Origin of the sequence: Nostoc sp. PCC 9305 (genome assembly GCF_963920915.1) — a bacterium.
GTDB lineage: Bacteria > Cyanobacteriota > Cyanobacteriia > Cyanobacteriales > Nostocaceae > Nostoc.
The window spans coordinates 1-54,223 of record NZ_CAWUDN010000051.1 but is presented as its reverse complement, the minus strand read 5'-3'; the positions used below and the strand labels follow the sequence as shown (position 1 = coordinate 54,223).

40 protein-coding genes and 1 pseudogene are annotated in these 54,223 nt (G+C 41.8%); 22 read left to right on the top strand and 19 right to left on the bottom strand.

From position 1 onward, the window contains the following. Positions 1-287: 287 nt before the first annotated feature. From ACM0OX_RS19555 to ACM0OX_RS19530, 6 genes are all read left to right on the top strand, one after another. Complete coding sequence (locus ACM0OX_RS19555) at positions 288-614, top strand: hypothetical protein (protein ID WP_414516708.1); 327 nt, start codon at positions 288-290, stop codon at positions 612-614. A 460-nt stretch (positions 615-1,074) separates the two neighbouring features. Next, positions 1,075-2,604, top strand: a complete 1,530-nt coding sequence (gene psbB / locus ACM0OX_RS19550) for a photosystem II chlorophyll-binding protein CP47 (protein ID WP_414516707.1) — start codon at positions 1,075-1,077, stop codon at positions 2,602-2,604. Positions 2,605-2,715: 111 nt separating this feature from the next. Continuing rightward, positions 2,716-2,823, top strand: coding sequence for a photosystem II reaction center protein T (locus ACM0OX_RS19545; protein WP_084227385.1), 108 nt, complete (start codon positions 2,716-2,718; stop codon positions 2,821-2,823). A 294-nt stretch (positions 2,824-3,117) separates the two neighbouring features. After that, positions 3,118-4,251: a 30S ribosomal protein S1 gene (locus ACM0OX_RS19540; protein ID WP_414516706.1), complete on the top strand. Its 1,134-nt coding sequence runs from the start codon at positions 3,118-3,120 to the stop codon at positions 4,249-4,251. A gap of 130 nt (positions 4,252-4,381) precedes the next feature. Beyond that, positions 4,382-5,116 carry an HAD family hydrolase gene (locus ACM0OX_RS19535; protein ID WP_414516705.1) on the top strand — a complete coding sequence of 245 codons (735 nt, stop codon included), beginning with the start codon at positions 4,382-4,384 and terminating at the stop codon, positions 5,114-5,116. Between the two features lie 481 nt (positions 5,117-5,597). Further along, complete coding sequence (locus ACM0OX_RS19530) at positions 5,598-6,728, top strand: sensor domain-containing diguanylate cyclase (protein WP_414516704.1); 1,131 nt, start codon at positions 5,598-5,600, stop codon at positions 6,726-6,728. A gap of 379 nt (positions 6,729-7,107) precedes the next feature. Here ACM0OX_RS19530 and ACM0OX_RS19525 read toward each other — a convergent pair whose 3' ends face one another. The 5 genes from ACM0OX_RS19525 to ACM0OX_RS19505 all read right to left on the bottom strand — a co-directional run bounded on the left by ACM0OX_RS19525 (position 7,108) and on the right by ACM0OX_RS19505 (position 10,980). Then, positions 7,108-7,719, bottom strand: coding sequence for a DUF4231 domain-containing protein (locus ACM0OX_RS19525; RefSeq protein WP_414516703.1), 612 nt, complete (start codon positions 7,717-7,719; stop codon positions 7,108-7,110). Between the two features lie 9 nt (positions 7,720-7,728). Further along, positions 7,729-8,475 (bottom strand): hypothetical protein, encoded by a 747-nt coding sequence (locus ACM0OX_RS19520; RefSeq protein ID WP_414516702.1) that lies wholly within the window; start codon positions 8,473-8,475, stop codon positions 7,729-7,731. Positions 8,476-8,882: 407 nt separating this feature from the next. After that, a complete protein-coding gene (locus tag ACM0OX_RS19515; RefSeq protein ID WP_414516701.1) occupies positions 8,883-9,986 on the bottom strand; it encodes an AI-2E family transporter in 1,104 nt (367 codons plus the stop codon). A gap of 121 nt (positions 9,987-10,107) precedes the next feature. Then, the gene (locus ACM0OX_RS19510) at positions 10,108-10,542 is read right to left on the bottom strand and encodes an NUDIX hydrolase (protein ID WP_414516700.1); all 435 of its coding nucleotides are present in this window, start codon (positions 10,540-10,542) and stop codon (positions 10,108-10,110) included. Between the two features lie 21 nt (positions 10,543-10,563). Continuing rightward, positions 10,564-10,980, bottom strand: coding sequence for a hypothetical protein (locus ACM0OX_RS19505; protein WP_414516699.1), 417 nt, complete (start codon positions 10,978-10,980; stop codon positions 10,564-10,566). A 319-nt stretch (positions 10,981-11,299) separates the two neighbouring features. On the opposite strand from ACM0OX_RS19505, the gene folD reads away from it, so the two are divergent. The 3 genes from folD to ACM0OX_RS19490 all read left to right on the top strand — a co-directional run bounded on the left by folD (position 11,300) and on the right by ACM0OX_RS19490 (position 14,031). After that, a complete protein-coding gene (gene folD / locus ACM0OX_RS19500) occupies positions 11,300-12,187 on the top strand; it encodes a bifunctional methylenetetrahydrofolate dehydrogenase/methenyltetrahydrofolate cyclohydrolase FolD (RefSeq protein WP_414516698.1) in 888 nt (295 codons plus the stop codon). Positions 12,188-12,344: 157 nt separating this feature from the next. Further along, positions 12,345-13,277: a geranylgeranyl diphosphate synthase CrtE gene (crtE, locus tag ACM0OX_RS19495; RefSeq protein ID WP_414516697.1), complete on the top strand. Its 933-nt coding sequence runs from the start codon at positions 12,345-12,347 to the stop codon at positions 13,275-13,277. Between the two features lie 298 nt (positions 13,278-13,575). Further along, positions 13,576-14,031, top strand: coding sequence for a divergent PAP2 family protein (locus tag ACM0OX_RS19490; RefSeq protein WP_094350479.1), 456 nt, complete (start codon positions 13,576-13,578; stop codon positions 14,029-14,031). Positions 14,032-14,301: 270 nt separating this feature from the next. On the opposite strand, the gene ACM0OX_RS19485 is transcribed toward ACM0OX_RS19490, so the two are convergent. The 4 genes from ACM0OX_RS19485 to ACM0OX_RS19470 form a co-directional block, all read right to left on the bottom strand. Beyond that, positions 14,302-14,961 (bottom strand): hypothetical protein, encoded by a 660-nt coding sequence (locus ACM0OX_RS19485; protein ID WP_414516696.1) that lies wholly within the window; start codon positions 14,959-14,961, stop codon positions 14,302-14,304. Between the two features lie 224 nt (positions 14,962-15,185). Next, positions 15,186-15,515 carry an MgPME-cyclase complex family protein gene (locus tag ACM0OX_RS19480; protein ID WP_322665886.1) on the bottom strand — a complete coding sequence of 110 codons (330 nt, stop codon included), beginning with the start codon at positions 15,513-15,515 and terminating at the stop codon, positions 15,186-15,188. Between the two features lie 61 nt (positions 15,516-15,576). Continuing rightward, positions 15,577-16,296, bottom strand: a complete 720-nt coding sequence (locus ACM0OX_RS19475; protein ID WP_414516695.1) for a SnoaL-like polyketide cyclase — start codon at positions 16,294-16,296, stop codon at positions 15,577-15,579. A 136-nt stretch (positions 16,297-16,432) separates the two neighbouring features. Beyond that, complete coding sequence (locus tag ACM0OX_RS19470) at positions 16,433-17,155, bottom strand: pyridoxine 5'-phosphate synthase (RefSeq protein WP_414516694.1); 723 nt, start codon at positions 17,153-17,155, stop codon at positions 16,433-16,435. 191 nt (positions 17,156-17,346) lie between these two features. Here ACM0OX_RS19470 and ACM0OX_RS19465 point away from each other — a divergent pair, with 191 nt between their 5' ends. From ACM0OX_RS19465 to ACM0OX_RS19450, 4 genes are all read left to right on the top strand, one after another. Next, positions 17,347-23,283, top strand: coding sequence for an AAA family ATPase (locus ACM0OX_RS19465; RefSeq protein WP_414516693.1), 5,937 nt, complete (start codon positions 17,347-17,349; stop codon positions 23,281-23,283). A 249-nt stretch (positions 23,284-23,532) separates the two neighbouring features. Beyond that, positions 23,533-25,425 carry a sensor histidine kinase gene (locus ACM0OX_RS19460; RefSeq protein ID WP_414516692.1) on the top strand — a complete coding sequence of 631 codons (1,893 nt, stop codon included), beginning with the start codon at positions 23,533-23,535 and terminating at the stop codon, positions 25,423-25,425. Positions 25,426-25,582: 157 nt separating this feature from the next. Then, complete coding sequence (locus ACM0OX_RS19455; protein ID WP_414516691.1) at positions 25,583-26,221, top strand: Uma2 family endonuclease; 639 nt, start codon at positions 25,583-25,585, stop codon at positions 26,219-26,221. A 380-nt stretch (positions 26,222-26,601) separates the two neighbouring features. After that, positions 26,602-27,408, top strand: coding sequence for a Uma2 family endonuclease (locus tag ACM0OX_RS19450; RefSeq protein WP_414516690.1), 807 nt, complete (start codon positions 26,602-26,604; stop codon positions 27,406-27,408). A 122-nt stretch (positions 27,409-27,530) separates the two neighbouring features. Here the strand turns inward: ACM0OX_RS19450 and ACM0OX_RS19445 are convergent, their stop codons facing one another. The 4 genes from ACM0OX_RS19445 to ACM0OX_RS19430 all read right to left on the bottom strand — a co-directional run bounded on the left by ACM0OX_RS19445 (position 27,531) and on the right by ACM0OX_RS19430 (position 33,774). Next, positions 27,531-30,062, bottom strand: a complete 2,532-nt coding sequence (locus tag ACM0OX_RS19445) for a caspase, EACC1-associated type (RefSeq protein WP_414516689.1) — start codon at positions 30,060-30,062, stop codon at positions 27,531-27,533. Positions 30,063-30,093: 31 nt separating this feature from the next. Then, positions 30,094-30,471 (bottom strand): hypothetical protein, encoded by a 378-nt coding sequence (locus tag ACM0OX_RS19440; protein WP_414516688.1) that lies wholly within the window; start codon positions 30,469-30,471, stop codon positions 30,094-30,096. Positions 30,472-30,887: 416 nt separating this feature from the next. Continuing rightward, the gene (ilvD, locus tag ACM0OX_RS19435; protein ID WP_414516687.1) at positions 30,888-32,573 is read right to left on the bottom strand and encodes a dihydroxy-acid dehydratase; all 1,686 of its coding nucleotides are present in this window, start codon (positions 32,571-32,573) and stop codon (positions 30,888-30,890) included. A 526-nt stretch (positions 32,574-33,099) separates the two neighbouring features. Further along, complete coding sequence (locus tag ACM0OX_RS19430) at positions 33,100-33,774, bottom strand: calcium-binding protein (protein WP_414516686.1); 675 nt, start codon at positions 33,772-33,774, stop codon at positions 33,100-33,102. 736 nt (positions 33,775-34,510) lie between these two features. On the opposite strand from ACM0OX_RS19430, the gene ACM0OX_RS19425 reads away from it, so the two are divergent. After that, positions 34,511-34,861 carry a hypothetical protein gene (locus ACM0OX_RS19425; protein ID WP_414516685.1) on the top strand — a complete coding sequence of 117 codons (351 nt, stop codon included), beginning with the start codon at positions 34,511-34,513 and terminating at the stop codon, positions 34,859-34,861. A gap of 296 nt (positions 34,862-35,157) precedes the next feature. On the opposite strand, the gene ACM0OX_RS19420 is transcribed toward ACM0OX_RS19425, so the two are convergent. From ACM0OX_RS19420 to ACM0OX_RS19405, 4 genes are all read right to left on the bottom strand, one after another. Beyond that, the gene (locus ACM0OX_RS19420; RefSeq protein ID WP_414516684.1) at positions 35,158-35,856 is read right to left on the bottom strand and encodes a calcium-binding protein; all 699 of its coding nucleotides are present in this window, start codon (positions 35,854-35,856) and stop codon (positions 35,158-35,160) included. Between the two features lie 211 nt (positions 35,857-36,067). Further along, entirely contained in the window at positions 36,068-36,775 is a 708-nt protein-coding gene (locus ACM0OX_RS19415) for a calcium-binding protein (protein WP_414516683.1), read from the bottom strand. An 892-nt stretch (positions 36,776-37,667) separates the two neighbouring features. Next, positions 37,668-39,149 carry a calcium-binding protein gene (locus tag ACM0OX_RS19410; RefSeq protein WP_414516682.1) on the bottom strand — a complete coding sequence of 494 codons (1,482 nt, stop codon included), beginning with the start codon at positions 39,147-39,149 and terminating at the stop codon, positions 37,668-37,670. 600 nt (positions 39,150-39,749) lie between these two features. Next, entirely contained in the window at positions 39,750-42,875 is a 3,126-nt protein-coding gene (locus tag ACM0OX_RS19405; RefSeq protein ID WP_414516681.1) for an MFS transporter, read from the bottom strand. Between the two features lie 557 nt (positions 42,876-43,432). On the opposite strand from ACM0OX_RS19405, the gene ACM0OX_RS19400 reads away from it, so the two are divergent. From ACM0OX_RS19400 to ACM0OX_RS19385, 4 genes are all read left to right on the top strand, one after another. Then, a complete protein-coding gene (locus ACM0OX_RS19400; protein ID WP_414516680.1) occupies positions 43,433-44,713 on the top strand; it encodes a general stress protein in 1,281 nt (426 codons plus the stop codon). 133 nt (positions 44,714-44,846) lie between these two features. Beyond that, the gene (locus ACM0OX_RS19395; protein ID WP_414516679.1) at positions 44,847-45,308 is read left to right on the top strand and encodes a BON domain-containing protein; all 462 of its coding nucleotides are present in this window, start codon (positions 44,847-44,849) and stop codon (positions 45,306-45,308) included. 178 nt (positions 45,309-45,486) lie between these two features. Next, positions 45,487-45,921 (top strand): CAAD domain-containing protein, encoded by a 435-nt coding sequence (locus ACM0OX_RS19390; RefSeq protein WP_414516678.1) that lies wholly within the window; start codon positions 45,487-45,489, stop codon positions 45,919-45,921. A gap of 343 nt (positions 45,922-46,264) precedes the next feature. After that, positions 46,265-46,672 carry a hypothetical protein gene (locus ACM0OX_RS19385; RefSeq protein ID WP_414516677.1) on the top strand — a complete coding sequence of 136 codons (408 nt, stop codon included), beginning with the start codon at positions 46,265-46,267 and terminating at the stop codon, positions 46,670-46,672. Positions 46,673-47,091: 419 nt separating this feature from the next. Here the strand turns inward: ACM0OX_RS19385 and ACM0OX_RS19380 are convergent, their stop codons facing one another. Both ACM0OX_RS19380 and ACM0OX_RS19375 read right to left on the bottom strand, forming a co-directional pair. After that, the gene (locus ACM0OX_RS19380; RefSeq protein ID WP_414516676.1) at positions 47,092-48,642 is read right to left on the bottom strand and encodes a metallophosphoesterase family protein; all 1,551 of its coding nucleotides are present in this window, start codon (positions 48,640-48,642) and stop codon (positions 47,092-47,094) included. A 132-nt stretch (positions 48,643-48,774) separates the two neighbouring features. Next, positions 48,775-49,746, bottom strand: a complete 972-nt coding sequence (locus ACM0OX_RS19375) for a YegS/Rv2252/BmrU family lipid kinase (protein WP_414516675.1) — start codon at positions 49,744-49,746, stop codon at positions 48,775-48,777. 353 nt (positions 49,747-50,099) lie between these two features. Here ACM0OX_RS19375 and ACM0OX_RS19370 point away from each other — a divergent pair. The 4 genes and pseudogenes from ACM0OX_RS19370 to glgA form a co-directional block, all read left to right on the top strand. Then, positions 50,100-50,240, top strand: a pseudogene (locus tag ACM0OX_RS19370) (photosystem I reaction center subunit XII); the annotation flags it as partial. Between the two features lie 357 nt (positions 50,241-50,597). Further along, on the top strand, positions 50,598-51,335 hold the full coding sequence (locus tag ACM0OX_RS19365) for a phycobilisome rod-core linker polypeptide (RefSeq protein WP_414516674.1): 738 nt from the start codon (positions 50,598-50,600) through the stop codon (positions 51,333-51,335). Between the two features lie 209 nt (positions 51,336-51,544). Then, entirely contained in the window at positions 51,545-52,516 is a 972-nt protein-coding gene (gene hemC, locus ACM0OX_RS19360) for a hydroxymethylbilane synthase (protein WP_414516673.1), read from the top strand. A 137-nt stretch (positions 52,517-52,653) separates the two neighbouring features. Continuing rightward, positions 52,654-54,090: a glycogen synthase GlgA gene (gene glgA / locus ACM0OX_RS19355; protein ID WP_414516672.1), complete on the top strand. Its 1,437-nt coding sequence runs from the start codon at positions 52,654-52,656 to the stop codon at positions 54,088-54,090. Positions 54,091-54,223: the final 133 nt, after the last annotated feature.

Here is a 54,223-nt window from a genome sequence, read left to right as displayed (position 1 = left end):
TAGTACAAAAGCACTATATTTTAGCGATCGCCTGTGCCAGTTGCGTAAGTCCTGTTTGTCTTAAGTTCATAGTTACTGGAAAAATAGGTCTTGGTAAGGTTTCACCTTAGCCCAAGTAGTGTACGTTGAAAGTTTACCTGTTGCTGCTTGGGAATAGATACCGATAGAGCGGTTTATCGTCAAGATTGGCTGTATTGTCAAAAAGAAGAGTGTTTGAACATCAGCGACTAAAGCGATCGCGATATTGTTAACAGCAGATTGAAAGTCGAAATAGTGAGACTAAGACCGTGAAGTATTTCTTTCTATCTGAGGGATGGGCAGTTGCAAGAGTCTGGGCATCTGATGGACTCTGGCAAATAACTGCATGGCGACGCCAACCAGATATTCAGCGAATGAATATTTGTTTAGTCGAAGAAAATGAATTGCTCTGGCTTTATCGAGTTGAAGAAGCCGTTTTAACCGTGGAAGTGAAGCCAACAACACCAGCAATTGCCAGTCAACCCATCGGCCAAGTAGTACTCAAGCGTCTGATGAGCGCCGAACAGGTAATCGAACGCCTGGGTACAGCCGAGGCGAAGTGTCAACTGCAAAATATCCACTTGGTGGTTCAGTAGATAGTGGGTATGGGGCACAAGAGGCAGAGGTGCGGAGGGGCAGAGGGGATAACAACTTCTCTGCTCCCCTGCCTCCCCTGCTCCCTTGCTCCCCACTCCTCGTAAAGAAAAGATAAGCAAATTTCATCCCTGACGCGTATTGGTAGCGAAAAAACTTGGACATGCTACGCGATCGCATCAATTTACACGCTTGCAAACAATTCCATCAATAGTTACACTTTTTAAAACATTCTCATTTTTGCTTGGCGATGGCTACCCTAACATAGGTAAACCTCCCGAAGCGAGTAAGCATTGCCAAAGCACCCACGCTGTCTGACTTATTAAGACTAGCTGTGGTGATACTCTGGCTCTGGCAATAACAAAAAACAAGAGAGAGTTTTATGAGTGGCGATTTTCGTCTCTCATAACCTCAGTAAGAAAATTGCTTTGTAAACTAACTCATCGAGGAGGAGCGTAGTCGATGGGACTACCCTGGTACCGAGTACATACAGTCGTTCTGAATGATCCAGGGCGACTGATTTCTGTACACCTAATGCACACAGCCTTAGTAGCAGGCTGGGCTGGTTCGATGGCACTCTACGAACTAGCTGTTTTTGACCCTAGCGATGCAGTTCTCAATCCGATGTGGCGTCAAGGAATGTTCGTCTTGCCGTTCATGTCACGTTTGGGCGTCACTCAATCTTGGGGTGGTTGGAACGTTACTGGTGGGCCATCAACCGATCCTGGCTTCTGGTCATTTGAAGGCGTTGCTGCCGCTCATATTGTTCTTTCCGGTCTGCTATTTTTAGCCGCCGTATGGCACTGGGTTTACTGGGATTTGGAACTCTTTAGAGATCCCCGCACTGGTGAACCCGCTTTAGATTTGCCAAAAATGTTTGGCATTCACCTGTTTTTATCTGGTCTACTTTGTTTTGGATTTGGTGCTTTTCACGTCACCGGACTATTTGGGCCGGGGATATGGGTTTCTGACGCTTATGGTGTAACTGGTGCGGCCCAAGCAGTAGCACCAGAATGGGGCCCAGATGGTTTTAACCCCTATAACCCTGGTGGCATTGCGGCTCACCACATAGCCGCTGGTGTTGTTGGTATTATTGCAGGCTTATTCCACCTCACAGTTAGACCCCCCGAACGGCTCTATAAAGCCCTGCGGATGGGGAACATTGAAACAGTACTTTCTAGCAGTATTGCAGCAGTCTTTTTCGCTGCTTTCGTTGTTGCTGGTACTATGTGGTACGGTAACGCCGCAACACCCATCGAATTGTTTGGCCCTACCCGCTATCAATGGGATCAAGGCTACTTCCGTCAAGAAATTCAGCGCCGCGTCCAAACAGGCGTTGCTCAAGGTGAAACCCTCGATCAAGCTTGGTCGCAGATTCCTGAAAAATTGGCTTTCTACGATTACGTCGGTAATAGCCCCGCTAAAGGCGGTCTATTCCGTACAGGGCCAATGGTGAAGGGTGATGGCATTGCCCAATCTTGGCAAGGTCACGCCGTATTCAAAGATTCTGAAGGAAGAGAATTGACGGTACGTCGTCTCCCCAACTTCTTTGAAACCTTCCCAGTAATTTTGACTGATGCAGATGGAATTGTCCGCGCTGACATTCCCTTCCGTCGGGCAGAATCTAAGTATAGCTTCGAGCAGTCTGGTGTCACCGTTAGTTTCTACGGTGGCAATCTGAATGGTCAAACCTTTACAGAGCCAGCTGATGTGAAGAAGTACGCCCGAAAAGCTCAAGGCGGTGAAATCTTTGAATTTGACCGAGAAACCTTGAACTCTGATGGTGTATTCCGCACCAGTCCTAGAGGTTGGTTTACCTTTGGACACGCCGTATTTGCTCTGCTGTTCTTCTTTGGTCATCTCTGGCATGGCGCTCGGACAATCTACCGAGACGTATTTGCTGGTGTTGACGCCGATCTTGAAGAGCAAGTTGAGTGGGGTCTGTTCCAGAAAGTGGGTGACAAGTCAACCCGCCGGAAAGAAGCCCTTTAATTTCAGTGCTGAGTAAAGAAGTGCTGAGTTACGAGTTAAGGCTCTGACTCAGCACTTAGCACTCAGCATTAAAAACTTTAACTACTGGCTGGATAAAGAGGAAATCGTAATATGGAAAGCGTTGCGTACATCTTGATTTTTACTCTGTGTATAGGTACTCTCTTCTTTGCGATCGCATTTCGCGAACCCCCTCGCTTTGAGAAACCAAAAGATAAGTAGATCCTATCCACAGACTTTTAAGCGGATTTAATCTTAATATCCGTTGCTACTAAGTATGGTAGCAACGGATATTATTGTGTTCGTCCTTTGTTGGTTTTCACTACTAAGTAAATGACAAATCATTTTTATATTGTGATATAATTTCCAATCTTGGGAGTAGATATGTGTTAATGCTAGCTTTTCTGCGCTAGGATGAAAAAGGATGTTTTGTGTAAGCTGCCATAGTACTGCTTACATAACGCATCGCGCTTGTCGCACCACCTTTACGGAGACTAGAACCAGGAACAAATCAGCATGGTCAATCAGAATTTAACCGCTACAGAAATTGGATTCACTCACGAAGATTTCGCTGCTCTACTTGACAAATACGATTATCATTTTAGCCCTGGCGATGTTGTCCCAGGAACAGTTTTCAGTATAGAGCCGCGCGGCGCTCTGATTGACATTGGTGCTAAAACCGCAGCATATATTCCTATACAAGAAATGTCTATTAACCGGGTGGATAGCCCGGAAGAAGTATTACAGTCAAACGAAACGCGCGAATTTTTTATCCTTACCGATGAAAACGAAGATGGTCAATTAACCCTTTCCATTCGCCGTATTGAATATATGCGGGCTTGGGAACGTGTGCGGCAGTTACAAGCAGAAGATGCTACTGTCCGTTCTGGCGTATTTGCAACCAATCGCGGTGGAGCATTGGTACGAATTGAGGGATTACGTGGCTTTATCCCAGGTTCCCACATCAGTACCCGCAAACCTAAAGAAGAATTGGTAGGTGAGGATCTGCCGTTGAAATTCCTAGAGGTAGACGAAGAACGTAATCGCCTCGTTCTATCTCATCGTCGGGCGCTAGTTGAGCGTAAGATGAACCGCCTAGAAGTCGGCGAAGTAGTAATTGGTACTGTTCGTGGTATCAAACCCTACGGTGCTTTCATCGACATTGGCGGCGTCAGTGGTCTACTGCATATTTCAGAGATTTCTCACGAACATATTGATACACCCCATAGCGTGTTCAATGTCAATGATGAAGTGAAAGTTATGATCATTGACTTGGATGCAGAAAGGGGTCGCATTTCCCTATCTACCAAGCAGTTAGAACCCGAACCCGGCGACATGATTAAAAACCGGGATTTGGTCTACGATAAGGCAGAAGAAATGGCTGCTAAGTATCGCGAACAGCTATTAGCCAAGCAGCAAGGTGCTACTGCTGCGGCTGCACCTGCGGAAGTGATTGCAGACGAAGATATTCCACCAGCAACAGAGCTTGATGAAGATATTCCACCAGCAGCAGAACTTGAAGAAGATATTCCAGTAGTTGCGGCAATTGAAACAGAGATTCCAGCAGCGACGGAAACTGAAGAAGAAATTCCAGCAGCGACGGAAACTGAAGAGGAAATTCCACCAGTTCCAGCAGCTATTGAAGAGTAATGAATTTTTTATAGTTTTACTTGTTTTTAAGTAAGAGTATTAAATCATTTTATAAAGAGGGTTTTTCCCTCTTTTTTTATGTGGAGAATCAGTAAAGTGAAGAGTTGGGAGTAGTTAGAAGTTAAATATTATGGCAACCATTAAATGTAGAAATATCACTTTTGATAATATCCAGGCAATTTTGTTTGACAAAAACGGTACTCTAGAAGATTCAGAAACGTATTTGCGATCGCTAGCACAAAAAGCAACGAGGTTAATAGATGCTCAAATCCCTGGAACTGGGGAACCCCTATTAATGGCATTTGGCATCAATGGCAATTTTCTAGATCCCGCAGGTTTAATATCAGTAGCAAGCCGCCGTGAAACAGAAGTTGCGGCTGCGGCATATATTGCCGAAACTGGAAGAGGATGGTTTGAGTGCTTAAAAATAGCCCGTCAAGCTTTGGATGAAGCGGAAAAATACATTGGACAAACTCCTTCACCACTGTTTGTAGGTAGCCTAGAAATTTTGAAATACCTGCGGGATGGTGGTCTAAAACTTGGTATTCTCTCAGCTGCGACAACTGAAGAAGTACGTAATTTTGTAGCCAATCACCAGTTAAGTGATTATATCCAGTTAGAAATGGGCGTAGATGAAGGGCCAAGTAAACCAGATCCGGTGCTATTTTTGCAAGCTTGTCAAGCTTTGGGAGTTGAACCAAACGCTACATTGATGGTGGGTGATTCAGTTGGTGATATGCAAATGGCGCGTAATGCTAAAGCCGCAGGTTGTATTGGTATCACTTGGGTAGGTAAGTCAGATAATGTCCGAGGTGCAGATGTAGTGATTAATCAACTTGATGAAATCCAAATTTTAGAGGATTAATTTAATGTGAGTTCGATGAACTCAAAAAAAACGGCAGTTGGGGCGTTTTCTGCCACATTAGTTTTCAGATGGCATAGAAATCATTTATGTCGCAGAATTTCTGTGTCAAATCAATCAAGATATCTAAGTGTCCATCTATACATGAGAAGAATCTTTCTATTTGATTCGCAAAAATCATTTTAATTTAACATATCAAGATATTTTTGCATCTTTCTTTAGATAGATTGTTAAATAAATCCGTAATATCTCTAATAGAATAAAATAGGAAATTTTTTAGAATCAGGGTAAAGGCATTTAAATTCTGTAATCCATGCCCAGCAAGGGTGAAAAATTTAGTCCCAAAAAGAAATAATGCTTAAACCTTTTGCCCAGTAAGCATTATAAAAATAAGATGCGTTTGCCTTGTCTTTGAGAATGAAGACATTGCGATCGCGATCGCAGCCTCAACTAATTTTTGATCGTTTTTTATTGGTAGAAGCGCATGAATTTTCAAAGCTCTGCTTCACCTGTCATCATTTCTGATTCTAATGATGTCAAAGCTGAAATGTCTTATGTTCAGGGGATGGAACATTTAATTGAGGTTGTTCAAGCATTGTCACTAGCACGGACGCTAGAGCAAATTATGGAGATTGTGCGAAAGTCTGCGCGTGAGTTGACTGGGGCAGATGGGGCTAGTTTTGTTCTACGAGATGGAGATCAATGTTATTACGCAGATGAAGATGCGATCGCTCCCTTATGGAAAGGGCAGCGCTTCCCGATGAGTATTTGCATTGGTGGGCATACAATGCGAAACCGTCAACCCGTTGTGATTAGCGATATTTATGGAGATGAACGAATTCCATTTGCAGCTTACCAACCAACTTTTGTCAAAAGCTTGGCAATGGTGCCGATCCGAATGTGTAACCCCATCGGTGCAATTGGAACATATTGGGCAACCTTACATCAGCCAACGGAAGAAAAAGTAAAACTATTACAGGCATTGGCAGACACAACGGCTGTCGCAATGGAAAACGTGCAGATTTATAATGAATTAGAACAAAGAGTCTACAATCGAACTGCTGCACTAGAAAAAGAAATAGAGGGGCATCAAAAAGTTGAGGCAGAAGTTAGGCGCTTATCTCTAACGGATGAATTAACCGGGGTATACAATCGACGAGGCTTTTTTCTATTTGCAGATCAGCAGTTAAAACTAGCCCATCAGCTACAAAAGCCCTGTTGTCTCTTATTTATAGATATAGATGGATTGAAGCAAATCAATGATACCTTTGGGCATGAAGTTGGAGATCGGGTAATAGTAGACGCCGCAGACTTGCTAAGTCAAACCTATCGAGATTCTGACATCGTTGCCCGATGGGGAGGCGATGAATTTGTTGTATTCATTCCGAAATGTTCAGATCATACGAATACAATTAGTGTTCGTCTACAAAGTAAGATTGATTTATTTAATCAGAATCGAGATAGAAGTTATCGTCTATCAATGAGTATTGGAGTTCAAGACTGCGTTATCAATGAAGATGTTTCATTGGAAAAACTCATATTACAGGCAGATGAGTTGATGTACCAGCAAAAACGTGCCAAGCGAAGTTCTAGCAATAACAACAGCAGCTTTTAATCTTTTAGAAACCATATCTAATGTTAATACTCAGCTTTTTTTTCTCTTTTTTCATTCCCGATCGTCTACTGTTTTGACCTGATTCTCAATAAACACTATTGTAATACCAATTCAATTAATCATTGCAACACATCCTTGGGTAAAGACGCGATGAATCGCGTCTCTACAAATGGTCTATTTGTCGCATTTTTTTTCTAATTGCTATAATCTTTACAAATTATACTTTTTAGTTTTTTATTCGTTGAAATTACGTTAATTTATTGCAATTAGATAAAGTCCATAAATAATCAAAATGCAATTAGATCGATTACTCTACTGGACTTTATTTCTAACTATTATTATATTTTTATCTAACAGGAGAGAGTTTATTAAATCAATTTTATTCTTCGTCTCTCTTCTCTTCTAAATTAGTTATTTTTGTATTTTGCAGAAGGATATTGTCTTCCTGATTGTGTTTTTCTTCTTTCTTTTCTTGTACAACTTGAGTGGCATATATTTCCACATCTCGCTGAATAATATCTTCTACATGACTTGCAAATAGATTAAATGCCTGTTCGTGGCTTGGATAAATCCGATAAGGGCCTGTCAACTGTGAAAATTGCCACCCTTGGGTTTTTAAAGACTCAACTGTTCGGCGATAGTGTCGCCAGCGTTCTCCATAGTGAAAAAACTCTTCAATGGCAGCACTGATAGCAACTATTTGGCTCAAACCAAAAGTTGACCACATAATGATATCCCTGTTGTTAGGTTTGAAATTAGTGTTAATATTTAAACTTACCAATGCCGGGAGAATTACACCACCAATAATAGTTGTTATCCGTAAAAAATAATGGCGATCGCGCGATAAATTCGCCTTACTTTCCATCCAGAGTACTTGTTCTAACCAGCGCGATCGCAAAAAATGTTTTTGCACATCACCTAAGTTAATACCTGCAAATAATTTGTTAAAATCTTCTTTTAAAAATTCGTGATAACTATCTTTTTTTGCCATTTTTTACTCCTAATTAGAAAGTAACCCCTTAATTACTTTGCCTAAATTCTCAACTCCTTTCTCTATGTCGATTAAGTCGATGTATTGTAATGTACCAGATTTAGCTAGCTTTTTGGCTCGTTCATCAGTAGCCTTTCCATGCAAAGCATCCACAAGTATATCTGCGGTTCTACCACTACCAGCAATCACAAGAACTAACCTGCCACTATCAACGCTAGAAAACGCATCCTTAAAGGTAATTTCGCCACCGTTCAAGAGTAGTGTCATCGAAGGTGCATCATTGGCTAACATAGTCGCAACGTGAGATATCCAAGGAGACTCGTCGCCCCAATCATTACCAGGAACTAGCACGAAATGAGTATGGTTTGGCTCTAAGAGTATTAAATCAGCAGCAGTTTCCGAATGATTAGGTAAAGCCACTTTGCTTTCGGGTGTCACACCAACTAAAGCAAACTTAGCACCTATCTGGGTACGAGCTGCACCCATCATTCGCATAATTCCTACATCCGTACCTCCATCCACGACATAAGCCCCTAAAGTTTCGGCAATGGGGGCTAAAACTTCCACAAACAACCTTTGAATTCGGAGAAAGTCAGCTTCACTGATGTTACTTGCACCTCCCACTACTACTAAAACAGGACGCGAACCGCCAAGCCCTATTTCCTCAAGAGCATTTGGCAATTCTGCTTGCTGCTCAACTTGAGTAGCTAATGCCGTTTTCCCATTGTCAAAGGTAAGTTTTAAACAACTTTTCATTTTTTAAAAATACTGACTGCTTAGGTTTCCCAGCGTAGTGCTTCGCAGTCATTTTCGGCAAGTGTTGTATTCCGTTGTCACCTGAAAAATAAGGAATTTTATGATGCTTTTGTAGAGGTTGATCGTTGATTAATGCGTTACCAAATTTCCTATTATATGTAAATGTCGATGCCTGCTGTGGTGACAGTGCTTTGTCGTACCCCTCCGAGGAAGCAAGCTATGCGTAGTATCTCGTAGAGAAGTGCAGACTACACTTACACTAAAGTTTTTTATGATTATTTTGCTTACTGGAAAATTTTTGATGCACAAAGTAATAACTTCTTGTTTGTTAGCATTATAAATTATGATTTTGCACTTTATTTATGGACAAAATCGCCAAATTTTAAGTTAATCTGAATGATTTGATTTTAACTATAAGTTCCTGCTCTATCACTTATTACCGTAACAGGTTCTGACTCTATATCCTCTATCTTATTAAACTCTCCAGCCCGCCAGCTATCTGTTATATCCTTGATAAAACTGGCAATTGGGATTGCAATTAACAAACCCAGTACTCCTCCCAATTTTGCACCCAGCAATAAAGAAATCACCACCCATACAGGATTTAAGCCAGTCAAATTGCTGAGAATTCGAGGTGCAATAATATTAGAATTAACTTGGTCGATCGCAACAGCTACACCTAAGACTTCCACCCCTAACCAAAAATTTTGCAGCGCTACCAATAAACTTACTATGGCAATACCGACTCCTGTACCAAAGGGGAAGAGTGAAAATAAGCCAATACCAATGCCAAAAAGTAAAGCTAGGGGAACTTGCAGCGCCAAAAACACCAGAGTAATTGTCACCCCTAACACAGCTCCCAATGTTGCTTGACCGATAAAGTAATTGTGGAAATCCTCTCGCAGTAATTCCCGTACTCTTGACCCTATATTAGGGGGAAACCACTGAAAAATTCCGTCCCAAAGACGTTCACCATTCAATATTAGGTAAATGGTCAACACTACTGCCAGTAGCACATTGAGGACAATACCAATGGTATCGACAGCAAAACCAAGAATTCTACCAGTGAAGGACTGAAGTTGGTTAGATAATCTTTCCAGAACTTGGGTAAATAAACCACTTAAATTAATCGGAAGTTGCTGTTGACTTAACGCCCAATCCTGAAAAGCTTGCAGCTGCTGAGTACCAGAATCAATCCAACTAGGCAAAATATTAGCCAGTTCAACGAGCTGTTGAATAATCAGGGGAACCAAGGTGATGCCTAAAGCTACTAAAACCACTAGAGTCAAAAGCAACACTCCCCCGATCGCTAAGTTGGGTTTCACCCCTTGTTCCTGGAGAAACTGGATTGGATAGTTCAAGACAAAAGCTAGCAAGATGGCGGCGGCAATAATGCTAACTAAGGGTTGAAAATACTGTATAACCTGGAGCAATAGCCAGCCGTTGAGAATGGCAATGGGAAACGCCAATCCTATAGTTAACCATCGCGGTAGTTTGTTTGCTGATTGCATTAGTGATGACCCCATAAGAGTTCGTTCTAACTTTATTTTGGCTTCTTGGGATGTGGGGAGTGGGGGAAGAAGAATTAATAATTAATGCCCAATGACAAATGACAAATAACTAATCCCCAAATTATGTTGGATTTTTCTCAATAAAATCCAACATAATTTTCTGATGCATTGCCCCTAAAGGTCGCACTTCGCCAGCATTTTGTGAATAACAGTTACCTTGGCGAATATCTTCTGGCGTAAATAACGCCATATCCCAACCCTCATTCAGCACTAGTTGATTTAATTCCACCAAGAGTGGTGCATGAAAGACATGACGGACAACTCTTTCATTGGGATAACAGCCAAATTCAAGAAAGGGTGGTAGACTATAGCCGATTTCTTCTAAAATTTCTCGTTTTACCGCTACATCTGGCGTTTCACCAGGTTCGATGTGACCGCCAAACAGCGCCCAGTAACCAGGGTAGAGAATACCGGGGATGTTGTCACGCAGTTGCATGAGAAACTTGTTTTTCTGGTAGAGAATTGCGATCGCTACGTGCACCTGTTGATTGTTCATGTGTTTATTTTTAATTGCTGATTATTCTTCTTCTAAATAAACTTCTCCCAATTCTTTGCCAGCTAAAGGAATACTTCGGTAGCGAATTTTACCCTTAATTACAACTTCTGAACCTTCACCCAGATTCTTTTGATTGGTGACTACCCAAATTTTGCCCGTTGAGTCCTTAATTTTATAAGCCCACTGTTTGATCAGGGGAGCTTGCTTTTCTACCTGACCTTGGATGTAAACTATAGCCTGATTGTCTTGTTTTGGTTTAATCTCTCCAATTGGAGTGACATTTGTACCAATTTTTAAGCCAGCACCACGCAAACCAGGCGATGTCAAGTTACCACAACTACAAAGTCCTGCTATCAGAAAAAAAGTCAACCCCAAACGGTAAGGAACAATACTGTGCCCGTACAAGAACGAAAGAGATAAATTTCTTATTTGTCGCATAAAAGCCACCGATTTATTTATTTTGGGCATTTGGCACAAGAGGCAGAGGTGCAAAGGCGAAAGACTTACTGCAACTTATTTCTCCCCTGCTCCCCCTGCTCCCCGGCTCCTCTGCTCCCCCACTCTTCCACTCCCACTTTCCCAATTCTTTATTCTTCAGATGATGCCGCTGATCTGAGAAAATAAACATTATGAATTTACTGTGAGAGAAACGCTACGACATCAAACAGCAACACAATAATAGTCGAAAGTCAAGAGTTAAGAATCAATATTTTCATTTTGGACTTTGGACAAAAAGCGAACATAGCTGGAAATTTTCATGGAAACAAAAACTGCCAAACTCCTTGATGGAAAAGCTTTAGCTGCAAAAATTCAGCAAGAACTTTCTGTTGCTATTACACAATTACAACCAAAAATTGGACGACCTCCTGGTTTAGCAGTGTTGATGGTTGGTGATAACCCAGCATCAGCCGCTTATGTACGCAATAAAGAGAAAGCCTGCGCTAAAGTTGGGATCGCTTCTTTTGGTAAGCATTTCCCTGCCGAAACTACCCTTGAGGAGTTAGAAGAGGTAATTGCTGCACTCAACCACGATGAAAGAGTGGATGGCATTCTTGTGCAGTTGCCCTTACCTAACCACCTGGATGCTGTAACTCTGCTACATCAGATCGATCCCGATAAAGATGCTGATGGACTGCACCCAGTTAACTTGGGGCGACTAGTACGGGGAGAAAGCGGTTTACGTAGCTGCACCCCGGCTGGTGTGATGCGGCTTTTACAAGAATATGAGATTCCTTTGCAGGGAAAACAGGCAGTAGTGGTGGGGCGCAGTATTTTGGTGGGTAAACCGATGGCGCTGATGCTATTAGAAGCTGATGCTACAGTCACGATCGCTCACTCGCGATCGCATGACCTCAAAACCATCACCCAAAATGCTGATATTCTAATTGCAGCAGTAGGTCGTCCCGGATTGATCTCTGCTGATATGGTGAAACCGGGCGCTGTTGTGGTAGATGTGGGGATGAATCGCGTCACCGATGCTAATGGCAAAAGTCGTCTCATTGGCGATGTCCATTTTGAATCAACCGCTGATGTCGCAGGATTTATCACCCCAGTTCCTGGTGGTGTTGGCCCGATGACTGTTGCCATATTGTTGGAAAATACATTTGCTAGCTATTCTAGAGCGGCAAAAGAAGAAAGAGAGTGAAGAGTTAAAAGTTATTCTTAATAACTCTTAACTTCTAAATACCGTACAGACGCGATGAATCGCGTCTCTGCTCCTAACTCTTCATTTTTTTCAGCCCCCCAGCACCTTAAAATTGTGACGTATAAGGCAAAAATCGCAAAATATCAGGAATTAAAGAATGGTAGCAACTGATAACGTCCAAAAGACACCACCAGAGGAAGCCACATTTAACTTAGCAGGCTATCTAAAAGAGCGACAAAAGCTTTGTGATAATGCTCTGGATCGGTCTATCCCAGTCATTTATCCAGAAAAGATTTATGAGGCGATGCGCTACTCGTTATTAGCTGGAGGTAAGCGTGTACGTCCTATTCTTTGCCTTGCCACCTGTGAAATGATGGGTGGAACCATTGAGATGGCCATGCCAACGGCTTGTGCCGTGGAAATGATCCACACAATGTCGTTGATTCATGATGACCTCCCGGCGATGGATAATGACGATTACCGTCGTGGCAAGCTGACGAATCATAAAGTCTATGGGGAAGATGTGGCGATTTTGGCTGGGGATGGCTTGTTGGCTCTTGCTTTTGAGTCTGTTGCCATTGAAACCCCTCAAAGCGTTAAGAGAGAAGTCGTCTTGCAGGTTATTGCCCGTCTTGGTCGAGCATTAGGGGCAGGTGGTTTGGTCGGCGGTCAAGTTGTCGATTTAGAGTCGGAAGGTAAATCTGATATTTCCTTAGAAACCCTAAATTTCATTCATAAACACAAAACAGCCGCCCTCTTGGAAGCTTGCGTAGTTTGTGGCGGACTGATTGCTAATGCATCACCTGAAGATGTGCAGCGACTAACCCGTTATGCTCAAAATATTGGGCTAGCATTCCAAATCATTGATGATATTTTGGATATCACTTCTACCCAAGAGGAATTAGGTAAAACAGCTGGCAAAGACCAAAAAGCTCAGAAAGTTACCTATCCCAGCCTTTGGGGACTTGAGGAATCTCGCTCAAAAGCCCAAGAGCTAGTTAAAGAAGCTTGTGTGGAATTAGAACCATTTGGAGACAGAGCTAAACCACTCCAAGCGATCGCTCATTATATTACCAGCCGTAATAACTAGTAACGCTTTGGGTAATTCGTAATTCGTAATTCGTAATTCGTAATTCCCATACCACAAGCGTTTTATTGATTGGGAATGGGTAGTTTATTTACACCATACTGTACTACTACTGCCCAGTGGAATTCAAAATTCACTCATTCAAAATTAAAAAAGCTTATCAAGTAAGCTTTTAGGTGATTTTGAAGAGTTGGTCTGTTTCCCCCGTGATGTACTAGATTAATTTGGGATTTTGGGTTGAATCTAAATGTTTCCTCAACCAACAACTGCTGCTAATATTTACTAACCTAACCAAAATAACATGCAGGACATAGGCAACATTTTAGACAACCGGGTGCTGCTGGTTGCTCTGGTAGCTTGTTTAATTGCTCAAGCATTAAAGCTCGTAGTTGAGATCGTCAAACATCGCAAATTGAATGTGCGTGTTTTGGTGACAACTGGAGGTATGCCCAGTGCCCATTCGGCTCTGGTTACAGCTCTAGCCGCTGGTGTAGGGCAAACACTGGGTTGGGCATCTCCTGATTTTGCCGTTGCGATCGTTTTTGCCATCATTGTCATGTATGATGCAGCCGGAGTTCGCCAAGCGGCTGGTAAGCAAGCTCGTATTCTCAATCAAATGATTGATGAATTATTCCATGAAAAACCAGACTTTAGCCAAGACCGTCTGAAAGAATTACTCGGACATACACCAGTTCAGGTAATCGCTGGGTCGGCTTTGGGTATAACCATCTATTGGTTAGCTAGGTCTGCTTATTAAACTAGGGCAATAAATCTTTGTTTGAGGAGATATTGATAATTAGTAACTGGTAATTTGTCAATCAATTTTGGATTTTAGATTTACCCCGTAAATAAATTCAGGGGATTAAGGATGAAAGGATTTGTTCCAAATAACTTGCTTCACGCAAAGCGAGTATAAATATATTCGCTGAAAACCCTTTGAAATTTTGAATTTAAAATCCCAAATTAGGTCAATTGACAAATTACCACTCTGGTAGATCGCATCAAGATACCAGTGAACTTAATATCACTAAAACCGCACAGTCGAACGCAGCAGAATCACCTTACGACTATCTACTAGGCTGGCAACAAAACCGCCATTGTTTAGCTTTTGCAATGTATTATACGCTTCAGTTTGGTTAGTGGTATAAACTGCTAGCAAGTAAGGGCGTTGTCCATAAGAAACAAAACCGACGTTACCTCCGACTACTTGCTGCACACTATTTACTAATTCTGGACGGTTGTAATAATCTACCAGTACTGCATAACCTTCTCCTAATGCTTGAGGATTATAGCTGACTGTCTGCTGAGGTGGTTTTGGCTGTGACTGTGGCTGCGGCTGCACATCTGCCGTTGTTGTTGGTCGAGTGGTAATTATGGCAGACAAGCCAACAATATTGCTGACATATCTTGCCCAACGATTGGCGTCGTCAATTTTGTTAAAACCCCCGACTCGCGTCACTGTTTCGTTGAGATATTTGCAGGTGATAGTTTTCAGTTCGGGTGGTAAGGCGCTACGTAACTGCTTTTGATTATTTGCTGTGGGACTGACTACTAATAAAAGATACTCACCCGCATTTGGTGGTTGACAAGAGGGAATGGTTTTTTGAGCAAGTACAGAACTCATGCCACCAATCAACCCTACAATCGCTAATCCTAAAACACTTGGTAAATTCTGAAATCTATGCACAAAAGTTAGATTATGTAAATTAAGGTGTCTTAGAAGATTTTATAAGAAAAAAGCTGAAAACCTAGCTACTTCAGTATGGTGATGAAATATGTGTCAAAAAATATATTTTGTTACTCAAAAATAAAATTAGGGAATGAGGAGTAAAGAAGGGAACAGGTTATAGGTTACAGGGTACAGATTATTCTCCATAACCTGTCACCTGTCACCTCTCCCCTAAGCAATGCCTAAGATACGGTAACTAACGATGCTAAAGCATCTGGTATTGCCTCAGAAGGAGCCTGGAATTCGCCAGTGATGACGTACTCTAAACGCAGTTTTAACCAAGTAATAAATTGAGGATTTGTAGAAATAATTGCGACTGCTGGTTGGGGACACTTTGCTTTTAGCTCTTTAAACTGCGGTGTTTCCAAGAAAGCTGGTTGCTCAACTAACCAAAAATCGATTTGTTTTTCTTGTTCGTGGTAGTTACGGGTGCGTTCTTTGAGAACTTCGTGTATCGGTTCTTCTTCGAGAAGAAAGCGGTGACTTGCCAAAACGTAATGGTATGTTTGCATTTTCATCCTTTGGTTGCTATGTGAATAATTTCAGGGCACAGTGACTCTGTACCCTGACAAACTAACTTTTGTGGGATTTCTTGAACCAAGAACTGAACGGACAAGCACTTTTCTGGTTTTCAGATTTTGTCGGTTTGCCACCAGATGTTAGCTTTTCCAAGAACAGATTATTGTCGAAGTAGTGTTCTAAGGAAATAACCTTCAAGTCATCGGTAACTTTTGCAATGCTCATACCGATAATTTCTATTGTCTCTCCAGTAGGTGCATGGCCTTTATATTCTCCGTTAAAATGTCCCCAATGCCGCCATTTAAATGTGACATTTGGGGGCCCGGAAAAAACTTCCAGAACTTCCCAAGGAAATCCTTGAGGGAATGTTGTGTGGAAGACTTTTGCGGATGATTCAAAGGTTTCTTCTGAAGCTTTGTAATGCTCTGAATCAGGCATAAATAGATTGTAAGTACCTTGGGCGGATAAATCTGCTGCGGTATACTCTACTCCGCCATTGGTACTGACGCGAAAGTTGTCATTCACAATAGATAACCACTCTTGCGGGTTAGCTTTGAAGGATACCTCCATCTCAAAGGTTCTCACCAAATTTTGCACGATCGCTTCCAGTGTTCCTTCAAGATGATTATAGATACTTTCTTTAGCGAGATTTTCTTTTGAACGGGAATAATCAGGCGGTGTCTGATAGCGCCACTCGACATCAGTGCTTTCTGCTATCACCTTATCCCGATCCTGTACCCAAAGTGGCAGGTTGTTAGATTGTGTTGCGCTCATAGAAGTTTTTGCTGAAGATTTGATCCCAATTTCTAGATTTCGCAGTGACAACCCCTCTAGGTTATAGGTTACAGGTTATAGGTTACAGGTTACAGGTTATCAGTTTCTTCCCCTATTCCCTATTCCCTATCCCCTGTCACCTGTCACCTCTGATAGCTTGCTTCATCTCGCGGACTGCCCTTTCCATACCTACTAATGCTGCCCGACTGATGATGGTATGACCAATGTTCAGTTCCTCCATGCCTGGAAGCGCAGCCACCGGATAGACGTTCCAGTAGGTGAGTCCATGACCAGCGTTAACTCGCAATCCGGCTTGAATCGCTTGTTCACAACCTTTAGCTAATATGGCTAGTTCTCGGTGGCGATTTGTTTCATCCTTAGCCTCAGCATATTGTCCGGTGTGCAATTCAATAAACTGCGCCTGTATCTTGACAGAGGCTTCAATTTGTGCTGGTTCGGCGTCGATAAATAAACTAACTGGAATGCTAGCGCTTTGCAATTTATCGACTATTTCCCCTATTCTAGCAATTTGGAGGGCAATATCTAGTCCGCCTTCTGTTGTGACTTCTTCGCGTTTTTCGGGGACTAAAGTCACGTAATCTGGTTTGATATCGAGAGCGATCGCTAGCATTTCATCTGTAGCGGCCATTTCTAAATTAAGATGCGATCGCACTGTTTGCCGCAATATCCGCACATCCCGATCTTGAATATGTCGCCGATCTTCACGCAGATGCACCGTAATTCCATCCGCACCCGCTAATTCTGCCAGTACCGCCGCCGCTACCGGGTCTGGTTCCACCGTCCGCCGCGCTTGCCGGATAGTGGCGATGTGGTCAATGTTAACGCCAAGTGTAGGCACCCCAAGTTTCTCCCAAATCCACAGTCTTCAGAACTTGATTTTACCGGAAATAGCGGTAGTTTTGCTGAAGGAGCTACAGATAGATTACACGCGTACAATGCGATTGTTTAAAAGAAAGCTGAGTTAGCAAAAGCTTATTCTTGGGCAAACTACTTTAAATAAGTAGCTGATTTCACAAGAGTTGATGAAGTATGAATACAGCAGTTGAGCCGATGGACAAGTTTTTGAACTATCGAATTAGCGAACAACTTTATGCAGGCTCTAGAACCTTAGTTTACCGTGCTATTCGAGAGGCGGATGGACTTCCGGTTGTGATTAAACTGCTCCAGCAAGAGTATCCTACCTTCAATGAACTGCTGCTGTTCCGTAATCAGTACACTATTGCTAAAAATCTTGACCTACCCGGTATTGTTCGTCCCTACAGTCTGGAACCTTACCGCAACAGCTATGCTTTGGTGATGGAGGATTTTGGCGGCATTTCCCTCAAAGATTGGCTCAACCAAAAAATAGGGAGCAACCAATATACTCTGACAGAGTTCTTGGATATTGCGATCGCTTTGAGTAATACTCTTGACGGACTCTATCGCCATCGAATTATCCACAAAGATATCAAGCCAGCCAACATTCTCATCAACCCGGAAACTAAGCAAGTCAAGTTGATTGACTTTAGTATTGCCTCTCTTTTACCTAGAGAAACCCAAGAAATTTACAGTCCCAATATTTTAGAAGGTACTCTCGCCTACCTTTCCCCAGAACAAACCGGGCGGATGAATCGCGGAATCGACTATCGCAGTGATTATTATTCCCTTGGCGTTACTTTCTATGAATTGCTGGCTGGATACCTACCCTTTGAGTCTAACGATCCGATGGAGTTAGTTCACTGTCATATTGCCAAGCAGCCAGAACAATTAGGGGGCAGGGGACAGGGGGCATGGGGCAGGGGGCAGGAGGCAGGAGGCAGGAGGGAAGAAGAGATTCCCGATGTTCTTTGTGAGATTGTGATGAAGTTGATGGCGAAAAATGCTGAAGATCGCTATCAGAGTGCATTAGGGCTGAAATTTGATTTAGAAAAATGTTTGTCTCAATTGCAGGAAATTGGCTCGATTAAATCTTTTGAATTAGGGGAGCGGGATATTTGCGATCGCTTTATCATCCCAGAAAAACTCTACGGTCGCCAAGCCGAAGTTCAAAATTTACTGGATGCCTTTGAGAGAGTCAGTCAGGGAAGCACTGAAATTATGTTGGTAGCAGGCTTCTCTGGTATTGGCAAAACTGCTGTGGTGAACGAAGTCCACAAGCCAATTGTGCGACAACGGGGTTATTTCATTAAAGGTAAATTTGACCAATTCCAGCGCAACATCCCTTTCTCTGCTTTTGTGCAAGCTTTTCGAGACTTAATCGGGCAACTGCTGAGTGAAACTGACGCCCAATTCGAGCGGTGGAAGTCCAAAATTCTTTCTGCTTTGGGTGAGAACGGACAAGTGATGATTGAGGTGATTCCAGAACTGGAAAGTATGATTGGTAAACAGCCACCTGCGCCGGAACTGTCTGGAAGTGCGGCACTAAATCGCTTCAATTTGCTGTTTTTGAAATTCACTCAAGTCTTCACTGCATTAGAACATCCATTGGCGATCTTTATTGACGATCTGCAATGGGCAGATTCTGCTTCTTTAAAGTTACTGCACTTGTTAATGAGCGAAGCTGACATCCGCTATCTACTGTTAATTGGTGCTTATCGAGATAACGAAGTCAACCCAGTACATCCGCTGATGCTGACTTTGGAAGAGATTCAGAAATTAGATGCCACAGTCAATACGATTACCTTATTACCCCTCGATCGGGTTTCTATCAATCATTTGGTTGCAGATACATTGAGTTGCTCTTTAGCTTTAGCCACACCTTTAACAGAATTATTATTGAGCAAAACTAAAGGTAATCCTTTCTTCAGCACGCAGTTTCTCAAAGCGTTACATCAAGATCGACTAATTACATTTAATTTTGATGGTGGTTATTGGGAATGTGATATTGCTCAGGTGCGATCGCTCGCTCTTACCGATGATGTCGTAGAGTTCATGGCAATTCAACTTCAGAAGTTGCCAACAGAAACTCAAGAAGTTTTGAAGTTAGCAGCTTGTGTAGGAAATCAATTTGATTTAGCGACATTAGCGATCGTTCATGAAAAATCACGGTTGGAAACAGCTACTGATTTTTGGAAAGCTGTGCAAGATGGGTTGATTATTCCTACCAATGAGGTTTATAAGTTCTACCATGATGAGTCTGAATTTATAATTCAGAATTCAGAATTTCAGCAATACAATTCTCCTGACTCTTGCTCTTACAGATTTCTTCATGACCGTGTTCAGCAAGCGGCTTATTCTCTTATCCCTGAATCTCAACGAAAAGCTACTCATTTCAAAATTGGGCAATTACTGTTAAGCAATACACTACCTGAAGCGCTTGAAGCTAGTATTTTTGATATTGTTAATCAGCTAAATGAGGGAATTGACATAATTGATGAACAATCCCAAAGATATGAAATGGCTCAACTGAATCTAATTGCTGGTAAGAAGGCAAAAGTTTCTACTGCTTATAAAGCAGCTCTTAAGTATTTCACCTTGGGCAGAGAATTACTAATAGATGAAAGTTGGTTAATTAATTATAATATTACGTTTGAATTACATCGAGAATCCGCAGAATGTGAATATCTAACTGGTAGTTTTGACCAAGCCGAAAGATTATTTGAAATAGCATTAGCTCAAAGTCAAGATAGGTTCAAAAAAGTAGATATTTATAGGATTCAGATGTATCTGAAAATGACTCAGGGGGAAAATATAGCAGCTAGTATTGAAGCTGGAGTAAAAGGTTTGAGCATCATGGGGATGAATCTGCCAGTTACTTCTGAAGAACAGCAAGCTGCTATCGAAACTGAACTTCAAGAATTAAAAGCTAAACTGCAAACGGTTCGTATATCAGATTTATTCGATCTGCCTGAGATGACAGATCGAGATCAGAAGGTTTGTATGGCTATTTTAGCTGACCTTTGGGCAGCAGCTTATATGGGAGGAGATCAATACCTCAGTTGCTTGGCTCCTCTATTAATGATCGGTTTATCGTTGAAATATGGCAATGCAGAAAGCTCTGGTTTTGCTTACTGTTTATATGGAATGAATTTGGCAAATCAAGGAAATTATCAAACGGCTTATGAGTTTGGTACATTAGCACTAAAACTCGATCGTCACTTCAATAGTACCCAATTTATTTTTAAGACCAATAATATCTTTGCACATACTACAAATCCCTACAATCAGCATTTAAAAACGAATTTGCCGCTTTCTCAACAATCATTCCAAATCTGTCAAGAAACTGGAAATTTGGTGTTTGGTGTTTGGGCGGTTTCGTTTTTGATTTGGGCGATGTTAATTAAAGGCGATCGCCTTTCGGATGTTTATGCGGAAACTGAAAAATATCTGAGCTATGTCCAACAGGTTAATGATGCCAATATGCTGTATGCCTTTACTTTACAGCGGCAGTTCTTATTAAACCTGCAAGATATATCTAAAACCACCGATTTATTAGACGATCGCAATAACGAAGATATTCCTTATATCGAAGTGTGGAGACAGAAGAACAACTTTGAACATGGAATTAATTGGTATTGCTTTCTCAAAATCCAATTATCGTACCTTTATGGGCGCTATGCAGATGCTGCGGAAGCAGCAGAAGAAGCTGAAAAAACTCTTGCTTGTAACTCTGGTTTTTTCCCAATTATTCAGTATTACTTCTATTATCCACTCAGTTTGATAGCTCTCTATCCCAATGTGACATTAGAGAAGAAAAAGCAGTATTGGGACATTATTCGAGAGCATCAACAAATTCAGAAAACCTGGGCTAATAGTTGCCCAGACAACTTTCTACATCGATATCTATTGTTATCTGCGGAAATAGCAAGAATTTCTGGCAAGTATATGGATGCAATCGAATCATACGATCGCGCCATTGCTAAAGCTAAAGAAAATGAATACGTTAATGAAGAAGCTCTCGCCAACGAACTTGCAGCCAAGTTCTATTTAGAATGGGGCAAAGAACGCATAGCTCAAGAATATTTGATTAATGCTTACTATTGTTACACTCGCTGGGGTGCTAAAGCCAAAGTCGATGATTTAGAACAACGTTATCCACAACTGCTAGCCCCGATTTTACAACAGAAGCGTTCACTACTCACATCCAATGAGACGTTCGCAAATATTGACAGCATTAGTACCTTCCACCCAAGCATTCATAAATCAGTAACCTCTAGCAGCAACACATCAGTAATGCTAGATTTGGCAACAGTTTTAAAAGCCTCTCAGACTCTTTCCAGTGAAATTGAACTGGATAAATTACTTACGAAGCTGTTGCAAGTGGTGATTGAAAATGCTGGAGCAGATAAGTGTGCGTTACTACTACTTAAAGAAGGTAGATTGCTAGTTGAGGCGACTGCTCAGGTTGGGCAGCAATCAACAGTGTTACAGTCCATTTTTGTGGAAGATAGTACAGACGTTCCTCATAGCCTAATTTACGCTGTCAAACGCAGCCTGGAACCTACCGTTATTTTTGATACAACATTGTATCTGTATCCGGCGCTAATAGCCGATCCCTATATTATTCGTCAGCAACCTAAAAGCTTGCTGTGTACGCCAATTTTCTATCAAGGGAAACTCTTAGGGATTTTATATTTAGAAAACAATCTGATGAGTGGAGCATTTACTAGCGATCGCGTCGAAATTCTCAATCTATTATGCACTCAAGCTGCAATCTCCCTGGAAAATGCCCGACTTTATCAGCAAGCACAAAATACTTTAGAAAACTTGGGACAGACGGAACAATTCTTGCGGTTAATTATGGACAATATCCCCCAATCTGTTTTCTGGAAAGACCGCAATAGTGTTTATTTAGGCTGTAATCATAAGTTTGCTCAAGCTTCAGGTGTAGGAATACCAGAAAATGTTGTTGCTAAAACAGACTACGATTTATCTTGGACTCGCGAGGAATCAGATTGGTATGTAGAGTGCGATCGCCGCATTATGGAATCTGGAGAAGCTGAACTCAATATTATTGAAACATTACAGCAAGCAGATGGAAAACAAATCTGGTCTAATACAAATAAAATTCCTTTAAAAGATAGAGAAGGAAACGTTTTTGGCATCCTTGGAACGTCTGAAGACATTACTAAATACCAGCAATCGCAAAAATTGCTGCAACAGCAAAAGCAACAATTAGAACAAGCATTGCAAGAACTCCAAACGATGCAATTACAATTAATACAAGGTGAAAAAATGTCTGCTCTTGGTAACTTGGTAGCAGGTGTTGCCCATGAAATCAACAATCCTGTCGGCTTCATTGCTGGCAACTTAGAACCAGCCAAAGATTATGTCAAGGATTTGTTCGGTCTAATTAATCTTTATCAAGAAAAATTTCCTAATCCCGGCTCAGATATTCAAGATGAAATTGATGCCATTGACCTGAATTATTTACGTGAAGATTTACCTAAATTGCTAGACTCGATGAAATTGGGTGTTAGCCGTATTCGCAGTATTAGTACCAGTTTGCGAACATTTTCTAGAGCAGATAAAGATTATAAAGTTCCCTTTGATATTCACGAGGGTATTGACAGCAGTATTCTGATTCTGAGACACCGTTTAAAAGCTAACGAAAACCGTCCGGCAATTGAGGTGGTGAAGAATTATGGCAAACTACCTCTAGTAGAATGCTTTGCTGGACAACTTAATCAGGTGTTTATGAACTTGTTAGCAAATGCCATTGATGCACTTGAACAATACAATGCAGAACGGAGTTTAGAAGCGATTCTTGCTAACCCCAATTGCATCACCATTCAAACTTGTGTAGCAGACTCAGGTCAGAATATTTTGATTAAGATTGCTGATAATGGCGTGGGGATGTCAGCAGAGGTTAAACAAAAAGTATTTGACCATTTGTTCACCACCAAACCTGTCGGAAAAGGCACTGGATTAGGGTTAGCGATCGCTCGTCAAATTGTGGTAGAAGCACATGGCGGTTCGCTCTCTTGTACTTCCGAACTGGGAAAAGGGACAGAGTTTGTCATTCAAATCTCTACTCAACAACAATAATTAGTGCTGAGTTATGAGTGCTGTTAGGGACTTCCAAGAAATAAATTATCCAATCTTGTGGGGTGGGCATCTTGCCCGCCTTTGGTTACTGGGCGGGCGAGACGCCCACCCCACAATAAATAGTTGGAGATTTTTTTATTTGGAAGTCCCTTAGCGGTAGCGGGGCGTTTAGCCCGTGCTGAGTAATTTCTACTTTACTCGGCACTTTTTATTTTTACTTTTTAAATTTTAACTTGGAGTAAAGCTACGATGATACTTAAATTGCGGAAAATCTGGTTGAAAATAAATCACCGATGGAGTGCAATAATCAACAAAAAATACTACTCAGTTAAATGGCGATCGCGCAACTTACTATTATTATCAATTGTGGTGATTCTATCCATTAGCATTAGCGCCACAGCTATTACTAGTTACAAGATTGTTAAGGGATTGCTGCTCGATAGTCTCAAGGAACAAGCACTGTTAAAAACACGGCAAGGTGAGGATGATATCGATAACTGGTTAGCCATTCGGAAGACAGAAATTAAGACTTTGGCAAATTCTGTTGTGGTGCGATCGCTAGATTGGCCTGTGATGGAACCTTACTTGCAATCTGAATTGAAGCGGCTGCAAACGTTTTTGCTCATGGCATTGGCTACATCAGATAGTACATTAATCAATACTTACGGAGATCATCTCAATGTTAAAGACCGAGAATTTTTTCAGCGGAGTATGACGGGTGAAACTATAGCAGCCGATCCAATTATTGGACGCACAACCAAACAGTTACAGATTCAGATTAGTTCGCCGATTCCTGCCGAAAGAGGTACAAAGCCAGCAGGTGTTTTAATGGGAGGAATTCCAATTAACCGGGTCGTTGAGGTCATCAGCAATTTACATCAAGGTAAAGGCAGCTATGCTTTTGCCCTGAATTCTCAAGGAATTCCCATCGCCCATCCCAACACGGAACTAATTGGTACACCCGAAAAAGCTGCCAAGAGTTTTCTGAACTCGCGCAATCCCAGATTAGTTGAAATTAGCCAAAAAATGGTAGCTAAACGCACAAATATTGAATTGCTTCAACTGGATGGTAAGTGGAGTTATGTTGCTTACACTCCCCTGAGAGAGGCAAATTGGTCAGTAGCGTTAATTGTGCCAAAAGAAAATATTGAATCGCCATTACAGGCGTTGAACCTGTTGGCTACAGTTTTGGGAGGATTGTTATTGGTTGGGTTGATTAGTGCATGGCGACAGGTGCAGCTATACGAACAGATTCGCGATCGCGCCTTTGTTTCTAGCCAGCAGGCGCAACAACTCAGCAAAACCCTGAAAGAATTGCAAAATACCCAAGCTCAACTCATCCACACCGAAAAAATGTCTAGCCTGGGACAATTAGTGGCTGGGGTGGCACATGAAATCAATAATCCTGCCAATTTTATTCATGCCAACCTCAACCATGCCAGCATTTACAGCCAAGACATCCTCGATTTGCTCAAGCTTTATCAACAAACCTACCCAAATCCTACACCCGAAATTAGCGATCGCGTCCAAGACCTTGATATTGAGTTTCTAGCAGAAGATTTACCCAAATTAATGGCATCAATGCAAGTGGGAACCAAGCGCATTCGTCAAATTGTGTTGTCGCTGCGTAATTTCTCGCGCCTTGATGAGGCAGACATGAAATTTGTAGACATTAATGAAGGATTAGACAACACTCTGATGATTCTGAATCATCGCCTGACAGCCACACCTAATCAACCAGAAATTCAGATTGTTAAGAAGTACGGTGATTTACCTCTAGTAGAATGCTATGCAGGGCAACTCAATCAGGTGTTTATGAATGTTCTAGTGAATGCAATTGATGCTATAGAAGAGTCATTAGTAAAGAATGAAGGACAAATTCGCATTCAGACTGAACTCACTGATGAAAAACAAGCGATCATTCAAATTTCCGATAATGGTATTGGGATGTCAGAAGAGGTAAAGCAACGAGTATTTGACTATATGTTTACTACTAAACCTGTGGGTAAAGGAATCGGATTAGGAATGGCGATCGCTTATCAAATTGTTGTAGATAAACATCGAGGAACTATTGAAGTTGATTCTACTCCAGGATATGGAACAGAGTTTAGCATTGGTATTCCTTTAACAAGTAGCAAGTAAAAATTATTGATAACATTGAAATAGCCAAAGTTTATATCGATGATTTCTTTTAGCTAATTTATACACTTATAGTCAGAGGCGATATACTTTAAGAAAGTTGATTTGTAAATTCAATCTGCTGCATACAATCATTACTACATCAACTCTCTGAGGTAATATGCTTTTAAAACTGCAACAAATTATTGTTAAGCCTGGGCAACAAATGTTGCTCAAGGATGTTAGTTGGCAGCAGTTAGAAAATATTTTAGCAGAAATGGGAGAAAGACGTGCTGCACGTATTTCTTATAGTCATGGTTGGTTAGAAATTATGGTTCCCCTACCAGAACACGAAAAAGATAAAGAACTTATTGGTGATTTAGTCAAAATCTTGTTAGAAATACTCCAAATTGATTTTGAGCCTTTTGGTTCTACAACTCTTAAAAATGAGCAAATGCGGCAAGCAGTAGAACCAGATACCAGTTTCTATATTCAAAATCAAGCTGCTGTAATTGGGAAAAATCGCATTGATTTAAATATAGATCCACCACCAGATTTAGCAATCGAAATTGATATTACTTCTCGCACTCGATTTGATAATTATGAAATTTTGGGAGTTCCTGAACTTTGGCGACATACACAACAAGGTTTAGAAATTTCTGTGCTAAAAGAAGGAAAGTATATAACATCTGAATCTAGTCCTAATTTTCCTGATATTCCAATTGTTGAATTAGTTAATAGATATGTACAGCAATGTTTAACAATTGGGAGAAGTCAAGCTATGCGTAATTTTAGAGATTGGGTGAAGAATAATTTATGATAGAAATCTAAGCTCGACTTTATCCATTTTTTGGCAACACTCAAGCTGACGCTGAAATCTTTGTGGGGCGGTAGTTTTACTTTTTTGATTTCACCGAGAATAAGTGACATCGAAAAAGCTTTTGCTAAAAAGCTAGGATTTTTGCCGTATCAAGAGAACCAAGCTCTGAATTTTGGATAAAGTCGAGCTAAGAGGATGTTTGAAAAGTCCTCTTCTCGGTAACAAAAGGTTTTAGATCCCCCTAAATCCCCCTTAAAAAGGGGGACTTTGATTCCGGTTCCCCCCTTTTTAAGGGGGGCTAGGGGATCAATAAGTGCCTAAAATCACAGCAAATTACTTTTAAAACATCCTCTAAGACTTTCTGAGAAAGGCGATCGCTCATGACTACCGAAAACAACCCAAGAGCCATTCTAGACTGGGAACACCCTACACCGCCCACAGATTTAATTTTTGATGACGGAGAACCCTTGGAATCAAATCGCCACCGTATTGCCATGAATGTGTTGATTCGGTCATTGCAGCAAGCTTGGGCTGACCGGAATGATTTTTTTACTGGTGGCAATATGTTTATTTATTACAGCAGCGCCCAAGTACGTAACCAGGATTTCCGTGGCCCCGATTTCTTTGCTGTTCTGAATGTGGACGGCACTAATTCTCGTCAAGGTTGGGTAGTGTGGGAAGAAAACGGTCGTTATCCTGATGTGATTGTAGAATTAATGTCACCATCTACAGCCAAAATAGATCAGACTGTTAAGAAAGACCTTTACGAACAAACTTTTCATACTTCAGATTATTTTGTTTATGACCCCTTTGACCTGACTTCTTTGCAAGGGTGGCATTTAGATCATAATCAGCAATATCAATCTTTGACACCAAATGAGCGTGATTGGTTGTGGTGTCAAAAGTTAGGTTTATGGTTGGGAACGTATGAAGGAACAATAGACAGAGAAACGGCGGTATGGTTGCGGTTTTACGATGTAGCTGGCAATTTGGTTTTGTTACCAGACGAAGCTGCAACTGCACAAGCACAAGCCGCAGTCACGCAAGCGGAAATTGCTGTTGCACAAGCACAAGCCGCAGTTGCAGAAGCAGAAGCTGCTGCTATACGAGAAGAAGCGGCTGCTGCACAGGTGGCTCGTTTAGCGGCTAGATTGAGAGAATTGGGGGAAAATCCAGATATGTTGTGAGAGATTTTGGCTTTTTTGATGAATTTATCGAGTTGTTATAAATAAAAAACTGAGTGCGATCGCTATTTCCAAACCTCACAACAAATAAGTGCGATCGCTATTAAGTAAAGCTAGCTGCAAAATCAAGGTTTAAGTTTAATAGGCTCAAACTTATATTTATTAGTACCAGGTATTTGTTGAACTTTCATTAAGAATATATTATTTTTATTGTCTATGCGATCGCCTGATTGTGAAAATTGAATCTTTCCGGTTGCACCTTCAACTGAAAAATCTGGACTGTGCAGCGTCTTTTGCAGTTCCTCGCGGGTATTACTCTTCTGTAAACCTGCAATGATTGCCTTGCTTGTATCATAAGTCGTCGCTGTTCGCCAACTTACTGGAGCTTTCCACAACTCATTAGCCTTTTGTACGAATGGATTATTAGGAAATGCTGTGGGATGCCAGGGTGTAGGGATTATGATGTCATTGATGTCCTTACCCTCCTGTAAGCTTTCTTGCGTGTACAGTGAAGGAGTACCAAATAAAGTTAACTGACCTTGATTAGCTCTTACCAAGGCTATACCTTGCCTGTTGGTGTCCCTACTTCTGTCTATGTATAGACCTAATACCAAAGCATTAGCACCACTATTCTTTGCTTGAGCAATGACTGCATTAGGGTCAAATTGAGAGGCCAAAATATTGCAATCTGTGGGATTAATACTACCGCCAGCATTTTTTATTGCTTCAATCAAATTACTCTTAAACGAAACATTATCTGTATTGCGATTGACACAGATGAGAAAGTTGGTTTTCTTCATGTTGTTGATAGCATAAAGAACGATCCTATCTGCTATCGGGCGAATATTAGGAACAGTACGAAAGATATAGTCCCCAGAACTAGTAATGTTTTGGGCATAACTAGTAGGAGACATCATCACTAACCCACCTCTTTGATACGTTGGGGCTGCGGATGAGGAAGCATCACTAGCATTATGTCCCACTACAGCCAAAATGCTAGGATCTTGAACAAACTTAGTGGCAATCTCTGGGGCAATTGTTGGGTTATTATCATCATTAGCGATCGCCACCTCCAAAGCTTTGCCATTAATGCCTCCATTTTTATTCACTTCATTTTGAGCTTGAGCGACACCGCGTAGCATCTCTTCTGCTATATTCTTTTCCGTACCAATAGGTACGCTGACGGCAATTTTGAGAGAATTACCTTTCTCTCTAGCCTCAGTATTGTTCAAGTAAATTAATGCTTCTGGATCTGTGGGATGATTTTTGCGATATGAATTGAATTTATCAATAGCAGTCTGACAATCACCGTTGGCAAATGCCTGCGCTCCAACTTCTTTATCTGAGTTCGTATCTTGTTTTTCTAAAATTTCTTCGCCCAAGCTAATGCTGTCGCCCGAAATATAATTCTGTTTGGGACATAAGTTTACTATTAGGGAAGGTATATTTTTCCGAAGAATGTATATTACAGTACCGCCAATAACTACGCCGATGATGCACGCTCCTATATATTTAAGATATTGGAGAAAACTGCTATCTTGGAGACGTGGATGATTTACTAGAACTGGAGTAGACGGCTGTTCCGCAATTATCGGAGCTTCAATTAGGGCTATATCTTCATCTCTGAGTCCTAACGCTTGTTGAAGACGTTTTAAATCCGCCGCAGTTTTCTCGCTAAGAGGAAACCCCTGTCTAATTTTGTCGCGGAATGCTAGCCCATATCGCTGCAATTTTTTCTTTTTGCCTTCGATAGGTGCTAAAACCAGAGTTTCAATTGCAGCAGCCTGTTCAGGTGATAGTTCCAGCCTTTCTTGTAAACCTTCCAAAGCAGCACGACCAACAACAGAAATTTCATCGTTACCACTTTCTACCCAATAATCAACTTCTCGACGATATTTGAGTTCAGGATCGTCAATAGGTGCTTTGGCAAGGTTGATTTTATAACCTTCCTTGACAGCATATATTTCTGGTTTCATTGCAGGAGCAGCTTCTTGAACCTTACTTTTTGCATACTCGTGCAATTCATCAACACAAATCCAACCATCTTCATCCCGGTCTGCTGCACCAGTTTCTAGTCCCTCAACTATGTAGCGGGTGTAAGTTGAAGTATCCGAGCCTTGCTGTTCAAAAGAATATTGGGTTGAGGTACTAGATGTCAAAACAGCTCGTCCTTCTCCACCTAATTGGTTTTTAACATCTACAAAACCATGATCTCTAGCTAACATTCCCTCAGCAAATGCGCCACTAAAGCAACAATCGAGAATCACTACCTCACGTTTGGAACGGCTCTTGTTCATGACATCATGCACAAAGCTAGCTGGCACTGTTGTTGCCCTAGCTGGTACTCCCTTATCGGTTTTGCGGGTGTTATGAGCTGCAAAGTAAAGCTTGCCCTCCTCGTCTTTAATGCCGTGACCAGAGAAAAATAGCAGCACAAGATCATCTTTTTGACGATCATCAAACAAGATTTCGATCGCGACCGCCATCTCATATTGTTGAGGATTTATCAGTACTTTTACATCTACATCATTAAAACCGCCAATCTCTGGGTGCAGCAAAACTCGCTGCATGGCTTCGACATCTTTTGCCGCTGCTGGCAATGGGGTTAGACCAGACTCATACTCACTAACTCCTATTAGCAGTGCTATTTTCACCATCTTATTTATTCTTCCTTACTGCTGAAATTTCTTAGCTACCTGCGATAAACTTTTGAGCTTGTTCAATGGCGGCATTTAACTCTTCCTGACTGCTAGCTTTCACCTTGAGCTTCTTGCCGTTAGCTTCAACTTCCAATTCAATAGTTTTGTTACCCAAGCGATCGCCCAAAAATCCCAGCAATTTCTTAAAATTGGCAAGGCTCACCTCTGCCTGCAACACCCCCACCAGAAAACCGCCAACAGACATGGCTCCTTTGGGTATTTCTGTAACTGCTACTAGTTCAGCACTTTCCACATCTAAGTCTCTGATTTCTCGTAGCAAATTCCGTGTTTCCCGTTCTTGCTCCTCTGCATCTAAATCTGGATTACTAAGAGCGATCGTCAGTTTGACATTAGATTCAGAACTCATTTTGTGCCCTTTTAGGTTTTTCAGCAGTTGATGGTCAATAATATTTCTGTAGTATATCGATTGACATCACTTCTTCTATGTAAATTTCCTGAAACTTTTTCAAGATTTTTCCAAAAATTCATAAAATTCAGGCAAAAATCTGGTATAAACACAGAATATCTCTCTTCAATAGCTGCAAAACTTAGAGGCAATCAACAGTATTTCATCTGACAAGTTGTTTCGATACAGCAATTTGTTTTACACGCTTGCGATCGCAAAATAAGTTACGAGTTTGTCCTTGCAACTTCTTTAGAAGCGATCGCTAGATCAAACTATTACAAGACAGCGTAAATCCAGCGACCATCTCAAATAACCAGACAAGGGGCTGAAGCCCCTTGTTAAAGGTAGGCAAACTTGCGCCACAGTTGTCAGGTTAACTAAAACAAGTCCAAATCTGTCACAGCACCAATACTGCTAGAAGATACCAATTTGGCATATTTCGCCAACACGCCTTTAGTGTAACGCGGAGCCGGAGGTTGCCAGTTGGCACGACGACGAGCCAATTCTTCTTCAGATATATTCAACTGCAATAAACGAGCGGGTGCATCAATAGTAATACTATCGCCTTCTTCTACAAGCGCGATCGCCCCACCAACTGCGGCTTCTGGTGCAACATGACCAACTACCATGCCGTAAGTACCGCCAGAAAAACGTCCGTCGGTAATTAATCCCACTGCATCACCCAAACCTGCACCGATAATTGCCGAAGTGGGAGCCAACATTTCCCGCATTCCAGGGCCACCTTTAGGCCCTTCGTAGCGGATTATGAGAATATCACCAGCTTGAATCTTACCAGCCAAAATTGCATCTAAAGAAGCTTCTTCGGATTCAAATACTCGTGCAGGCCCAGTAATTACTGGTTTTTTCACCCCAGTAATTTTGGCGACAGCCCCTTCTGTTGCCAAATTACCTCTGAGGATAGCTAAATGTCCTTGAGGATACATCGGGTTATTCCAAGGACGAATCACATCTTGATTGGCAGATGGTTCTTCTGGTATGTCTGCTAATATCTCTGCAATGGTTTGACCGCTGATGGTGAGGCTATCACCGTGTAATAAATCATGCACAAGTAACATCTTCATTACTTGCGGAATGCCACCAGCTTTGTGCAAATCTGTAGCAACATATTTACCACTTGGTTTCAAATCACACAAAACGGGAACGCGGGCGCGGATAGTTTCAAAGTCGTCTATAGTTAAATCTACCTCAGCAGCACGGGCGATCGCTAAAAAGTGCAGTACTGCATTGGTCGAACCACCGACTGCCATAATCACAGAGATGGCATTCTCTATGGATTTGCGGGTAATAATTTGGCGGGGTAAGATTTGTTTACGAATGGCTTCGACTAAAACGAATGCTGATTTTTCCGTGCTGTCGGCTTTTTCGGCATCTTCTGCCGCCATTGTCGAAGAATAGGGTAAACTCATCCCCAGCGCTTCAAATGCTGAAGACATGGTGTTAGCTGTGAACATTCCTCCGCAGGAACCCGCACCCGGACAAGCTCGACCTTCAACTTCTAATAATTCCTTTTCGTCAATTTTTCCAGCGCTGTATTGACCAACAGCTTCAAAAGAACTGACAACAGTTAAATCGCGTCCGTTGTAGTGACCGGGTTTAATTGTACCACCGTAAACAAAGATAGCCGGGATATTCATCCGAGCCATCGCCAGCATTGCCCCTGGCATATTTTTATCACAACCGCCAATAGCCAGCACACCATCCATACTTTGTCCAGTACAGGCGGTTTCAATGGAATCGGCAATCACTTCCCGCGACACTAGGGAATATTTCATCCCTTCTGTTCCCATTGAAATCCCATCGCTAATGGTAATTGTGCCGAACACTTGCGGCATCGCCCCAGCGGTTTTAATCCCCACCTCTGCCCTTTGTGCCAGTTGATTTATCCCCATATTACAGGGAGTGATCGTACTGTAGCCATTGGCAATGCCCACAATGGCTTTATTGAAATCTTCATCTTTAAAACCAACTGCACGCAGCATAGCTCGATTAGGCGATCGCTGCACTCCTTGCGTCACAATTTGGCTTCTCAAATTCTCCGACATCTTTTTTCCTTCCGTGCCATCATCGCAACAGTTGCGATTGTATTACCTGATGATTTTCTCATGCCTGGGCGGTGCGATCGAATATGAGTAATTCTCTATGTTTCACCGTGTCTTTTGGTCAGCCCTAATTAGAATAAATCTTCATCTAAGCGTTTGTATAAAATAGGGATGATTCTTGTGTGTTAGGCATCTAGAGTGCCGGAAATACTAGAAATAGCAATACAAATTTAAATATGAAAAAAAGTCATTGCCCCAAGCTGAGGCTCTGACTTTCCACATTTATAGCTTAGTATATTGATATTGATTCCGGTGCAAAGATGAAGATACTCTAACTTTGCACTAGAGTTATTCTTCAAAATTATATCTGCCTTGAAAATAGTGACTAGGGACTGAGGACTGGGAAAGAGATACTTTCATTCTCTAGTGCCTTCTGCCTTCTCCCTTGGCGCTAGCCTCTCCTTTGGGAGAAAGGGAGACGCTAAAAGCGCTCTGCCTCCTGCCTTATTTTCAAGGCAGGAATATTAAATTAAAGAATGAGGTCACTGGACACTACTTGTGGTGCTCCTATAAGGCGAATTTCAAAATTAGCCGACAGATTCCCATCAGTATTCCCTTGCAGAATACCTCCTGAATAACGGATTTGACCGGGTGCGGAGAATTGGGCACTCCCAATAAAAGTGAAAGCTTGGTTGCCCCCAATAGTGGAGTTGGCATCGATATCAAATAGATCAATTCGATCGCCTGGCAAATTACCGTTTCCACGAAAGTCAGTGATTAAGTCACGTGACGAAAGTGGACTATCAGAAATTGAGTTGTACTTGAAAACATCATTACCCGATCCTCCAGTGAGGATATCATTCCCACTACCGCCAGCCAGGGTATCATTCCCATCACCGCCGATGAGAGTATCTTTGCCAGTACCGCCAGCGAGGATATCGTTGCCAGTACCGCCATTGAGCTTATCGTTGCCAGCACCCCCATTTAGGATATCGTTGCCAGCATTACCAAAGAGGCTATCATTGCCACCACCACCGTTAAGGATACTGTTGCCACCACCACCTACAAGGGTACTGTTGCCACCACTAACATTAACGATATCGCTCTCGCTCTGACCATTGTTGCTACTACTGCTACTGCTATGACTACTAGAGCTGGCACTAACACTGCCGCTACCGTAAGAGATTGATATTGAAGTTGCCATTGATGAGTTTCTCCTAAACTTAGAGGGGAAAAAAATTACGTCTTTACTTCCCCATTATAAAACGGCATTGCTGATTAAGAGTATGAATTTGATTTCCTTCAAATGCATAAAGTAAACAATTTCAAACATGGAATTTGGGAATTTTATAGTTTCATTCACTAATGCTGACAAAACCAGGTCAAAATATCAAGAATGGGAATATATTCTTGAACAAACCTGATTGCTACAGGTCTTTACTATTAAGTTTGAATATTTGAGAATATTTGAGAATATTTAATAAGTACTAGATGTATTTGATGACGTTTACATCAAAATTATACCAAAAATTATCTGATATCCTTGTACCTTATGTTTTCAGTTGTTTTAGTTGGAAATTACTAAGGAATAAGTAGATTTTCTCTACGTAATTATATAGATTGGAGGACAGTCGCTCTGTATTCATAATAACAATACTATAGTATTACCCTCCAGCAGATTTTTTGATAAATAGAAAAAAGAATAATTAACTTTCTTTTATTCTCTGACCAGAATAAAATCGAAAATCTTTGTACAGATAGAGTTGGTTTTGCATATTGGTATTTGTTTAGTGGTTTCTGTAGTTATATATAACAAATAATTGCCAATAAGTTAAAAGCTTTGTTAGACGCATGAGACGAATAAAATCCTAAAGATTTGTGTAATTTGAATTCGTTTCCAGTCTTAAGACTGGAAATATATTTCGAGAGGACTGTTGCCTATGGTAAAGTCACTGGAGGCAGAGCCTTACAGGATCGAGGCTGTATTTGAACTTAGTGTCATTTCCTTGTTAGACCAGTGCGTAAGCGTAATCCGCACTTATCTACGAGACGCTCCGCGTAGCTTGCTTCCACGAAGTGGTACGGCTGCGCTCAGTGACCGTCGTAGACATCGCGCACCCCTAGAGTTACAATTTGGCTATTGTGGCATCATCACAACGATTGCGATTGTATTAACAGATTTTTTCATGCATACGCGGCACGATCGAACCTTGGCAAGCATTGGTAATTTTCTATTTTTAGATGTGCTTCTGTTAGGTGCAGTTGATATGAGCAATTTTGTTAGTATTTAACTGTGCTTGACTATAGCAATATCATTCTTGACAGGTTAAAGCCTACTGGATTTTCTCACAATTGGAGTATGTTTGGCTTTGCACCTAAATTATTCTTCAATATTAGACTTCCTGCATAAATCATAAATAGGACTTACGCAAAATACCTCTCAAACTCTTATTCCTCCGTGTTCTCTGTGCCTCTGTGGTTCGATTTTCTGTTACCTGTGCGTAAGTCCTAATAAATAAGAACCCCACTCCTAAAGGCTCTTAGAAGGAAGTAGGGTATTAAGCGCTTTTGCAAGAGGTCTATTAGATTAAAGGATGATGTCGTTTGCCACTATTGGTGGTGCTCCTGTCAGTCCAATCTCAAACTCAGCCGACAGATCCCCATCAGTGTTAGCTTGAAGAATACCTCCTGAATAACGAACCTGACGGGCTGCTGAGAATACGCCAGCCCCGATGAAAGTGAAGGCTTGGTTGCCCGCTACACTGGAGTTAGCATCAATGGTAGATAGATCGATTTGATCGCCTGCAAAGATACCGTTTCCAACGAAGTCAGTGATAACATCCCGTGACAAACCAGGAGGACTATCTGAAACTAAATTGAAATCGAAAATATCGTTGCCAGCACCGCCAGTAAGAGAATCAGTCCCAGCACCGCCAGTGAGGATATCGTTGCCAGCACCCCCATTTAGGCTATCGTTGCCAGCCCCGCCAGTGAGGATATCGCTGCCAGCACCCCCATTTAGGCTATCGTCGCCGGCATTCCCGTTAAGGGTATCGCTGCCGAGATTGCCGTTGAGGATATCGCTGCCAGCACCCCCATTTAGGCTATCGTCGCCGGCATTCCCGTTAAGGATATCGCTGCCAGCACCCCCATTTAAGATATCGTCGCCGGCATTCCCGTTAAGGATATCGCTGCCAGCACCCCCATTTAGGGCAGGGCGAAAGATAAATGGGGAACCGTTGATGGTATTGTTGTCATTAAAATTGGTACCGTTGATAATTGCCATTAGTAAGGTTCTCCTGAACTTAGTGGGTAAAAAATAACCTCGTCACTTTCCTATCAGAAAACAGTGTTGCTGATTAAGAGTATGAATTTGGTTTCCCCCAAAGGTGTAAAGGAAACAGTTTCAAATATTGAATTTTTAAATTTCACACTTTCATTCGTAGTCGAAACACTGCATTTGCATTCTGCCTTATTTTCAAGGCAGGTCTATTAGATTAAAGGATGATGTCGTTTGCCACTATTGGTGGTGCTCCTGTCAGTCCAATCTCAAACTCAGCCGACAGATCCCCATCAGTGTTAGCTTGAAGAATACCTCCTGAATAACGAACCTGACGGGCTGCTGAGAATACGCCAGCCCCGATGAAAGTGAAGGCTTGGTTGCCCGCTACACTGGAGTTAGCATCAATGGTAGATAGATCGATTTGATCGCCTGCAAAGATACCGTTTCCAACGAAGTCAGTGATAACATCCCGTGACAAACCAGGAGGACTATCTGAAACTAAATTGAAATCGAAAATATCGTTGCCAGCACCGCCATTTAGGATATCACTGCCAGCACCCCCACTTATGGTATCGTTGCCAGCACCGCCATTTAGGACATCACTGCCAGCACCCCCACCCCCATATAGAACATCACTGCCAGCACCGCCATTTAGGATATCGTTGCCAGCACCACCATTTAGAACATCACTGCCAGCACCGCCATTTAGGATATCGTTGCCAGCACCGCCATTTAGGACATCGCTGCCAGCGCCCCCATTTAGAGTATCATTGCCGCCATTGCCGTTAAGGACATCGCTGCTAGCACCCCCATTTAGGATATTGCCGCCGGCATCGCCGTTAATGACATAACTGCCAGCAAAGCCAAAGATAAGTGGGGAATTGTTGACGCTACCGTCAAGCAAATTGTTGATAATTGCCATTAGTAAGTTTCTCCTGAACTGAGAAGGTAAAAATTAACCTCGTCACTTTTCCATCAGAAAACGAACGGTGTTGCTGATTAAGACGATGAATTTGGTTTCTCCCAAAGGTGTAAAGGAAACAGTTTCAAAGATTTAATTTTTAAATTTCACTCTGTCATTTAGCAACACTGATAAAACAAGATAAAGAAATAACGAGTGGGAAAAGATAACTGAACTACACCTGATTAGAACAGGTCTTTGCTGTTAAACTTGATAAATTTGAAAATTTGAGAAGTACTGGACATATTGATGATGTTGGAATCAAAATTATGCCAAAAGTTATTTGATTTTTTTATATCTTTACTGGTTAAACTAGTAGACTGCTATGAACCAAGCAAACTTCCTCCTCCAGAAGTGCATAACTTTTAGAACGTTTTGATTGTATTCACAATAATACAAACTATAGTATTACTTTCAAGCCTAACTTTTTCTATCTATAAGAAAGAGTAATTAAATCTCTTTTATTTCTCTCACTAAAGCAAAATATGAAACCTTTGTTCAGATAGGGTTGGTTTTGCTTTTTGAGATTTATTTGGTGATTTATCTAGTTATGTATAACGAATTAATTGTCAATAACTTAAAAGCCTTGTTAACCAGTGCGTAGGTATAGCCCGTCGTAGACATCGCGACATCCCTTGCGTTACAATATGCCTTCTCAAATTCTCTGACATCTTTTGAATTAAGTGGCATCATTACAAGATTGCGATTGTATTACCTGATTTTCTGATGTAGATGCGGCGCAATTGAATAACTATAAACTATCAGAGAGGCAAGCTAAACCGATCTCTATTTGCGACTATTTAATTATCAAAATTCTGCATTCTGCCTTATTTTCAAGGCAGATAATATTAAATTAAAGGATAATGTCGCTTTCTAATAGTTGTGGCGCTCTTGTAAGCCGAATTTCAAACTCAGCCGACAGATCGCCATCAGTACTACCTTGGAGAATACCTCCTGAATAACGAATTTGACCGATTGCAGAGAATGCACGACTTCCGATGAAAGTGAAGGCTTGGTTGCCTTCTTTAGTGAAGTTAGCGTCGATGGTAGATAGATCGATTTGATCCCCTGCAAGGATGCCGTTTCCTACAAAATCAGCGATCGCATCCTGTAATAAACCAGGTTGACTCTCGGAAACGAAGTTAAAATCGAAAACATCGTTACCCAATCCTCCAGTGAGAATATCAGTTCCACTAACACCCGTGAGGATACCACCGTTACCAAAATCACCGCTAATCGTATCATTGCCAGATCCGCCAACAAGGTTGTCGTTGCCAGATCCACCGTTAATCCTATCGTCGCCAGATCCACCGTTAATCCTATCGTCGCCAGATCCGTCGTTAATCTTATCGTTGCCAGATCCGCCGTCAATCTTATCGTTGCCAGATCCAGTATTAATGATATCGTCGTCAGATCCGCCGTCAATCGTATTGTTACCATCACCGGCGTTAATCGTATCGTTGCCAAATCCGCCGACAATTGTATCGTCACCAGATCCAGTGTTAATGCGATCGTTACCAGATACACCGCTAATTATATTGTTCCCGGCTCCGGCGTTAATCGTATCGTTGCCAGAACCGCCGTTAATCGTATCGTTGTTAGATCCGGCGTCAATCTTATCGTCGCCAGCTCCGCCGTCAATCCTATTGTTCCCAGATCCGCTGTTAATCGTGTCGTTGCCAGATCCGCCTTGAATCCTATCGTTGCCAGATCCGGTGTTAATTATATCGTTGTCATATCCACCATCAATCGTATTATTGCCATCACCAGCGTTAATCGTATCGTTGCCAAATCCGCCGACAATTGTATCGTCGCCAGATCCAGTATTAATCGTATCGTTGCCAGAAACACCGTTAATTATATTGTTCCCCACTCCGGCGTTAATCGTATCGTTGCCAGAACCAGCGTTAATCGTATCGTTGCCAGAACCGGCGTTAATCGTATCGTCGCCAGCTCCGCCGTCAATCCTATCGTTGCCAGATACGCCGTTAATTGTGTCGTTGCCAGATCCGGCTTGAATCCTATCGTTACCCGCTCCACCTTGAATCTTATCGTCACCGTCAAATCCGCCGTCAATCGTATTGTTGCCAGATCCGCCGTCAATTATATCGTTGCCTCTTCCCCCGTCAATCGTATCGCTGCCAGATCCGCCCAGAAGGCTATCATTACCGTTTCCGCCGTTAATTCTATCGTCGCCAGAACCACCATTAATCGTATCGTTGCCAGAGCCGCCCCTAATCGTATCGTTACCGTCAAATCCATTGATGATATAAGGGAGAATAGAAGAAGGAATACCAAGAGTGTCAGGCTGATTAGTACCGTTAATGGTTGGCATCGTGAATTTATCCTGAATTTAGAGGGTAAAAAATTACTTCGTTACTTCCCCAGTGGAGAAGTAACGAGTGGGAAGATATAACAAATTAGACCTGTTTTAATTAGGTCTTTGCTGTTAAGTCTAAAGATTTGAGAAACACTGGATCTATTGATGATATTGGCATCAAAATAGATTGTGCCAAGACTCATGTTATGTCCTTGTACCTGATGACTTCACAGTCTCTAGCAGTAATCTACTAGCAAATAAGCAGAGCATCTCCTACGGAATTGCATAGGTTTTAGGACGTTTTTACTGGATTCAGAATAGTTAAGAGTATGATACTACCTCAAGCTTAATTTTTTCTATCTTTAAGAAATAATAATTAACTCTTTTTTATTATTCTTGCTATAACGAAATATGAAATATTTTTTCAGATAGAGTTTTTTGATATATCATTCAGGGGAAAAAAGGCTTTTCCGATTTTTGCACAGATGCGGTAATCATAAGTAATTAACGGGACTTAATCTCACGGTAATTTTTGGATAAATAAAAAAGTGGCATTCATTTATAAAGACTGAATGCCACTTTGTATTTCTCAAAATTTCTGATGACGGAGATATTTTACCCAGCTAAAGTTATCCCAGTCACAGCGATCGCACCTGCGATCGCACTGGCAGCAAGAGAAGTAATCGCTGTCCCAAATATCCACCACGCAGCATTAGCCACGGTTTTTTTGGTTTCTTCGGCTTGCTTTTTAGCTTGCTCTTGAATCGCTTTCAAGCGTTTTTGAGTTTCTTTCTGGATGCGTTCGGCTCGTTGTAATACGCCATCCCGCGCCGATTCTATTTGGTCAATTATGCGGTTAGCATCTGCCTCGGAAATATCTTCACGAGAACTCAATACAGCAACTAAGGTGTCACGATCGAATTCACTGAGGCGATCGCGCAATGCTTCAAATCCAGCTTGGGGATCGTCGAAGACTTTCGCAAAGTCTTGCTTAATCCCTTCATAGTTGAGTTCCGAACGATCCAGGGAGTTGAGATAGTTGCGAACTTTGGCAAAAACTCCATCTAGCAATGATTGCACTCTCTGCTGAATCTGCTGGAATTGTTCGACAATTGAGCTGCGAACAGAATCAATTTGATCCACAATTCGGTTAGCTTCCTCTTCTGAGATATCCTCACGCTGGGATAATAGCGCCACAATTGTCGAACGGTCAAATTTTGAGGCGCGATCGCTTAAACTCCCAATTCCAGCGCGGGGAGAAGACAACAGCAATTGTAAATCGCGTTTGATTCCTTCGGGGTTGAGTTCTTCTTTGTTGGTATTACGCAGATATTCTTCGAGATTGGCTTCAAAATCTAAAGCCTGTTGAGTGGTGCGCTTCGCTAAACGTCGTGGCGCTCTCAGAATATCACCAATGGCATCTTGAGCGCGATCGACGATCTGATTAACCTGCTCTTGGCTCAAGTCGCCGCGTTGACTCACGAGTTTAACCAAAGTTTCTCGATCGACATTAGAAAAGCGATCGCGCAGTGCTAAGGCTCCAGCTTGAGGATCGTCGAGTAATTTTTCCAAATCGGCTTTGATACCTTCTGGATTAAGTTCTTCCAAGTTGGTATTGCGGAGATATTCGGCGATCGCTTTTGTCGTTTTTTCGTACTGTTCTTTCGCTTGTTGCGGTACTTGCAAAATACTATCTCGGACTGCTTCAAGCTGATCGAGAGTTTCGTTTACCTGTTCTTCGCTCAAATCTTGACGCTGACTGAGCAATTGTACCAAGGTATCGCGGTTAAATTGGGATAGGCGCGAAGTCAATAGGCTAATTCCGGCTTGCGGATCGTCTAGTAAAACTCTAAACTCACGTTTGATCGCTTCGGGATTGAGTTCGTCTTTATTAGTATTCCGCAGATATTCTTCAACTCTTTGGCGCAGTTCATCGGCTTTTGCTTTTGCTTGTTCTTGCAATTCTCTTGCACGATTCAAGAAATTATCGCGGTTGCGTTCCAGTTGACTAACAATATTATTAGCTTCCTCTTCGCTGATATCTTGACGCTGTTGGAGCAATTGTACAAAAGTATCGCGATCGAATTGCCCGAAGCGGCTACTTAAATCTTCAAACCCAGCTTGTGGATCGTCCAGCAACTTGCCAAAGTCCCGTTCAATACCTTCAGGATTGAGTTCGTCTTTACCTGTCGAACGCAGATAATCTTCGATGCGGCTGCGGAAATCTTGTCCTTTTTCGCGACTTTGAGCCTGTTTGACAGTTTCTAAAACTTCCAAGCGATCGCTTTCCATTTGTTCGGAAATTTCCTTCACCCTAGCTTCGCTGATATCACCACGCTGCTTCAACAAGTTGCTGAAATATTCTTGATTGATTTCTTCCAACTCTCGTCTCACAGTTGTCGGATCTGCATTTACGTCATAGATGACTTCTTTAAATTCATCTACTAAGGTAATTCGGTTAAAGTGCCAAGGGAACGAATGCAATATGTAGTCTTCTACATCTGCCTTAATTGCATTTTCCAGTGATATGGGTAATTTTGCAGATACTTGCTCAGTTGCCTGTTCTCTAAACTTTTTAAATTGTTCTGTGACTTGCTCGACATCGACATCTTGAACTTTTTCTTTCAGTTTTTGCAACTGAGTTGTAATTTTGTTCACATCGATATTAGAAAGGTTTACCCGTTCCAGAACTGCTGGTGCAGCTGCACTTAAGCCATACCTAATAGCTTGCTTAATTACACCATTGCCATTACCGCCTCCGATTGTAACCAGTTCTTGAAGTCGCTCACCCAATTGCTCAGAATTAAGTTCTTCAGGAGTAGCGGACTTGAGTAAATTAATTACTTGTTCTGTGGGATTTTTGCGATTTAAAGCTTGTTGCCATGCACCTTCAAATTGGTCGGCAATGCTATTGATATCTTCTTTAGATAAATCGCCACGGCTGCTGATTAAATCAACAAATGTTTGGCGATTAACGTTTTGTAATAGATCGCTATTAGCAACAGATTGCAAATCTGTATCCTTAAGAAGTTGGTCAAATTGACTCCGAATTTCTTTGATATCCAGCTTTGGCAATTGCAGAGAACCTAAAGAACTTTGGAGGGTATTTTTAATACCTTCAGAATCAAAACCTGAAGTTAATTCCCGCCGGACTGCGGCTGTAATATCTTCAGCAGTAGAAATTAACTGTTTTTTTGCAGTATTAGCACCGATGCCAGCAGTTGCCGTGCCCATCAGAGTTTGAAAACCAGAAGTAACAGTATTAGATATAGAACCAATTAAAGAACCTACTGCTGATGAACCCAACCAAATTACTAGTGAAAAGTAGGTAGACCAAATGACTACACCAATAATTGCTCCTAAAAAGGCGCTTTCGATTAAACTCAGTTTTACTGCTAAAAAACAAGCAATAAATAATGCGATGCTAACGGTTATTAACGCCCAAGCACCAACCTTAGCTTGACCTTTACGAATTGTCTTGCCCAAACTTTCAGACTCATCATCAGAATCTGCATCAATTTCCCAAGATGAAATTCCGACAGCAACTGAAAAGTTTGTCAATAATAATTGAAAGGCAAATGCCATCAAAACACCAGCTAGCAGCGCCACCAATAATTTAGGTCCAGAAAAAACAACTGACGCTTCTTCTGGAGTTAGTACTTCCTGAGCTAAAGTTATGGGCGCTAATCCAAAAGATAGCCAATTCCATCCTAAAATACTTAAAACACCTTGTTGAAACATAGGATTTGCTCACTTTTACTCAATTAAATACCCATTTATAAAATGGCTTATTTATCAGCTTAATTATCATTTATATAAACTGACACTTTCTTAAGTAATAGGTTGGTTGTCCAAAAGTCGTATTAAAAAAAATAAATTAAATATTTATCTTGTTGTATAAATCAACTAAAATTTATGATTAAGTTAATATTTTTTAAATAAAATTTATTAGGCAAAATGAATCTTGTAAAACTGTATCTACCGATATAGCAAGTTCGGAGCAGGTGAGTTACACTAGCAAACGCTAAAAAATCATATTTTGGTATCAACTTTATGGAAGAAATTGTTTATTGAAGAAATTCAAAACAAAGAATAATTGTTATAAAACTTTAGAAAAGAAAATATATTTTCTATCTGAGATTTAGTTACTACCTTTAGATAAAAACACCTATATCTAATGATAGAGGTAAAAATTCTCCCAAGCGATTGATGAAAAGTAAATAGAAACATGCATTAATAAGGGTTAGTACGAGCTATGAATTAGTAAATAATTGGATTTTTGTTGAGGAGAAAAAATAATGGTAGTCGGCGTACATAAACGTGCTGTAGGTGTATTTTCTCATCGTCGAGATGTTGAACATGCCCTACATGAATTAAAAAAAGTTGGCTTTGACATGAACAGAGTTTCTGTCATTACCCAAGATGGGGACAGAGACGATATTGCTGGTGCAGATGTGAGCGATCGCGTTGGCGATCAATCCGACGAAGGTGCTAAAGTCGGAGCAGCTACAGGCGGTGCTTTGGGCGGATTGGCTGGCTTATTAGTCGGTCTTGGCACTTTAGCAATTCCTGGAATCGGGCCAATTATGTTGGCTGGAGCCGCAGCAACTACCCTAGCTACAACTCTCGCTGGCGCTGGTATTGGTGCAGTAGCTGGTAGTTTACTTGGTGCATTAATTGGTCTCGGAATTCCTGAAGAACGAGCTAAAGTTTATGACGAACGTGTTAGACGAGGACACTATTTAGTCATTCTCGATGGTACAGATGCAGAAATCCACAGAGCAGAAGCAATTTTAAATCATCAGGGTGTGGAAGAGTTTGGCATTTACGACCACCCAGATGCAACAAATGCAACCACTGGTTATGTGACTCCAAGTTCTACTGCTGGTCATAGTGGTGTTGCGAAACGCGCGATCGGGGTATTTTCTCATCGTCGAGATGCTGAAGTCGCAATTACAGAATTACGAGATGCAGGTTTTTCGTTGAATCAAGTCTCCATCATTGCCAAAGATACAGACGGTCATGGGATCGGTGGTGTAGATGTAGATAGAAACGTTGGTACTGGTAATAAAGCAGACGATGGTGCAAAAGCTGGAGCTGCTACAGGCGGTGTTCTAGGCGGCTTGACTGGCTTGTTAGTTGGACTGGGAAGTTTAGCGATTCCGGGAATTGGCCCCGTGATTGCAGGTGGCGCAGTTGCAACCGCTTTGGCGACAACATTAGCTGGTGGTGCGATCGGTGCAGCAGCAGGGAGTATTGTAGGTGCGCTTGTTGGCTTGGGAATTCCTGAAGACAGAGCGCGAGTATATAGCGATCGCTTCCAAAGAGGTGACTACTTGGTAATTCTTGATGGTACGGAAGCTGAAATCCACCAAGCTGAAGCGATTCTCAAACATCGAGGTATTGAAGAATTTGCAATCTATGATGCCACTGAAATTAGTGAATATCGTCCAGGTTACGACCGAGTAACGCATAATGACGCAGCAGTAGTCGATCCCATTCGCCCCAATTACTCAACAGAGCCTCATAGAAACGATCCTGCTGTAGTTATTGTCGATCGTCGTGATGAAGTACTTTAACCTAAAATAGTTTTCACTCACACAAAATTGCAGGAGCAATAATTTGACAACTTTGCTCCTGACTACCAAAGCTTGCTCCTCACTTTTGCCGTAAACATCAAAAAATTTCACTTTCTGATTCAGAATTAAACCAATGAAAAAGCTAACCCCCTTCGTAATTAGTTGCCTTTTAGTATTTGGTGTTGCTGCTTGTGATAACGCTTCTAAAACAAGTGAATCTGCACCCAATAATCCTAATGAGGCTCCCCAAGCACCAACTGCCAAAACAACAGAAGCTTCTCAAAAAGATGCACAAAGTGAAGTTCGTAGAAGACAACTAAATGAGGATATTCGCGCCCGCGAACAGCGCAATAATACCACTGGTGGCGATACAAAAAGAGCTAAAGCTGACTTAGAAAGTGAAGTTCGCTCCAAATTGGAGGCTAATATCCCCAAAGGTCAACTAACAGTTAATGCCGCAGACGGTGGTGTTGTAACTGTCGGCGGAACTGTCAACAATCAGCAGGAGTTGGCTAAAATTGAAAAATTAGCTAAGGAAATTAAAGGCGTCACTAGTGTAGTTGTGAAAGCAACTGTTGCACCACCAACTAACTAACTAATAAATCCAAGTGAGCAGGTAGACATAAAGAGATTTAAATGCTCCTGCTAAACCTGAGTGGTCAGTAACAAATTTAACTGACCACTAATAATTGACAACTGACAACCTTAATAACTATATTTATTGATGCTCAGTTCAGTTATACAAAGTCTTGTAGTTACCAAACATAAAAACTATGGAAACCGAACAACAGCAACGTGAATCCATCAATACTTCCTCATCACAAGGTACGCTAGCACTTGAAGGTGCTGATACTGCAAACTTGCCAAAGTTACCACCAGCACATGAACCTGAATCTCAATGGCAACAAATTAGCAGACAAATTTCTCAATTTTTAGAGCAACTGCCCCAATACTTAAGTGACTTTTTTCAGGACTACAAGCAACCTCTAATAACCGTTGCTTTAATTTTGGCGGCAATTGTTACAGCTAGGCTAGTACTAGCGGCACTAGCTGCAATCAATGATATTCCGCTACTATCACCACTTTTTGAGTTAGTTGGAATTAGTTACACCAGTTGGTTTGTTTTCCGCTATCTACTGAAGGCTTCAACTCGCCAAGAATTAGCCGATGAAATTCAACTACTGAAAAACCAATTCGTGGGCGAGTAAATTTACTAACCATTAAACTAAGATTTACACGGGCAAATAGAATTCACAGCTACACAAACTCAGTCCTGGCTCTGCGGACTTGGGTAAAGCCTTGTATTGCTGCGGTTTCTACTTGCCCTTTTAATGTTAAGTTGACTTCAAGCAAAACCCTTGCTCTACCAATAACTATAAATTCACAGCATTTAATCGGACTCAACCTTAGTCTTTTAGATACATCAAAAGATAGAGAATATAACATTATTTTAATTTTAAGTCACTTCTCAAGATAGTAGTTCGGAGATGAAAAACAACCTAATCTAGTTTTAGAAGTTATTTAATAGATTCTTTAACGAGGACATAAATTATGGCTAATGAAGCAGTTAAGAGAGATACAGATTCATCCGATCGCGCGGAAGTCGATACATACGATCGCGGCATTATCCCCGCAGAAACCGCCGCTAGAATGGAAAGAGAAGGAGATCGTTACAAAACCCGCCCCACAGAAGAACGGGAAGCAGATGCACCTACTGACGATCAAACCGATTCAGGAAGTGTCCGCACCACTGACGGCTATACCGTGGACAAAGAAGGTTTGTTAAACAACTATGCAGTTGAACCAGAAATGTACTACGAAGAACCCGGTGATGCACGCCAGCAAGCGGCAGAAGATACGGAAGAACGTATCGAAGAACTTGGAGAAATTAATCAGGACGAGGAAGGCAAGTTGACAGATAAGGGTGACAGCCGCGGTAGAGGCCCAGGAGTAATTTAATTAACAACTCTTTTGCTGGGTGCAATTACACGTAAGAAGGCTAAATAGGTGTTTTCTAGAGACGCGGTTATTGCGTCTCTAATTTTTTATATTGTGTCTGCTTAAAGACTTACCATTAAGACCCCAGAGCGGCAGGGTTTTTAGGCTTTCTGCATAGATTTGAGAATATAACTAATTAGTCGGACATCATATTATAATTACGTCTCTACATTTATTGTGATACCAATTCAATTAATGATTGCAACACATCCTTGGGTAAAGACGCGATGAAAAGACGCGATGAATCGCGTCTCTACAAATGGTCTATTTGTTGCATTCTTTTTTCCAATTAGTACGAGTCGAAACAATCTCATTGGGGACTTACAACAAATAAAAGACAAAGCGCTTTGGGTTTCTACGGGTTTAATACAGCAGTATTACTAGATAATCAGCGGCTCAAGTTCGCGATTATGCCATTGCCGCTGATACCATTCGGCAACCAAAGGACGGACAATAAACTTAGGCTGTCCATCCCCTTTAACGTCAATACGTAAACCTGAATAAGGTCGTCGCTTCTGAGAACCTTGACCGTTGCGACCAATGAAGAGATGCGATCGCGCCACTAACCTATTCTCCTCCATCAAATCTGCTCCCTCAATTCGCTGGCGTCGCAAACTAAACCCGCTACCGCCACAAACAATCCAGTGGATATGAGAATCAGCGTGTCCCGTATCCATTGTTTCCAGGTGTTCTAGGCAGTGGGCGTGACCGTTTAATACCAAATCGACCAAAGGACGACCCTGATTTAAGGAACCGATTTCTTTAGCTACCGCATCCAACACGCCACGCAGGCGATCGCGAACGATTAGAGTTTGCGCTTGTTCCCACTTCGTCGCCTCAGTTACATAAGGAGGATGATGAAAATAAATTATTCTTCCCCGAACTTCAGGATTATTCCAAGATTCAATTAATCTTTGCTTGAGCCAATCCAGTTGTTCAATGTCAGTCAGCGTTGTTTTATTAGTGGCTAGTTGCTTATCGATATCAACAATAATTTCTTCAATTTGTGACAGCTTGGCATGGAAGTCATCTAATTGATCGGCTTCATTCGGATTTTCTGGGCGAAGTTTGGCTGAAGTTTCAATAATTTCCTGCTTTTCTCGCTCGAAATCTTCACGGCGTTTTTCTAAGAGCTTGCGATCGGCGTTACCTTTTTTTGTTTTCGGTAGCGGTGGTGGATCGTTAAAGGTATTAGAATCCAAAGCGAAGAAATCAATACCGCCATAACGAAAAGTGTAATAGCGATTGGGAAGGCGGGTAAATTGCCCAGGTTGATAAGAAAGACAACGACCTGTATCTGTCTTGGCTGTGTAGTGCCGATCTAAGTGATTGGCTAACTCTTCTGGAAGCTGAAACGCCTTCAGATAGTCGAGAAATGCCTTTGCGTAAGCGTCACCACATCCTGAGCCATGTAAACCTACATCTAGGTCTAACCGCGATCGCAACAGGTGACGAATGGGTAATGTTGTTAGAGACGCCAAGCTCAATAAAATCGGCAAGTTATAGTAATCGTGATTTCCCGGCACTGGGAAAATGGGCAGCTTAAAAACCATCTGGTCATAAGCAATCCGTTTGCGATGCTCTATGCCGGAGATAAACTCTCGATAAGGCTGAATAAAGTTTTGCTGGTAATATTCACTCGATCCGACTAAATAGATTACATCCCCCATATGCAGCATAAACCGGGATTCGTTGTGATGGGGCAGCATAAGTTCAGCCACCTGTCGCTGAGGATTGTGTCCTCTGTGTCTACCGGAACCACTATCACCGACAACTAAAAATGAGAACTCAGAATTGTCTGTTTGACCATCTTCCAACACCAGCCGAGTTTGGTCGATATCCCGTTCCACAATTAACGGATCTTGCCACCGTACCCGCTGATTCATTTTCCGAATTTTCTTAGCGATCGCTGGATCAGATACAAGTTTCAATGCAACCTACTCCTGAGTTTTCAATTGAGGGTGAGTAGGAGAATGAGGGCAGGGGAGCAGGGGAGCAGAGGAAGTTGCACTAAATTTTTCCCCTCTGCCCCTCTGCCCCTCTGCCTCTTATGCCCCATACCCTCATTCTTCCGCCGTATCTTTCATCTCAATAATCAGATTAGGGAGTCCCTCTAGTTTTTCCGTCGGCTCAACTTCTTCTACTAATGGCACGAAAATTCTTAAGCCTGCTGGTACACACTTAATTTCTACAGGTGTTGTGCCGACTATTTCACCATCTAGAACAACTTTTTGTGGTGGGTTAGTCGTAATTTTAAATTGTTTGGCTCGCAGGAAACCAATATCATCCCGGTCTACGGCGTTACCTGTGGAAGCCGTTTGAAAGAGATGAAACGTGGCAGCGATCGCTCCTGCCTTGTTAGCTGGAGCTACAATCGTTAAATCTAGTAACCCATCATCATAAACCAGACCTGCTGGGCCTTGAGCCAAAACGGAAGTGGGAGGTGCGGCGTTTGCTACTGTTACTGCACAGGCACTAGTTTTAATTATCCTATCTTCAGTTTCAATTTCAACATCAAAGTTATGTAAGCTTCTTAATTGCTGGATTCCTGCCAAAACATAGGCCATCATCCCAAAGCGATTCTTAGCGTCTCGGTCTGCCAATTCTACAGTGTCAGCTTCAAAGCCAATACCTGCCAAGAGTACCATTGGGCGATCGTTGCAATAAGCTACGTCTACATGGGTGGTTGCTCCCTGCAAAATTGTTTGACACGCACCTGCGATCGTGTCAGGAATTCCTAAAGCTGTGGCAAAAGCGTTCGCTGTCCCTCTGGAAATGATTCCAAATGGGATATCAGTTCCCACTAAAGCCGCCGCCGCTATTGAGAGAGTACCATCTCCCCCAGAAGCAATGATTGCATCTACTCCTCGCTCTACAGCTTGATATGCCAGTTGGTCAGCATCAATTTCTTCAGTTGTAAAATAAATATCTAGATCGATCTCTGGCTCTAATATTGCCCGAATTTCTGCTAGCTCTGTATCTGGGTCGCCCTGACCCGCAACAGGATTGAAGATCAGACAGGCGGAACGATTCATAAGGTATAATAACTAAGCTTGGATAACTAATGAAGATAACAAATTATTCTTAGCATTCGTGGAAATTTTCAACTTCTCTTTTCGGGCTGAGTTTTTTAGAGATATTGACCAAGTTCAGCGGAATGTGCGATCGCATCATACACCAAGAAAAGGCAAGAATCTTTAAAACCTTCCCAAAGAAGTCTATTTTTAGCCGCCTGTTTCAAAAGACTCACTCAACTGGAAGGGTGTTTGGTTAGTCGGTAGAAAAATTTAAAGCCATCATCAGAATTGTATATAGACAGGTTTTAGGAAATTCCTATATTATGGTAAGTGAGCAAATTACTGTTCTTGAGTCGTAGTTTCAGCAAAGTGAAATCAGCGATCGCAAGTTTATCTGTTTAGTAGCGAAATTTGAGTTGTATCGTTGTCTATTTTTTAGCAGTTGCCATTGTTATCAGGCAATTCGATTAAATTTTAGGCATCTTTTCAGTTGCGCTCCCATCAATGCGTAAATCCAGCTAACCTCTCAATTGCTTGAAGAACTTATTAAAGGTAGACAAAGTTCCACTACAGCCTACTAGTACAATGTCTAAGTTAATCTTGAGGGTTTGTAGTAAGCACTGTTGTGCTTAGAAAATAAGGACTGAAGTCCTTACTACGAACTTAAACTTGACATACTACTAGTCAATTTTGTGGCAATTACAACTCAAAGGGCTAACAACTGGGGATAAGGGAGACAAGAGCAACAAATGCCCTTCAGGAGTGCTGAGTTGGGAATCTTCAGAACTCGGAACTGACTCAACGCCTCGCTAACAGAACTGTTTTGGCTCATATATAATGCCCAATCCCTGCAAATTTCTAGCTCTAATATGTCTATTCCTTTGTTAAGCTATTCCCCTTCATCTCAAAATCATCGTGTATCTGGATATGAGATTCTTGGCGACGAGCAACCTAGAATTTATACAGCCGAATATCTGCAATCATCACTAGAAATGGATGCCTTGATTAAGGCAGCCTATCGCCAGATTTTCCACGAACAACAGATGCTAGATAGCAACCGCCAAATCTGTCTAGAATCCCAACTCAGAACTGGTCAAATTACAGTCAGGGATTTTATTCGAGGATTAGCTATATCTGATGCATTTCGGCGACTCAATTACGAAAGCAACAACAATTACCGCTTTGTGCAGATATGCATACAGCGCTTATTGGGTCGTGAGGTTTACAATGAACGCGAAAAACTAGCCTGGTCGATTGTCCTAGCTAGTAAAGGACTGCGCAAGTTTATCGACGATTTGGTGGATAGTGAGGAGTACATGAGTAACTTTGGTTACAATACAGTTCCCTATCAACGGCGACGGATTTTACAAGGACACTCTCTAGGGGAATTACCTTTTGCCAGAATGGCTCGTTATGGCGAAGATTATCGCGATAAATTACCGCTTCCCATGACGAGAAAGCAGGTTGAGCCTTTTAATTTACAAATCTTCTTACGCAGTTCTGACAGAGATGTGGTGTTATTGCTATTAGCTTCGACGCTGGCACTGATTGTCTTGTTTAGTTTGCTGACTACATTTGGTTATTTCCCAAAATTTGGTGGGTACTAGCTGAAACTTAAAGGTGTTGCGATCGCCATTGTGAGCGATCGCAACATCCTCAATGCATAAAAATTCTATTATTTGAGATTTCACAAACAAGCTTTTGGTAAAGAATTGTAATCCAAAATCCCAAATCCAAAACCCAAAATTCGCATGAGTCCCTGACTACGGTAGTCTAGATGAAAGTGAATTTATCGCGTGCGATATTATATTGTTTTATGACTTCAGTTGTTTCTAGTCCCCCACGCACTATTCGGATCGGCTCACGTAAAAGCCAACTTGCTCTGGTTCAAACCTACTGGGTACAAGAGCAGCTCCAGAAAAGCTTTCCTGATATCACTTTTGAAGTCCACACCATGTCTACCCAAGGCGATAAAATCTTGGATGTAGCATTAGCTAAGATTGGCGATAAAGGACTTTTTACTAAAGAACTGGAAGTTGGAATGATCAATCAAGAGATTGACTTTGCAGTTCATTCTCTTAAGGATCTGCCGACTCACTTACCAGAAGGGTTAACGTTAGCAGCAATTACTGAACGAGAAAACCCAGCTGATGCATTAGTGGTGCATGAAAAGCACAAAGATAAACAAATCGATACGTTGCCAGAAGGTGCGGTAATTGGTACATCTTCTCTACGACGGTTAGCACAGTTACGCCATCATTTCCCTCACTTTACTTTTAAGGATGTGCGGGGAAACTTGATTACACGGTTGGCAAAACTGGATGCAGGTGAATACGATGCTTTGATTTTGGCAGCAGCAGGATTAGAGAGATTGGGAATGGGCGATCGCGTTCATCAAATCTTACCCAAAGAAATCTCTCTCCACGCGGTTGGACAAGGAGCTTTGGGGATAGAATGCCGTGCTGATGATAGTGAAGTGCTATCTCTACTCAAAGCAATTGAACATATCGAAACACGCGATCGCTGTCTCGCTGAACGATCTTTTCTCCGTTCTCTAGAGGGCGGATGTCAAGTACCTATCGGTGTAAATACAGAAATATCTGGTGAGAATTTGACCTTAACCGGGATAGTCGCCAGTGTAGATGGTCAAAAGTTCGTCAAAGATACCGTCACCGGACTGGCCAACAACGCCGAAGCACTAGGCACAGAACTAGCAGAACTGTTGCGACAACAGGGAGCGCAAGAAATTTTATCAGAAATTTTTGCGGTGATTCAGCGCGGTTCCTAAGCAATTGGGCAAGCCAATGTGATTAGATAAGAATTGATCGCCGTTGCACTAAATATGTGCCAGACGCGACAATTCGCGTTGGTCGGGATTTCAGAAAGTTAATTTGACAATATAGACTCAGGGAAGCAAAAATTACCATGCGGATTCTATTTGTTGCAGCAGAAGCAGCACCAGTTGCGAAAGTAGGAGGAATGGGTGATGTTGTCGGGGCATTACCCAAAGTCCTGAGAGAAATGGGGCATGATGTGCGGATATTCTTGCCTTACTACGGCTTCCTGCCAGACAAAATGGAAATTCCCCAAGAACCGATCTGGTGGGGAGATGCCATGTTCCAGCACTTTGCAGTATACGAAAGTGTTCTACCTGGTACTGATGTTCCCTTGTACTTATTTGGACATCCGTCCTTCATGCCGCGCCGCATCTATTCTGGAGATGATGAAGATTGGCGGTTCACATTGTTTGCTAATGGTGCAGCCGAGTTTGCCTGGAATTACTGGAAACCAGATATTATCCATTGTCACGATTGGCATACAGGGATGATTCCCGTGTGGATGCACCAAGATCCTGATATCACCACAGTGTTTACCATCCATAACCTGGCTTATCAAGGGCCGTGGCGTTGGTATTTAGAAAAAATTACTTGGTGTCCCTGGTATATGCAAGGACACAACGTCATGGCGGCGGCGGTACAATTTGCCAACAAGGTAAATACAGTTTCGCCCACCTATGCCGAGCAAATCAAGACAGCTGCTTACGGTGAAACATTAGAAGGTTTGCTGTCCTTTATTAGCGGTAAATTATCTGGGATTATCAACGGTATTGATACCGAAGTTTATAACCCAGAAAATGACAAATATATTGAGCAAACCTTTACTGCTGATACTTTAGATAAACGCAAAGCCAATAAAATTGCTTTGCAACAAGAATTAGGATTAGAAGTTAATTCCAAAGCCTTTTTTATTGGGATTGTTACCCGATTAGTGGAACAAAAAGGCATTGATTTGATATTGCAAATCCTCGATCGGTTCCTATCTTATACAGATGCCCAGTTTGTGCTGTTAGGGACAGGCGATCGCTACTATGAAACTCAGATGTGGCAATTAGCATCCCGCTTCCCCGGACGCATGGCAACTTACTTACTGTATAACGATGCCCTGTCTCGCCGGATCTACGCTGGTACTGATGCCTTCTTGATGCCAAGCCGTTTTGAACCATGCGGTATTAGCCAAATGATGGCTTTGCGTTACGGTTCTGTACCCATTGTCCGCCGCACAGGTGGATTAGTTGACACCGTAACACATCACGATCCTGAAAATGCTGCCGGTACTGGTTATTGCTTCGATCGCTATGAACCGCTAGACCTTTTCACTTGTATGATCCGAGCTTGGGAAGGCTTCCGTTTCAAACCGCAATGGCAAGAACTACAAAAACGGGGTATGAGTGAAGATTTTAGTTGGTATCAATCTGCTAAGGAGTACGTGAAGTTGTACAGGTCAATTTTCGGTTTGCCAGAAGAAGAAGAGACTCCAGAACCAAAGTTAGTTTTAAACGAAGCAGTCACCACTAGTAAGTAAAAGGGCGGTTAGAAACCGCGTCTACACAGACAAAACCCACCTCCGTGGGTTTCAAACCTCAATCTTTCCTTAGGGACTTCCAAGAAATAAATTATCCAATATTGTGGGGTGGGCATCTTGCCATTGGTGTCAA

Excerpts from the sequence above, each read along its gene's own strand:
- ACM0OX_RS19410 (WP_414516682.1), bottom strand. The coding sequence starts at position 39,149 with ATGCCAACCATTAACGGTACTAATCAGCCTGACACTCTTGGTATTCCT.
- ACM0OX_RS19395 (WP_414516679.1), top strand. The coding sequence starts at position 44,847 with ATGAAAAAGCTAACCCCCTTCGTAATTAGTTGCCTTTTAGTATTTGGT.
- ACM0OX_RS19425 (WP_414516685.1), top strand. The coding sequence starts at position 34,511 with ATGGTAAAGTCACTGGAGGCAGAGCCTTACAGGATCGAGGCTGTATTT.
- ACM0OX_RS19420 (WP_414516684.1), bottom strand. The coding sequence starts at position 35,856 with ATGGCAATTATCAACGGTACCAATTTTAATGACAACAATACCATCAAC.
- ACM0OX_RS19440 (WP_414516688.1), bottom strand. The coding sequence starts at position 30,471 with ATGAGTTCTGAATCTAATGTCAAACTGACGATCGCTCTTAGTAATCCA.
- ACM0OX_RS19455 (WP_414516691.1), top strand. The coding sequence starts at position 25,583 with ATGCTTTTAAAACTGCAACAAATTATTGTTAAGCCTGGGCAACAAATG.
- ACM0OX_RS19545 (WP_084227385.1), top strand. The coding sequence starts at position 2,716 with ATGGAAAGCGTTGCGTACATCTTGATTTTTACTCTGTGTATAGGTACT.
- ACM0OX_RS19390 (WP_414516678.1), top strand. The coding sequence starts at position 45,487 with ATGGAAACCGAACAACAGCAACGTGAATCCATCAATACTTCCTCATCA.
- ACM0OX_RS19400 (WP_414516680.1), top strand. The coding sequence starts at position 43,433 with ATGGTAGTCGGCGTACATAAACGTGCTGTAGGTGTATTTTCTCATCGT.
- ACM0OX_RS19405 (WP_414516681.1), bottom strand. The coding sequence starts at position 42,875 with ATGTTTCAACAAGGTGTTTTAAGTATTTTAGGATGGAATTGGCTATCT.
- ilvD (WP_414516687.1), bottom strand. The coding sequence starts at position 32,573 with ATGTCGGAGAATTTGAGAAGCCAAATTGTGACGCAAGGAGTGCAGCGA.
- ACM0OX_RS19480 (WP_322665886.1), bottom strand. The coding sequence starts at position 15,515 with ATGCAAACATACCATTACGTTTTGGCAAGTCACCGCTTTCTTCTCGAA.
- ACM0OX_RS19460 (WP_414516692.1), top strand. The coding sequence starts at position 23,533 with ATGATACTTAAATTGCGGAAAATCTGGTTGAAAATAAATCACCGATGG.
- ACM0OX_RS19450 (WP_414516690.1), top strand. The coding sequence starts at position 26,602 with ATGACTACCGAAAACAACCCAAGAGCCATTCTAGACTGGGAACACCCT.
- ACM0OX_RS19475 (WP_414516695.1), bottom strand. The coding sequence starts at position 16,296 with ATGAGCGCAACACAATCTAACAACCTGCCACTTTGGGTACAGGATCGG.
- ACM0OX_RS19430 (WP_414516686.1), bottom strand. The coding sequence starts at position 33,774 with ATGGCAACTTCAATATCAATCTCTTACGGTAGCGGCAGTGTTAGTGCC.
- ACM0OX_RS19510 (WP_414516700.1), bottom strand. The coding sequence starts at position 10,542 with ATGAACAATCAACAGGTGCACGTAGCGATCGCAATTCTCTACCAGAAA.
- ACM0OX_RS19525 (WP_414516703.1), bottom strand. The coding sequence starts at position 7,719 with ATGGCAAAAAAAGATAGTTATCACGAATTTTTAAAAGAAGATTTTAAC.
- ACM0OX_RS19385 (WP_414516677.1), top strand. The coding sequence starts at position 46,265 with ATGGCTAATGAAGCAGTTAAGAGAGATACAGATTCATCCGATCGCGCG.
- hemC (WP_414516673.1), top strand. The coding sequence starts at position 51,545 with ATGACTTCAGTTGTTTCTAGTCCCCCACGCACTATTCGGATCGGCTCA.
- ACM0OX_RS19490 (WP_094350479.1), top strand. The coding sequence starts at position 13,576 with ATGCAGGACATAGGCAACATTTTAGACAACCGGGTGCTGCTGGTTGCT.
- ACM0OX_RS19530 (WP_414516704.1), top strand. The coding sequence starts at position 5,598 with ATGAATTTTCAAAGCTCTGCTTCACCTGTCATCATTTCTGATTCTAAT.
- ACM0OX_RS19535 (WP_414516705.1), top strand. The coding sequence starts at position 4,382 with ATGGCAACCATTAAATGTAGAAATATCACTTTTGATAATATCCAGGCA.
- glgA (WP_414516672.1), top strand. The coding sequence starts at position 52,654 with ATGCGGATTCTATTTGTTGCAGCAGAAGCAGCACCAGTTGCGAAAGTA.
- psbB (WP_414516707.1), top strand. The coding sequence starts at position 1,075 with ATGGGACTACCCTGGTACCGAGTACATACAGTCGTTCTGAATGATCCA.
- ACM0OX_RS19445 (WP_414516689.1), bottom strand. The coding sequence starts at position 30,062 with ATGGTGAAAATAGCACTGCTAATAGGAGTTAGTGAGTATGAGTCTGGT.
- ACM0OX_RS19540 (WP_414516706.1), top strand. The coding sequence starts at position 3,118 with ATGGTCAATCAGAATTTAACCGCTACAGAAATTGGATTCACTCACGAA.
- ACM0OX_RS19465 (WP_414516693.1), top strand. The coding sequence starts at position 17,347 with ATGAATACAGCAGTTGAGCCGATGGACAAGTTTTTGAACTATCGAATT.
- ACM0OX_RS19505 (WP_414516699.1), bottom strand. The coding sequence starts at position 10,980 with ATGCGACAAATAAGAAATTTATCTCTTTCGTTCTTGTACGGGCACAGT.
- ACM0OX_RS19375 (WP_414516675.1), bottom strand. The coding sequence starts at position 49,746 with ATGAATCGTTCCGCCTGTCTGATCTTCAATCCTGTTGCGGGTCAGGGC.
- folD (WP_414516698.1), top strand. The coding sequence starts at position 11,300 with ATGGAAACAAAAACTGCCAAACTCCTTGATGGAAAAGCTTTAGCTGCA.
- ACM0OX_RS19415 (WP_414516683.1), bottom strand. The coding sequence starts at position 36,775 with ATGGCAATTATCAACAATTTGCTTGACGGTAGCGTCAACAATTCCCCA.
- ACM0OX_RS19520 (WP_414516702.1), bottom strand. The coding sequence starts at position 8,475 with ATGAAAAGTTGTTTAAAACTTACCTTTGACAATGGGAAAACGGCATTA.
- ACM0OX_RS19365 (WP_414516674.1), top strand. The coding sequence starts at position 50,598 with ATGTCTATTCCTTTGTTAAGCTATTCCCCTTCATCTCAAAATCATCGT.
- crtE (WP_414516697.1), top strand. The coding sequence starts at position 12,345 with ATGGTAGCAACTGATAACGTCCAAAAGACACCACCAGAGGAAGCCACA.
- ACM0OX_RS19515 (WP_414516701.1), bottom strand. The coding sequence starts at position 9,986 with ATGCAATCAGCAAACAAACTACCGCGATGGTTAACTATAGGATTGGCG.